The following is a 56585-nucleotide window of genomic DNA, read 5'->3' as shown; positions in this document are numbered from 1 at the left end:
AGGTCGTCGTCTCAGCCATGAGCGCGAGGCTGCGTCCCTGGAGATCGAGCCTGTCGCCCGTGAGCCTGAGGTGGCGACGGCCGGTCAGCGTCAGCGTTTCACCCTCGACGGCCATCGCCCCGTCGCCGGGCAGCGCCAGGACCGCCCCGGTGGAACCGTCTCGCTGGAGCACCTGCAGCACGACGCTTTCCCCACCCTCCCGGAGCACAAGCACGGAGTCGCCGGGCCGGGGGCGGATGAGGCAGCCGAACGCGATCCCCGCGGACCGGAGCTGCCCGTCCTCGTTCAAATCGAGCCTTTCTCCGGTTTCGGAGATCGCGATGACCGTGGCACGGGCGATCGAGCTGACGATGGCGGCCGGTGCCGCGCGGTGCAGTCGGCGGGCGGTCATAGGAACATCGTCATCCCAGCTTGGACGCTCTTTATCGCGTCGACCTTTTCCGAGAGAAGCTTTCCAGCTTTTGTCTCGATCTCTTTCTTTGAGTCTTTGTAATCCGATTTTTCGAGATCTGTATGGTTCTTTGTTATAGACATATTGTTGATAGATATGCTTCTATTCGTAAATTTCAAATCGGTTTGGTCGACAACTTTGATGTCGCTGCCGGTCAAGAATTTTTGATCATTGTTGCCATATTTTTGATCGAGGCCCGACACTCTCTTGAATGTGTCACCGACATTAGATTTGAATTCGGTTCCAATTATTGCGTCTTTTTTCACGCCTACTATAGTATTTTCCTGCCTGCCAAACGTGAAATTCTCATCGATCGAGATTGTGAGAGTGACGCGTCCTCCGAGCCTTATGGATCGCTCAAGGCCAACTGTTATCGTACTTGATGCTGATAGTTTCACTACGCTTTCAGCGCCAACCATCAGCGTTGATTTAAGTCCAAGAAATTCGTCAGATTTTGCTCCCATATATACTTTATGCGTATTTCCTGAGACCTTTCCTTTGAGATCCCCGTAGGCGACCTGGGTCATATGACCTTCCGCAACGATATGGATGTTGCTGGGAGCTGCCTTCGTGCCGGCGTGGATGTTGATTCCATTCTGAGCGAACAGATCGTGCTTGCCGTTCAGGACGGAGTAGGCCGAATCGCAATCGGTGACCTGGGTGACGTGGCCCTGCCCATACTTCTGCAGCACGGCGCCGCCCACGGTCTCGTTGAGGTCGTGGTCGGTGTAGAGCAGGACGCCGTCGTTCGAGGACGCAATGGGAGCGGACGGGATCGCTTCGAGAGTAAGGGCTCCCGGCGATGGCGCGCCGAAGGAGGCGGAGTAGTCCGGGCCCATGAGGTCGACGCCATCTGCCGCGCTTTGCCCCTGCATCGCGGGCTCGCCCGACACCTTGCTTCGCGTCGTGGCCAAGTGCGTGACCAGCGGATCCTCCTCCTTGTTGTACGCCACGTAGCTGCCGAGGCGGAAATAGGAGGAGTCCTTGAACGGGGCGTTCGGTTGCTCCGGTTGCAACAGGCGGAGGAAGGGGCGCCCCGCCCGACCGGTGTCGTTCTGTGTCGTGTTCGTCATTGGCACCTCCTGTCTCGGCATGCACCTCAGCGGGTCGCCATGACCTTGACTTGCGATGGGGCGATGGTGGACCCGACGATGTTGGGAGACAGGCCGTTCTGCTTCGCGGGCATCCCGAACTTCGCGACCGGGGGGCCGCACACGAAGACATTGTTCGATCCCATCATCGCGCCCGCAGGGCCCATGACGAGCCCCGACACGACGCCCAACAGCACACCGGCGCTGTCGCCCATCGTCATCGGCATGACGGTGCTGAGGTTGTGAACCGGGCTGCCCATCGCGAGCACCTTGAACTGGCTCGGGACTGCGGTGGGGAGCATGGCGACGTTGGCATAGGGGATCGGGACCGGGATCGGGCCGATCGGCGTCTTGCACACGTCCATGCAGCCCAGGTTCATGCCGCCGACATTCGCGTTCCAGAATGACATCGCTTCACACCCTGGCGGCGAGCGTCCGGACGACGTTCGGATCGTAGAGTTCGCCGACGGCACGTGCGCTCACTGTGTCGAGCCTTGTGCCGCGGTGGCCGTGGAAGGTTGCGCCGTCGGTCCGTGCGCAATGGAAATCGGTGCGGAGGAAGTGGGCGTTGCTGAAATCCGCCTGGGCGAGGCCGGCATGGTGGAACTGCGCGTAATCCAGCCGGCCCCCACGGAAACTCGCGGCTTCGGCCTCGGCACGGTGAAACACGGCGCAGGAAAGCTGCGCCGCGTCGAAGCGCGTCCCCGCCGCCCGGGCCTCCTGGAACACGGCGTTGTCGAGGTGCGCCTCAGTGAAATCCGCCCCGCTGAGGTCCGCCCCTGCAAAGATGGCCGACGATGCGCGGGCTCGCGTCAACGTCGCGCCTCTGAGGCTCGCTTCCACGAGGACCGAGCCGGTGAGATCGACGCCTGACAGGTTCGCCCGGTCGAGTTTCGCCCTCAGCAGGTTCATCCGCGTCAGGGTGAGCCCACGCAGGTCCCGATCGGTGAGGTCGCACTCGGCGAGGAGAACGAGGTCGCAGCGGAGTTCGGCGAGAACCGCCCGGCGCAGGTCGACCTTGGTGAAGGCCACGTTGACGAGTGTCGCCCCGGATAGGTCGATGCCGTGGAGCGCACAGTCCAAAAAGGCTGATGTCTCTGCGGTGCAGCGGGCGAGCGTCGCCGCGGCGAGGTCGCAGCGGAGCAGTGTCGCGCCGGTCGAGCTCGGCGGCGGCGAAGGACGATCCCGCCAAGGCGCAGGCCGTGAAGGTCGCGCCGTGCAGTTGCGCCTCGCGCCACATGCTCTCCGGCATGGTGCAGCGGACGAAGGTAGTGGTGTCGATGCTGGCCCCATCGAACTGGCAACCGGTCAGGTCGCAGTCGTTAAAGGTCATCCGCGTCAGCTGGGCCTGAGAGAAGTCAACGCCCCGGAGGCTGGTCATCAGCACCGTTCCGTCCGTCAGCCTCGCCCCGGCGAGGACGGCGCCGTCGAGGGTTCCACCCTGGTAGGGATGGTCGTGGGCGAGATGGGCGAGCAGATCCTCAACCATCGCTTGCGACCTCGAAGAGGGTCCGGCCGAGATTGGCATCGGCGAGATCGGCGCCGGTGAGACGCGCGTCGGCAAGGTCGGCGCCATAGAGATTGGCTGAGGCGAAGCAGGTCCCGCGCAGGTCGGCGCGGTTGTCCGCGCCGATGGCCGCGAACTCCTTCGGGAACAGGTAGACGTCGCTGCGCCGGGACAGGGTGCGTTCCGTATGGGCACGCTCGCGCATGAACGGGTCGAGCCACCACCGGCGACGGCACGTCGCTTTCGTTGGTGTTGATCTCGTCATCCGCATCGAGGGTGAAGGCGAGCGAGGTTGTCTTCTCCGAGGCGGGGGTCAAGGCGCAGGCGCTCACCCATGGGGCCGCCATCCCGGCCACCAGCCAGCGACACAGATCGCGCCGTAGGGGAACGGGGGGCCGAAGGCGTGTCCCCGTCACTGAGCACGCGCTCCGGCGGGCATGATTTCGGTTTGAACGAAGTGCCGGATCGTCAGATCGATGGCGCCGGCCGCCTCCGCCGGCAGGCCGACCGCCCCCTCATCCGGCGGATCGCCCTGTATGCGTAAGCCGGTTCCCGGCATGATCGCCGGATCGGGCATCCGGTCGAGTGTGGCGAGCACGGAGGCTGCCTCGCGCACGGCGGCGCCAAGCGCCCGCCACAGGCGCTCCCTGGCCTCGGGCGGCAGGCGCGCGGCGGCAACCCCGAGCTCGTCCCAGAACGCCTTCGCCTCGGGACATGCCTCCCGCGTGGCGAAGGGCGCGACGGGTCTGGTCGTGGAGACGATGGCGAACGGGCGGTCCGTCCTCGGCACTGGGGACGGAGCCAACGCCTTCTGGTCGGTGACGGTGGCCTCGATCACGTAGTCCGCGAGATAAAGCGTATCGCCGTGGATGAGCGGCGCCGTCTGGTGACGCCCCAAGGGCATGTCTCGCCGGTTGAGGAAGACGCCGTTGGTACTCGTATCGGTGATCGTGAAGCCGAGACCGTTATTCTCGATGCGCGCGTGCCGGGCCGACAGATGATGCTTCTCATCCGGCAGCACCCAGTCGCATTCGGCGCTGCGGCCGATCATGCCACCGGCCGGGCCGAAGACATGCCGCGCGCGATCGCCGAGCGTGCTGCAGTGAGGTGAAACGACCATCAGCAGCAACATCATCCTTGTCCTGGAATCATGGGAGTACGGGGCTCGCCCCTTCCGTGCTGTCTGCGAAATTGCCCGCCGCCTGACAACGTCACAGTGACGATTTTCAAAGCTGAACGCAGAATTCCACCAGTGTTTCGGTGGAAATCCCGAGCCATCCCGTCCAACCGAGGCGAGTTTGCCCGAGAACCAGGGGTCTTGCCTCGCCGTCGTGCAGCACAAAAGCCAAATCCCACTCGATCGGATCACGAAGGGTCAGGTTTATTATTTCAACTAGGGATTGATAGTCTTCGCCGTCGGGCAACAGTTGATCGCACCGCGCGGCGTCGAGAGGGCCCAGGCGCACCCGGAATCGACCCGCGATGTCGCCCATCGTTTCGCCCGCGACGCTGTCTCGGCCGAGGGCGGAGGTTGCCGTGCCGAGGGACCAGAGCGCGTCTGCGGGGATGCGGATCTCCCGCGGGACGAACTCGTCCACCGCGCAGGGCACGCCCAGCCGATCACCGACGATGCTGGACATGACGGAGGCGGAGCGGCTCGAGAGAGCGAGGAGGCCGGCATAGGGCAGGAGCAGGGGCCGAGCCGTGCGCCGGTTATCCGTTTCCATGCCGAACAGGGCTGCAACCGCGCGCGAGATCGCATCCGTGGCGCCCGGCTGGTAGCGGTGCCCATGCCGGTAGTGCTTCCAGATCAGGAACAGGAGCGAGAGCAGCCTGTGGTTGAAGAGGTCGAGGAAGTCCCGCAGGGCGCCGGAATCCTCGGCAAGGATCACCCGCTCGGTGAGCGCGGGCGGCAGCGGCGACGATGGGCCGTGCAGCCCGAACATGTTGGCCGTGACCGTCACCGGCCCGCCCGGCTCCGGCGGCAGGCCGATCGCCGCGATCTCCTCGGCCGGGAAGCTCAAGGACGGGTTCGCGCGGAAGCGTACGGTTTCCCGGCTGGGCGAGATGGTCGAACCGAGTCCTCCCGGTTGCGGGAAGACCTTCTCCAGCCAGAGGCACAGTTCCAGGAAGGGGATGTCGCTCGCCTTGGGGAGCGGGATCTCGCTCACAGGGGGCGATCCGTTCCCGTGCGCGGCTTCCATCGGTACTCGACCTTGCTGTCCCGCCCGCGAATCGTGAAGCGGTGCAGCGTGTTCACGCTGGCGTAGACGGTGAAGAACCGTTCGAGCACCGAGCCGAACAGGAAGAGTTCCGCTTCGCCGCCGATCTTGTCTTCGGCCACGGTGCAGAGAAGCGTGCGCACGCGCATCGGATGGCCGAGGATCACCGCATCCTCCGCGTCATGCGTGAAGTCTTCGATCGCTTCCTGCAGCAGTTCCAACCGACGGTGGGCCTGGAGATCGTGCAGCGCCCGGAAATCGTAGCTCGCGATCAGGGTCCGAAGGGCGCCGACATCCGCTAGCGAAGAGAAGTTGCGGGCCAAGTTGGAGATCAGCCGCCAGAGCAGGCTTTCGCCCACCGGCGGCGGTGTATGCGGGGTCACGCCCATCACGTTCGCGAAACGCACGGTGGCGGGCGTCTCCGAGGTCGGCTGATCGATCATGCCGATGCTCAGGCGCTCGGCGAGGCTGCCGTTGGTGCAGGTGAGTGCGACGGAGACGACCTCCCCCGTCCCGCCTGCAGGCAGCGGATGCGGCGTGACGAAGGAGAGGAAATGGTCGATCCCGCGCCCGACCGTCGCGGGCCGCAGGCGCTCCTTGAAGAAGGGCCGCGAAGCCGTCGCCTCCGGCAGGTCGTGGCGGAAGGTCTCGAAGGGCTCGTAGTCGAAGGCATAGAGGATGGCCGACGCATCGTCCTCGCGCGGCGCTACCGTGCACAGGTGCGCTGCGCGACCCGCCAGCCATTCGAGGGCGCCGATCCGTGCGCGCTTTCGCGAGACGGGCGGCTGCATGGTCGCCCAATGACGGCCGATCATCTCCCGCAGGAGACCAAGCCCGACGGCTAAGCCGCGATACCCCTCCACCCGGAACAGCGCGTAAGCCAGCCAGCAGCCGACCCCGAGGTCCTTGCCGTAGCTCCCTATGATGAACAGGCAGAGGCGCGTGACTTCCGGCCAATCGACAACCGCAGGCCCCTCTGCCTCCATTGCGTGCAGCCGGGCTTCAAGATCCTCGTATTCCTGCGTATCGCGCAAGTTATACTCAGCACCGGCCCTATTGAAGTCCGACGCGCCGATGACGATCCGCGGATCCGAGAAGGTTGTGTGAGATTCCTGCACTGGCTGACTGTCGTTGATTGCTGCCCACCTACCTTTCCGAACCCACTGTACATGTTCGATGACATTGCTATGACGATCAGGCTATCGCGAGCAATTTGCTAAGCAAATATTTGACTCAATAGTTGTGTAATTTGTTGATGCCCTCATATATCAAATTTGTTAGACGAAACTTGGCAAATGAATAGTCTATAAGACGAAAGCATGTTACGAAAATCAGCATACATATCTCCCTGAGTTGCCGGATTGGCGAGCAATCTGCAGGTTCCGCATGGAATTTCACATTGTCGGCAACGTAAAGTTTCAGAAGCATAACAGTTAATACTATTGGTTGAGTAATTTCGGCGGGATACGTCACAAAAATTACATGGATGATGCGCAGGCATAAGAGGCTGACATTGCGCGAAGACGGGTCGGCTGTCCCCGGCTCGTCTCTTTGGCGGTATCGTCGGCGCCAGCGACTGGCATAGGATATAGTGGCAGTTGAGCGCGAATATACGATATCGATATTTTCAGATCGGTTTCTATAGCATCATGATTGTGGGTATTGTCTGTCTGCTGGCGCTTATCTTCCCGTCGTTGTTGCCCCCACCGAAGGTCGACGTACCAACGCGGATCACGCTGACGCTTGGCTCGAAGCCAAGTCAGCTGGACCGGATCCGGGCGGCCCTCTCTGAGGAGATTGCCGCCGGATCCGTGGCAGTGGAGCCGTTCGGAAGTTGGATCGCCGTGCGCATCAGCAACGGCGTCGTCTTCGCCTCCGGCGAGCCGCACGTCATCCCGGCCAGTCTTGGAATCCTGCACCGGATTGCCGACGTGGTTCAGGCCGAACCGGGGCCAGTGCGCATCGTGGGTTATACGGACGATCAACCGATCCGGTCGGCGCGGACCTTCCGGGACAATCAGGCGCTGTCCCTTGCGCGCGCGGAAGCGGTTGCCGCCCTGATCCGCCCTGCCCTGTCGGAAACCGGACGGATCACGGTCGGCGGGCGTGGCGCGGATGAGCCGATCACCGACAATGCGACGCCGGAGGGCCGCGCGCGCAACCGTCGTGTCGAGGTGCTGATCACCCGGCAGCCGTGAGCCCGGCCGACGATCCGAGGCTTGGCCGCCGGAATCCACCAAGTCGGCGGCACGCCAATGAGCGATGACACGCCGCCGACTTCGAGAATCCGCCCCCTGTCCTTAATGCCAAGCTTGTCTCTTGCAGAACACTTGCGGAACGCTTAACGTGTTCGCGATTTGTTTCAACGCGCCTGCCGCCATTCTGCGAGACCCTATCATGCTCACGCGTAAGCAGCTGGACCTCCTGCGCTTCATCCAGCAGCGGATGCAGGAATGTGGGGTGCCGCCCTCGTTCGACGAGATGAAGGATGCCCTCGATCTCAAGTCGAAATCCGGAATCCACCGCCTGATCACCGCCCTGGAGGAGCGTGGCTTCCTGCGCCGTCTTCCCAATCGTGCGCGGGCGATCGAGGTGATCCGCCTGCCGGATGCCCTCGGGCGTGGTCCGGAAGCCGCCGAGGCCGCTGCTGCCTCGGCGCCAGAGCCGCGTCGATTCACTCCGAGCGTGGTGGAGGGCGGTCTCTCCAAGCAGCCCCCTGCTTCCCCTTCTCCGGCTCAGCCGCGGGCCTACGAGGAATTCCGGGGAGTCTCGATCCCCGTCATGGGGCGGATCGCGGCGGGCACGCCCATCGCCGCCATCCAGAACCAGAGCCACTCCGTCACCATGTCGCCGGACTTCCTGGCGGGTGGCGAGCATTACGCCCTGGAGGTGCGGGGCGATTCGATGGTTGAAGCCGGCATCCTCGACGGTGACCTCGTGGTCATCCGCAAGCAGGAGACCGCCAATACCGGCGACATCATCGTCGCGCTGATCGACGATGAGGAGGCGACCCTCAAGCGTCTTCGTCGGCGCGGCTCCTCCATCGCCCTCGAAGCTGCGAACCCGGCCTACGAGACCCGCGTACTTGGACCGGACCGGGTGCGGATCCAGGGCCGCCTCGTCAGTCTCGTTCGGCGCTACTGATCGAGAGGGAGTTCCGGCTCCGGTGGCGTCTCCTCGGCGGGCTTCCCCGCGGGGGTGGGGCGCCAAGGTGGATGGCGGCCGGACGCATGGGCGTGGAGCGGCGCGATCGAGCCGCCGCTCAGGCTCAGCGAGGCGGCGCCCTGATCGGATAGGCGTCGCCGGTCGAGGACGAGTGGTGCTGCGCAACCCGACGGGGCCGTCAGCGCTGTGATGACGATGGCCGCGCGGGCGCAGTCCTCGGGGAAGGCGCGGCTGTCCTTCACCAGCGCGATCGCCCGTCCATCCGGCAGATGGGCGGTGCAGCCGAGGCGGTCGCAGTGGCCTGGTGGGGACATAGCGAGGAGGTCGGCGGCGCGGCGATCGTCGCCATCGGCTTTCAGCCATTGCTCCAGCACGAAGCGCGAGGGCTTGCCGAGGAGGGTGAGCTGTCCGTCCACCCCCCGCAGGGCGGCGCCCGTTCCCTGGCGATCGACGTAGAGGTCCTGCCGCTGCGGAAAGGCTGCAAGGGCGAGCCCGGCCAGGGCCGGCAGGAGGGCTAAGCGGCGCAGGCGTGAGGCGGGTAGCGTTGCAAGCAGGAGTGCCGCCGCCAGCAGCAGCAGCGCCCCGGTGCCGAAGGCAGGCACCACCAGCACGGATCGTCCGAAACCGGCAATCCATTCGGAAATGGCGAGCATCCCGGCCACCGCCTGCCCCATCACCCACCAGACCGGGCGATCGAGGGCGAAGGGATAGGCCACTGTCCCGAGCACGGCGCAGGGCATCACCACCAGTGACACGAGGGGGAGTGTCAGGGCGTTGCCGAGCACGCCGAAGGGCTGAACCGTCTGGAAATGATAGGTCGCGAAGGGGGCTGTCGCGATTTGTGCGACGAGGGTGGTGGTTAGTGTCCCGACGATCCCCCGTGCGACGAGGCCTGCCATTCGTCCGATCCGGCCCGCGCCAGGGCTGAGAAACAGCCTTCCGTCGATGAGCCGTGCGCAGGCGACGAGGCCCGCCACGGCACCGAAGGACATCTGGAAACTCGGGCCGAGCAGGGCTTCGGGCTCACGCGCGAGGCAGACCAGGGCTGCGAGCGCGAGGTTGCGCAGAGACAGGGCGGGACGGTCCACGAGGATCGCCCCCAGCATGATGAGCGTCATGATCAGGCTGCGTTCGGCAGCGATGTCCCAGCCGGAAAAGGCACAATAGGCGGTCGCCCCCGCCATGGCCGCCCCGGCCGCGATCTTCTTGATCGGCCAGAACAGGGCCAGATGCGGCACCAAGGCCAACAGGGCTCGGACGAGCCAGAACACCACGCCCGCCGCCAGCACCATGTGCAAGCCCGAGATTGACACGACAATCTTGCGTGTTGACCGGCTGTGAGCTTACGAACGAGGAGAACGGATCACCGGGCGCCGCGATGGAAAATGAGTTTTCGCCGGGTGGACAACCCGCGCCCGCAACGGCCTATTCCTACCTGCGTCTCAGCTCGAAGCGCCAGGCCAACACAGAGGACAGCAAGTCCTACAGGGACGGCTTCCGGAGGCAGATCGCATTGCGCGACGAGTACCTCGCCAGGAACCCGCACCTGACGCTCGACACCCGCCTTGTGCTGCACGACATCGGCGTCTCGGGATACACCGGCGCGAACGTCGCGCGCGGCGGGGGCGGGAAGCTCGCTGCCTTCCTGGCCGAGGTCGAGGCCGGTCGCATCGCCCGCGGGAGCCACCTCCTGGTCGAAAGCCTGGACCGCATGAGCCGGCAACAGGTTGGGCGCGCTCAAGCCGTGCTCCTCTCACTGGTGAACAGCGGCATTGTGGTGGTCTCCCTGACCGACGGCCAGGTCTACCGGGAAAGCCGCGACGCCTCCCAGTTCATCATGTCGATCATGAGCCTGACCCGGGCGCACGAGGAATCCGTCGTCAAGGCGACGCGCCTGCGCCAGACGTGGGAGCGGAAGCGACAGGTCGCCTTGGAGCGTCCGATCTCGGGCCGGTGCCCGGCGTGGCTCAAGGTCGTCGACGGCACGTTCGTCGCTGACGACGACCGCGTCGAGGTCGTCAGGGAGATCCTGGGTCACTTGGCCGACGGGATCGGGCGAGACCGTATCGCCCGCATCCTCAATGCGAGGGGGAGAAGCCCTGGGGTCACGGCACCCAATGGCACGGCGGGACAGTGCAGAAGCTGACCGACAATCGAGCCCTGATCGGCGAGTTCCAGCCGCACAAGCTGGTTTACGAGGAGCGCAAGGGCGTCATGGTCGCCAAGCGCGTGCCGGTGGGCGATCCAATTCCCGGCTACTTTCCCCGCGTCGTCGACGACGAGTTGTGGACGCGGGCCAGGGCGGTGGCGGTGAAGCGCAGGCTCGGGAAGGCCCCCAACGCCGGCGGCCGGCAGGGCACTTACGTCACCAACCTGTTCGGCGAGGTCGCGGCCTGCCGGAGTTGCGGGAAGAGGATGACATACCGCGACCGTGGGCCTCGATCATTCGCCGTGCTTCGCTGCTCCGGGGAGCGCGCAGGGACCTGCACCAACAATTATCGCTTCCCCTACCAAGATAACGAGAACGCCATCCTGTCCTGGCTGATAAAGGTCGATTTTTCCGGCAAGGCGCCCGGAGAGGCCGCCAGGCTGGATGAGGATCTGAGGCGCACGATCGCCAAGCGCGACGAGATGCAGTCTCGGGGCGAAGCCATCGTCCGAGACGTCGGGGTATCCAGTCGGTTCGCCAAGGCTCCCCTTGCCGAGATCGAGGCCGAGTTGAACGTCTTGGAGGTGCGGATCGCGGAGTTGGGGGCGCAGGCGCTCGCCCTAGAGGCCTCCGGCGGCGCCGAGGAACGCCGTATGGCTGTGGCCCACCTGATCGAACTCCATCAGGACAAGGCGTCCGTGGAGCAGATCTTCGCCGCGCGGTGGCGCATCCGACAAATTATCCGGGAGACCGTCGCGGAGATGTGGTGCCATCCGGAAGGGTACATCGATATCCTCACGATTGACGGAGAGATCCACCTCTTCCGCGACGGGTATTGGTGGTGCGCGGAAGAGGAACTGTGGGTGGCATGGGCTGGGGCCGCGTTCGGCGGCGGGTACTGGGCGACCAAAAAGGAACTGGCTCGCCGCCGGGTATGGCTGGAGGAAGCGTACAGGATCCGCGAGGCTAAGTTCAGCCAGCGATAGATCGGCGCCTCGATGTGGCTCGGGCTTGGTGACGGCCGCCGGAGCCCAGCAGCTTTCTAGCTGGCGGACACCCCGTGTTCTCCGGTCACTAATCCAAGCGTCCCGGCTATCCTCTCGATCAGCTAGGTTCAAAGCCTGCCGGTGACACTAGGAATGGCCCCCACTAGAAATGCTAACAAGTCTCAGCATCCCATTCCGCTGGATCAAAGGCATGGATTTCATCAAGTTCTTCCCATCTTGATGTCGTAGCTATAAAATGGTCGATATCAAATTCGCTGGGTTTACCGAGCTTTGAGTGCTCACTCCATCCACCAGGGTCGCACCCAAGTTCGAAGATCATTTTTTCACGCAAATATTCAACTGAAATAACTTCTTCTGTGACATCTTGAACAAAAAATCTCATGCAATTTGACTGTCCATTGATAGTCAGTTCAGCATCATAGATTGCGATACCGGCCATATCAAAGTATATTTGGAGATTTTTCAGCATGAATCGCCAGTCAATATCTCCGCCGTCTGCGGGCGGATCTCTTCGGGAGACTTGGACTTCTCTAAATAATTCAGGAGCCCCGCGCACATAACCTAGAGGTGAATCGTGCGTGACGAGTTCAAGAAGGCCGCGCGGAAAAGGGCTGCGCCGGTCGAGGTCTCGGTACTCGAATGGGCCTATGTCAGGCTGAGTGCCGTCAGTTGCAGCCAAAACTGAATGCTTCCTCCAGCCCCTGGGCTCGCGGCCTAAGGAGGCGATCATTCGTGCCTTGACGTCGGATGCGGAGATGATGGTTTGTGATGCCTGATCGACGAAGACCCGTTGCGCTCTTTCAAGATGAGCCGTGTCCGTCTCGTAGATCTCGATGCCGACCACGCGAAACCACGTCAACAAATTTGGCAGCACAAATCTAGCGCCGGTGCGCTTGAATTCATTGCCCCAAATGCCTTTCGGCGTCCCATCGGTAACCCGGCGGAAAACCTCCCGAGAGCCCTCAAATTGGCCCGCTTGGCGCAGTTTTGCCCCGATTAGTCCCGAGATCTCCCCTCCGAGACCGTCACTCAATTCATCCGTGATATTAATCGGGGGCAACTCGACGGATAGATCCGTCGGGGCTTCCGCCAAGTCCGCGTCCGCGTTCACCCGGCCACCCGCCAGCGCGTCTCGGGACTTGGCGGAGGCATCGCGCAACTCACTGACAAACATCTGCTTTTCGACGATTTGGCTTGACTGTAGAAGGGTCGCGGCAAGCGTGCTTGGCTCGGATGCCAGGACAGGTTGGGGGCGTATGTCCGCCTCCCAGTTGTCGCAGTTGGCGGAAGCCGACTTGGCGGAAGCCTGGCGGAACAGGACGCCGCCCGTCTCCCCATCCAGCCACTTCATGTAGTGTACTACGGCATCGGAAGCTTCCTTCAGGCCTCCAGGATGGGAAAGACCGTAGCCTGCATGGACCTTGGTCGTAACCCGATGGCCCATCCAGATCTCACATTGCCGAGGTGGTACAGCCGGACCCTGCAGATGAGGGCCGGAGAATTCAATGAGGCCCTTGCAAAAATCACGAAAACTAGATGGGATCAACAGCGGCATGCCAAGCTTGTCGCCAGCGGCTCTAATGCTTCCTCTGATTTGCTCGTAAGATGCATTCACCCAAGCACCCTCTCCCCAAGTCGAAATCTCTTCTTGAATGCAACTTGGCAGCGGAAGCTGTGGGCGGCGCTTGATATAAGACAGTTGTGAGCGAAAAAATCCAGAGATTGCCTTATTTTCGTCCGTGGCTGTCGCTCTAAGACATCGGGTGTCGAGAGTATTTGTATCGAATACCGACGTAATCATCCTTTGATTAAGCTCAAGGATGTGCGACGGGCGAAGTCCCGTGTACAGGGCTAAAAATGCCCACCTTCGAGCGCTTTCGTTATGCCTGAGCTCTCTGAGAACTTGGGCCATACCTGCAGGGTCTGGATGCCAGTTCATGACCTCTGGAGGGTCGCGGTCAATAAGGTCGCAGATAGTATTCCTGCTCATGACGACATCGACCCAATGGTCAGAAAAAACGTTATTGTTGTCATCTCTTTCGCAAGCGTAAGTAACAGCAGCGCCGAAACTCACCATGCATTGCCTGACAGAATGAACATCCCACCTGGGTGCCATCTTTGCGATGAGCTTCTTCTGCATCCCTCGGGTAAATTGAGACATCGTTACATCAGGATAGTTCTCAATAAGAAGCTCGGTGAGCCGCTTAAGATTGCTTCGCCGGCTCTTGGCTGTCTTACTGTTGTCTCCCTTGAGTGTTTCGACAAAGTGCCGGACCACAGCTACTACGTGTGGATCGTTCGCCTTATCGGAGTCATTTCTGCCTAGCAACATGACGAAAGCAGCGATGAGAGCTGGCACAGCCTCTCGGTCCTTCGTTCCAAGCGTGACGTGTTCAACGTCCTTGTTGCCTGGGAACTGCCAGTACATCCGATAATTGCCGTCTTGGACATTCTTCTTTGAATAAAATCCTAGATAATAGCCAAAGCGAGAGTCAATATTTCTCGTCCTCCGAGAAAACATATCCACCTTTGACTTGTCGCAAACAGCCCGCAAAATCGTAAGGTCTTCGTAGCCCTTCGATTGAATGCGCTTACGAAGATTGTCTAGGAGAGTAACTTCAAGGCTCTCTGACGAACTGATGGTTCGAGACTGCTCTCTTGCGGCTTCAATCCGACTTGGAACTGTGCGGGCGAATAATCCATTCTTCCGTGCTTGGTTCTTTGCGGGCATGGCTCGACGTAATCCTGTCTTAGAAGGCTACTTACGAAAGTAACGGCCGTCGCGTCTGTAGAAAATGGTTCGCTTGCGGCGCATGAACCCGATGCGTCCGAGGCAGCGCGCGTTGCGCAGTTCCTTGTCTTCCAAGACGTGCCCGTAGGCGGCGTAGGCGTCCGCTTCGGTGATGAAGTCCTCAGGCATCCAGCCTGAAGAAGGGGGGCCTTTGCCCAGCGTCGGTGGCTCGCCTCGCTTCGCATTCGCGTCCCCATGACCATGTGGCTTTCGCCCGCTCGAAGCGGGCGGCTGATCGGAGTTCATCGCAACCTCCATTACTTTTTCTGCTTGCTGGCTGAAGCTGGCGGACCGAACTTGCGGTCGTCGTTACCAGCAGGTGTCGGGGGTCATCCCAAAGGGCGTCAGCCCCGGCTTTTGAGAGCCGGCCGGAGCTGATTTGGTCATGCTTGTCAGTCCTACAGGCGACCGGGCCGTACTACAGTTCGCGTTCGCCAGGACCGGCTACTGACATTTCCGCGGTCACTGTTGGGAATGGGACCACGTTGTCCGTTCGCTGACGTCGACAGGTCCGCTCCAAAGCGACCTCCAGCCCCTGATCGATCTCGACCATGATTGAGCCGATCAAGTCCCTGAAGGTTGCAGGATCCAGGGCGCGACGCACCTGGATGAGGCCGACGACGACCTCGGCGATGGCGGCGTCCATTCGTTCCTCATCCATGGACGCCTCCCGTTTCCGCGAGGCGGGCGTCGGCCGGGGTACCGGAAGGTTCCGGCGCCCCGATAACGGCCCGGACCTCGGCTCCCGACAGGATGCGGGACCGGACGAGGCGGCGGGCCAGGACGTCGACGACCGCCTCGTTCTCCCTGATCAGCGCCTGCGCGGTTTCGTACAGCCGCCGCAGGTCTGCCTCGACGATGGCCATGAGGCCTGGGTTTCTCTCGACGAGCGCCGTGATTTCCGACGGAGGCCCCCTGTACGCCAGGGTGCCCCCGAGGCCGTACGAACCGTGCTTGCAAGCGACGAGGTGGGTGGCCACGGCGAGGTCGCTGCCGGTCCCGCCCGCGGCCCCGGAGGTCGGCGCGCCCCAATGCTCGTCGGCGGCCCGCCCGCAGAGGACCGAAACGACCAGGGCGTCGATCTCGTCTGCGGTCATGGTCTCGACGGCGCGCAGCCGGGCGTTGGTCCGCCCCGCGAAGCGCCCGCGCCCTACGATGGAGACGGCCTCGACGGTTCCGACCGCTAAAATCTCGGTTCCGAGGCAGTGAGCCGATTCATGACGGGCGACCGCTAGTTGTGCGGCTGGCGAGCGGGTCTCCGGCGGGGCGATGCGAGCGACGAGGTCGGGCAGGGACATCGGTCGGCGTTCGGACAGGGCGGCATCCCGCGCTCCCCGGACCCAGGAGGCGATCTCCGCGCCGGTGGAGCCCAGGCCGACGACGGCGAGCGGCGCGAGGTCGGCGCCGGGGAGGTCGTCACCCAGGTGCTGCCGGAGGATGCCGGCGACGGCGGCTTGGTCGGGCATGTGGATCGGGATGACCCTGTTCAGGCGCCCGGGGCGGATGAGCGCCTCGTCGAGGCGCTCGGGGAAATTGGTCGCCCCGACGACGACCAGCCGAGAAGTGTCCCCTGATGTCGCCGAGTCCAGCTTGGTGAGGATGTGCGAGGTCAGGGCGATCCAATACTCGGCATGACGGCTGTCGATCCTCGACCTATTCGGGATCGCGTCGATCTCATCCAGGAAAAGAACCGCAGGGCTGAGGGATGCGGCCTGCGCGAACACCGCGTCGACGGCCTTGATCACTTGGTCGAGGTAGCCGCCGGACGTGAACCAGGCCGCGACGCTGGTGGCGACGAGCGGCATGCCCAGGGTCTTGGCGAGCGAGCGGACGTAGCTTGACTTTCCGACGCCGGCCGGGCCGGAAAACACGGCGCACTTCTCAGGTAAGTCGGAAAAATTTCTTCTATCGTGCCTCCATTCCTCGACCGCGGCGGCGAGACGTAGCCCCCAATCGGCGGCTTCCCCGTAGCCGTGGGTTTCGGACAGGACCGGGACGTCGTTCAGCGCGACGTCCCCACGCAGCTTGGCCTGGGAGGCCGCGACGAGCCTGCGGACGCAGTCGGACGGTCGGCTGCCGCGGCGCAGGCAGGCCGTCACCTCGTCGAAGGTCAGCCCCCGGGCGGCGCCCTGGGGGACTCGGCGTGGGCGCATGCCGGTGACGAGCTCGATGGCGGCGCGCAGGACCCACGGCCCCGGCGGCGGCAGGTCGATCCGGATGTCCTGAGTGGCGACGAGGGAGGCGGGAAGGAGGCGGTCGGGGTCGTGCGAGACGCCCAGGACGTTCCGGCCGGCCCCGAGGACGACGGCGGCCTCGTCCGAGCCGGTCTCGGGCTTCTCGGACGCCTTGCCGCCCTTGCGCCTGAAGGTGACGCCCCAGGACCCGACGCGGGTCAGGGCGGCGGCGACGGGGTCGACCCAGTCGGGGCCGGGCACGCCGACGATCATAGCGGTGCCGGTGTCCCGTGCGATCCGTGCGCGGTCGCGGGCGGTCAGGGCGCCCTGCACGAGCGACATCGCCAGGATCAATCGGGGGGCGGGCTCGGCGGGGTCGTGGCCCGGACGCGGGTCGGTCGCGGTGAACTCGTCGAGCGACGCCATGTCGTCGTAGGCGTCGGGCTGGGACTTGGGGACGTACTTGAGGGACTTCTTCACGGCGGCCTCCTTCACGAGGCGGCCGGGCGCTCTCAGGCGCGGCGGCGGACCTCGGGGATGCGGTGTTCGAGGGGCGTGGGGACGCGCCGGACCCTTCCGGGTCGCGCGACGGCCGCGCCGCGTGAGGGCGGCGAGCCGGGCCGGGGTATCGGCGGCGGGCGATGGCTCATGCTGGTCTCTCCCGGGCGGGATGGCGGACGGAGGATCAGTCGGCGACGTCGAAGGTGTCCGGGTCGCCGGTGCGTCGGGCCTGGGCGGTGACCCGGACGTCGCCGGGGCGCGGAGCGGTCCGTCCGGACAGGGCGCGGGCGCGGCGCTCGCCTTCTTCGAGGGCGACGCGGCCCAGTGCGACGAGAGTGGCGCGCACGGCGGTTTCGAGCCCGGACTGGCCGCACGCTTCGTAGATCCCTGCCAAGCGCTTGAAGACGAGGCCGATCTGGCTGTCGAAATTTTGAGGCAGGAGAGGTTCGGCGGAGGTTTGGATATTCATGGCGACCTCATGCGCGGGCCGCCGGTCGTGTGCCCGGTCAGGCCCCGCGTGACGCGTGGACGGGATGCGCGGCGCCGCCCGGAGGCAGCGGACGGGCGTCCGTTATGAGGGCGTCGAGCGGGGGCACGGATGGCTCCTGGATGCGGGCGACGGCCCGTGATCACCCGTGAACATAAGGTGACCAAATCCGGGGCCGTCAACGCGGCCGGGGGCGGATTTCGCGGTCCATCAGCTCTTTGCCGCAATCGCCATGTGGATCCCCAGGGAACGGCGGCGGCGGTCCGGAAGCGGTCCCCGGGCAATCCCTGGCCGGCCATTTCGGCTGGTTGCCTGCCGCTTGCGGGGCGCCGTCCAGCGCGACTCCGGAGCGCCCGCGTAACGCAAGTCGACACCCGTTACGCGTTACGCCTTCCGGGAGCGACGCCAGCACATCCGCGGCCGAACCCAGCCCAGGCCGTCCATGCCCAATGAGACGTGGGATGGCGGGTCGACCCTCGACCCTGCCGCGGAACCTGAGCCGTTGATAGATAGTTGGAGGATCCCCGCGAAGTACGGTTTGGCGGTTGCCGAAATATGCAGCGGGTTTACCGATACCGAGTGAAGACTGCGGCGAGACGTGCGGATACTCTCATACAACCCCGGACACGACGGTGCCGTCGTACTCCTGCAGGATGGGCATCTCGCCTTTTCAATCGAGGCCGAAAAGGACTCGAAGTACAGATATTCGTCTGTATCGATCATGGATGTGATGGATGCGGCGGGCGAGTTGGATACGCCTCCGGACGTCGTCTGCATGGGTGGCTGGTGGCCCCGCGACCACCACGAGTTCCTGCATGGCTCGCCGAGGAACGCCGGCTACCGAGGCATCTCACCGGCGGGCTCGAAGATCCTGAAGGGGCATCTCCTGCGCGGGCGGGTCGACTACTTTTCGTCGTCCCACGAGAGGTCGCACATTCTCTGCGCGTTCGGCATGTCGCCGCTGCCGAAAGGCGAGCCGTGTTACGTGCTGGTCTGGGAAGGAGGGATCGGCTCCTTTTACAGGATCGACCAACACCTCAACGTCGAGCGAGTTGCCGACGTGATGGAACAACCCGGCAACCGCTACGGGCTTCTGTATGGGTTGGCCGACCCGACCTTCGCGAAGGATAGTTTCCCCCGCCTTTCCGACGCCGGCAAGCTGATGGCCTTGGCGTCCTTTTCGCCGCGGACGGCCCCCTCGGCCGCAGAGCGGTCGCTGATGGACCGTTTGCTTTCCGGAACCTATCGCAAACTAAGCGAGCATGAGGGTATCTCGGAGGCGCCGCACTTCGACGTCGGGGTGGACGATCCGGGCTTCCGGAATTTCGCTGGGCTTTTCAGCGACGCCATCTTCGATGCCTTCCACCGGGTCGCGGAGGCGAGGCTGCGCGAAGGACTGCCGCTCCTCATCATCGGCGGGTGCGGCCTAAATTGCGACTGGAACACCAAATGGCGGGAGACGAGGCTTTTCTCCGATGTCTTCGTCCCGCCGGTCGCCAACGACTCCGGGTCCGCCATCGGTACCGCCATCGACGCGCAATTCCAGTTCACGGGCAATCCGAAGATCGAGTGGAACGTCTACGCCGGCCTGGGCTTCCGCACCGACAGTCCGCCGGACCCCATCAAGTACGACGTCTACGATGAGGACGACGTCCGGGTCGCCGACATGCTCGCGCACGGCCTCGTCCTCGGTTGGGTGCACGGACGGTGGGAGATCGGCCCTCGCGCGTTGGGCAACCGGTCGATCCTTGCCGCCCCGTTCGACGAGGCGACCCGGGTACGCTTGAACGAGATCAAGCGACGCGAGCAGTTCCGCCCCATCGCCCCGGTCTGCCTGCAGGAGGACGCCGGGCGGTGGTTCGGGTGCGACCGGGAGAGCCCGTACATGCTGTTCACGCACCTCGCGACGACGGACGTACTGGCGGCCGTCACGCACGTGAACGGGACGGCCCGCCTCCAGACAGTGACCTCCGCGAGCAACAAGCGCCTCCACGATCTGCTCATCGCGTTCAAGGCCCGCACCGGCTACGGCGTCCTTTGCAACACCTCCCTCAACTTCAACGGCAAAGGCTGCATCAACAACATGGTCGACCTCGCCGTCTACGCCGAGGAGAACGCCCTCGACGGCTTCGTCGTCGAGGGCCGTCCCTATCTCCTGAAGGCGTCCCGGCGATACCGGGCCTACGTCGACCGGACCTCGGGCAGCCGGTCCCCATGATGGCGAGGCTGCCCGACACCCGCGGCGGGACCGGCCGGCGACCTGGGCACGAGGAGCCGCCCGCCGCCCGCGGGAGACCCGAGAACCTAGATCCGTATTCCCCGGGCTTCGAAGAGTGCGACCAACTGCGTTCCGCCTACGTCAGGACCCTGACGCTGAGGCAGATCGAAAGCCCGACGGGGCCGGACGGCCACCATTCGGGATCGGCCCGGATTCCGAAACGCCTCGTCAGGTACTGGCACGACCCGTCCGATCTCCCGGACGACGTCAGGGCTTGCCTCGACAGTTGGGACCGGCTCGGCGACGAGGGCTTCGAGTTCCACATGTTCGACGACGCTTCCGCAGCCGCGTACATCGCGGCCACGTACGATGCGCGCGAAAGCGAGGCGTTCGCGCGCTGCCGGCACCCGGCGATGCGCTGCGATTATCTCCGTCTGTGCTTCATGCTGGTCGAGGGCGGTCTCTACGTCGATGCCGACGACGTGCTCCTCGGCGACGGATGGAAACACTTATTCGAGAACGGCAGGCTCAAGCTGCAGCCGCTCTGCTACGACACCCGCACGGGTCGGATGGTGGCGGCGTCGGAGATATGGCGTGCCGACCTGGCGGTCGATGGATGCATCTTCTACGTCAACAATGATCCGATAGCCGCTCCCGCGGGCCATCCGGTCTTACGGCGCGCCCTCCACCGAGCGACCGACCGGCTGCTCGGCGACGACCTCCTTCCTGAAATCCAGTCCACGACCGGCCCCGGCAACCTGACGGCCGCCCTGTCCGCGCATGCCCGTCAACTGGAGACGGCCGGCCTTCCTTGGGACTTCGAGCTGCTGCGGGATTGGGATGCCATCGCGGAGACGCGTTGGCACCTGTCCTACCGCAACGACGCCCGCAATTGGCGCAACATGGGCGCCTCGGACAGCCTGAAGGGCGGCAAGACGACCTCATGAACTTGCCGGGGGCCTCGGGCCGTTTTCGCAAGATCCTTTTCCGGACACTACGAGCGGCGACGGGCCTTCTGCCCGGCGGTCGGATTTCGTCGTTCGGTGCGGGCGATGGCAGGATCGGTCTCGTCCTCGTCGTGAACCTCGACCGGCAACCGAACCGGATGCGGCGCACGTTGCGCGAGCTCTGCCGCTTCCGGACACACGACGGTTCGTCGCTGGCGACCCTCGCGCGGCGGCTCGCGGCGGTGGACGCGCGCGACGGGCGCGGCGTGGCGGCAACGGCGGACGTCGACCGGACATACCCCCTCGGCCATCAGCTCCACGTCCAACCGAGCGAACTCCTGCGGGAATGCTTCGGCGAGGACGAGCCGGTGAGGATGACCCGGCAGGAAGTGGCCGTCGCCCGGTCGCACATCGAGGCTTGGAAGGCGGTCGCCTCGGGACCGCACGACCACGTGCTGGTGACCGAGGACGACATCTGGTTCAGGCCGGGGGCCGCCGCCGCCATCGACCGCGGATGGCGCGCCGCGCGTGACCGCTGCGGCCGCGAGGGCGGGCCGCACCTGCTCTACCTGTCCTACTCGGACGCCGACGGGACGGCGGCGCGCGCGGACGTTTGCGACGCGCTCTTCCGTCCCTTGCGCGGGCTGTGGTTCCTCTCGGGCTACGTCCTGTCCCGCGAGGGAGCCGGGAGGCTCCTACGGGCCATGCCCGTCGTCGGTCCCGTCGATATGTGGATGAACTTCCGCTTCGAGGAACTCGGCGCGCTCGCCCTCGCCACGCCGGCGATCCTGCAGAGGTCGGATGGGGCCTCGGACAACTCCCATTCGATCCTGCCCTATCTCGCCAGGGCCGGGGTCGTCGATGCGCATTCCCTGCCCGTGCCGGGGCGGGCACGCTCGCACCCGGTGCTGGCGTGGACCGGAGGCGGCGAGACTGAGGGCTTGCCAATGGCCCTGTCGATGCTCGGGCTTCGCGTGCGCGTTTTCGACAACGGCGAACAGGCGATCCAGCCCCATGACCTGACGGTGCTGCTCGAAACGTTCGACGCCCTGGTCGACGCGCCGCTGGCGGACCAGGCCCTGTCCGTCGCGACCCGGAGACCGGACACCGTGTTCGTAGCCGAGGAGCGGGCGCCGGCCCGGCACGGCATCGACCTCTCCCGGTTGCCGTCGTCGAGGACGGCCGTCTTGCCGTCATGCGGTACGGACCCGGGCAGGTGGGGGGCGATCTGCAACCTGCTCGGCATCGGCGTTCCGGCACAGGATTTCCCGATGGGGGCCGCACGGGAAATGAGGGTCTTTCGAGACGACAGGAAGGTGCCGGCGCGTTCGGTCGCTCCGTCCATGCAAGGGCTGAACCCGCCGGACGAGTCGCCCTGGGCCATTCTTCCGGCCGATGGCTGGCCGTCGCCCGCACCATCCAATCGGCCCGCTCATTGCGCAGGGAGGCGCCTCGTCCATGCCGCGATGACGGTCGCCACGCAGTCGTTTCCCGGCCTCGTGGAAACCTTTCCCGGCAACCGGGCCGGGTTCGCGCGGGACGGGCTCGTGCACGGCGAGGACGGCGTCCGTCTCGTCCTCCGCACGGCGGCGGCCGGCAGCAGGCCGTATCGTTCGGGCGCCTTCGCCTCGGACCGTCCCTATGGGTACGGTCGCTTCGAGGCCGAGATCCGTGCCGCCCGCGGACCCGGGCTCGTCACCGGCTTCTTCCTGCACAGGGGCACTCCGCGACAGGAGATCGACGTCGAGTTCACCGGGGACGATCCGGGGCGTCTACTGGCGAACGTCTACTTCAACCCCGGCGACGACGGGGCGGCGATGGATTATGGCTACAGGGGGTCGCCTTGCCGGATCGACCTCGGCTTCGACGCCTCGGCGGATTTCCACCGCTACGCCATCGAATGGAGACCGGGCCGCATCGCTTGGTGGGTTGACGGTCGTGTCGTTCACGAGCGTTCGGGTTGGGATCCGACCCCCATCCCTCACCTGCCCATGCGGCTGCACGCCAACCTGTGGGCTCCGCGATCCGCGCACCTTGCCGGCCACCTCGACGAGTCCCTCCTTCCTGCGGAGGCAGCGTTCCGGAACGTGTCGATCTGGACCTGAACCCCGGTACGGGGTGCGGCATCCGCAGGCGCGGGTGCAGGATGGGTGGCAGCTGGCCCTACAGGCGCTGCTGGCCCGGCAGTAGGACGCTCGACGATGAAGAGGCCGCCTGACCGTGGCGGTGCGCTCAGGCGGTTCGGGTCGTGAACCGACGTTCCTTCCGGTTCCACTCAGGGTCGTGGAGCCAGATCAGCACCTGCTCCACCGCCGACACCCTGCCGCCGTCCTCGATGGTGATCCATCGTGCCGTCACGGTCCGCTTGATGTGCTCGCGCCGGAGGCGGCGATCCGGGAACTCCATCAGATAGGCTCGCTGGATGGCGTGCCCGTCGTCCCCGGAGAGATGCTTGCTCAGGAGCCGGTCGCGCAACCCCCGGAGCCCTTGGCTTCCCCCACGTACTTCACGACGTCTCCGACGCAGAGCATATACACGCCGTTCGCGGCCGGAGGGTTCGCGACGCCGAGCAGCACCGGCGCGACCGAGTGCAAGGCCCTGATGTCCGTCTCGATGGACCTGAGGGCGGCGTCGATAGGTAATCCGGTCACGTGCTTCCCCGGTCACGCCTGATCATCGGCGTCATGGGGCATGGCCTAAGATGCCGGTCCCGCCGATGGAAAGCCCCCGGTCTTGCGGCACCGAAACATATTCGCCGGGGCGGAGCGTCCGCATAGGCTGCGCATGGTTCGCGACGGTCGATTGCGGTCCTACGTCAGTCACGGTCCCGAAAGGGCCTTTCCCGCGTCCCGCCGTCAGCTAAGGCCAGACGCCCGACCCCGGGGAATGGGATAGGTCGGTCACGGTCGCCACCGGGATCGAACACCGGTGCCCGCTACCCGTCGCGCCCTTCAGCGGCGGCGGGTTCGACGACGAGGCCAGGCGCGAAGCCGGTCCGCTCGTCGACGTGGCCTCGGGCGTTGCAGACGATGCAGGTGCGTCCGACCCGGTAATCGGCGCGCCGGTGGACATGGCCGTGCACCCATAGGTCAGGCCCGCGCTCCTCGATCAGCCCCGTCAGTTCGGAGGCGTCGCACCAAGCGAGGTGGGCGTGCCGGTCCGGCAGGCTGCCGGGGTGCGGGGCGTGGTGGGTCACGACCACGGTCGGGCCGTCGTGCGGGCGGGCGAGTTCGGCGTCGAGGAAGGCGCGGGCCGCACGGTGCATGGCGAGGATCTCCTCAGGCTCGATCCGGTCTCGCGAGCGCGGCCCTGTGCGGATTCGGCGGTAGTCGATCATGCCGTCGCGTCCCTGGGCGGTACGGAAGGCGTGCGCCAGCGAGAAGGAGCCGAGCCGGAAGTCGGTCCAGAGCGTGCCCCCCAGGAACCGGGTGCCGCCGACCACCGCCGCTTCGTCGAGCAGGAGGTGGATACCGAGCGCGGCCGCACGGTCGCGTCCGCGCTCCATTTGGTCGTGGATCGTGTAGCGCTCCTCGCCGCGGTCCCACCAGAAGTCGTGGTTTCCCGGGACGTAGACGACCGGGACGCCGGGCAGGCGCCCGCCGAGCCAGTCGAGGGCGCGCGTCAGCGGCATGTGCACGTCGCCGGCGACGACGGCCACGTCGAAGCTGCCGGCCGGCTCGTGGGCGACCGGGTCCCAGGCGTTTCCCGGCCAATCCTGGTGTAAGTCGCTGAACACCCAAAGCCGACTCGCGGTCATGGCTCGCCTCCCGACGAACGGGCGTTCTCGGCCAACCGGGCGCGGATCTCTTCGATTGTGACGGGCCGGAAGTCGAAGCAATCGACGCCCACGTCGGTGCTCGCGGCGTTGCCCGGCAGGGTGCCGTGGCTGTGCCCATAGGCATGCAGGTCGCCGCGGTGCATCCGGGGCCAGACTCGGTGCGCGTAATGGCTGGCCCAAACACCTTGCGAAAATCCGTCAGGTCCCGAGACGACAACCCGGGCGACGTCGAAGATGCCGTCCCACGGTAGGCGCACGGAAATGCGGTCGTGGTTGCCCCGGACCAGAAAGCGCTTGCGTCCTCGCAAACGGTCGAAAATCGAGCGCGCGTGCTCTTCGCTGCAGCGGTAGCAGAAATCACCGAGGTGCCAGACGGTGTCATCCGACCGGACAACCGCGTTCCAGTTCGAGACCAGCGTCTCGTCGTGCGCCTCGATGGAAGCGAACGGCCTAGGGTTCTGCATTCTCGGCGAGAGGATGCCGGCATGCCCAAAATGTGTATCCGAAACAAAGACTTGTCGTGACATGTGAGCCTCGCGGGTTGCGGAGGCCCGGCACGCGGCAACACTCCGGCAATCAGTCGATGGGGTGCATGGCCGCGGTTTTCATGATGGTGTCTCCTAAGGGAGGAGCGAACCTCTCCCGGGGCGAATGCCTGCGCAAGAGCGAGTGGTCGGGATCCACACCTGATGCAGTCGGCGGCAGGCCCATCGCTCCCGCGATGGAGAACCCGCAGGTCGACCGGGCCATCGCCATGGTCGCCGCCACGGTGCCGGGAAGCGCCCCGTCGTAAGATCGGCCCGGCCTCACGATGTCGTACGCCGTGGCGCGCACAGGAGACGTTGGCGCCGTTGCCGGCGACTAGAATTCTTGATGGAAGGCACTCGCGAACTGCGAGCTCCGACATCCTCGACGTATCCCCGGTGAACTTCGTCGGGATGACGGCTCTGTTGGCGCAGCGGTCTTGTTCATGATATGTTCTTATCGCCGATCCGTCGTGGGAACCCTCCCATTGAGTGGCTTACAAGGCCCGGCCGTGAGTGTCGGAATATCCGCTGGTTACCAGTCTTCGTCGCCTCGACCTACTGGCGGGCAGCTTGGCAATCTGTTTGGATTACATTTTCGAGTTGACGGGATAAATCCGGCGGGGTGGCATGAGCTTCTTATCGGATGATGAAAAAGACGCACTATCGATAAAGCGTATGATTTTCCACGTCGTTGGGAAAAAACTCGACGAACCGATACTACTGAATGAGATTAAACCACCGCAGCACCAGGATTTCTTTCTAGAGAGAGTAAAGTCGTCGCTGCGCGGCAACTTGTTCGCTTTCAGGGAGCATTCTCCTACGGAGGCACTCCTTCGCGGGATCGCAGACGGAGGAGACTTCACAGACGAAACCCGAAAGCTAGCCCTGGATTTCCAGTCGCGTCACAAGACGGCGATGAGCATGGGGGTGTTCTTCATCTTCGAGATGACGGCGGGCGAAGGGATTACGATCTACGCCCTCGTCAAATACGACAACGAGGACGTGGTTCGGTACGTCATCGACGAGCTGGACGCCGCCGCGGTGCCCAAGCTTGAGCGGTTTCAGGAGTCGTTCGTAAGGAAGCCGGAGGCGATGCAGAAGATCGCCTTGGTTCGCCTCGACGAGGCCGCCGGCGGCCGCATCATGGTGCGCGACCGCAGCAACGTGGCCCACATCTCAGATTATTTCGAGGGCTTCCTGCGTGCTCGGCGCGTCAACGCCCCCGTCGACATGAGCGAGAAGTTGGTGAACGCCCTGAAGGACACGTTCAAGGAGCACCGGAAGTCTCTCCCCGACGATGTCCAGCGCAGCGGCGTCAACCGGATCTACTCGACCATGCAGCTTGGGCTGCGCTTCGACCCGGACGACTGCGAGCCCCTTTTGACGGCGGTATTCGGTCCGTTGGCCGCGGATGCTCCCCTACGCAAGACGCTGAAGAAAAAGCTGCGGGACCAAGGCGTCTCCGAGGAGACGTTCGACGTCGATCCCGAACGTGTGCAGAAGCCGCGGCGGCACGTCATTGAGACCGCCGAGGGCGTTCAGGTCCTCTACGACGCGGGCAAGCGCCCGTCCGTCGTGCAGAGGGACGACAAGCGCTGGGAGATCGTGATTGTGACGTCGGGCGTGACGAGGGACGATGCCGAGATCGAAACAAGTCCACGCCGCGGTTGAGCTCAGCCGTCCGGCGCTTGGGTTCTCCGTCAGCGAGGACCTCGGACACCTGCAGGTCGCGGGAGTGCTGGATCGTGCCGCATTGGAGGCTTGGCAACGCATCGCCGACGACGGTGACTGGCTGCAGGTCTTGTGCGTGGACGAGTCCGATGACCATGTCCGTCCGGCCGACGTCCTCGACGGTGACCGAGTTCGCCTATCGATCCGGTACGATGGCGGCGCCCATGCGGCCTACGTGTTCACCCCCGAGGGCTGGCGAAGCTTCCTACTGGGCGAGCGGGCTCCGTACGGCGTCTCCGTCGTGCGTCTCGCGTTCGACGACACGTCTTTCGCAACGGACGGCTTCGTCGTCGAACCTTGGGTCGGACCACCTCGACCGGAGATGCCGCCTGAACCGTCGCCGGACACGGGTCCCCGACGTCAGGTTCGATGCCAGGCGTCGAACCTCATGGCGCCACGGTCCATCCGTCCATGGCTGCTGAAGGGCGAGGCCCCCTCCGGTTCGGTGGGGTACGAGACGTGGCGCGGCATCGCGACCGACATGATCGTCCGTTCGCTGCCCACCGAATTGTACCGGGACGATACCGTGGCCCGCGTGGCTTTGTCCGGGCAGCCGCCCCGGCGGATCGACCTGGGGGAAGCGCCGAAGAAGCCGGACACGTTCGCGCTCCTGCAGCGGGCGGCTGCCTGGGTCTACACCCAGGGGTCCGACATCGAGGTCAGGCACACCTTCCTGACATCCGAACTCGCGCGCGAATGGAGCCCGGGCCAGACCTTCGGCGCGGGCCTGCCGGTTCGGTTGCCCACGGCGCTGGACTCGGCGTCGCTCGTCTATAAGGCCCACCTGCGCACCGGCAGCAAGGACATCCTCAAAGCCCTCGCCGATCTGAGGAAGACGCTTTCGGACGAGGTGCAGAAGCTCATGCAGCAGACGCGCGACCTCTCGGCGGGCGTCTGGCGCGACGTGGCCGTGGTCATCGGCCTGAACGCTCTGCGCGCCGCCACCGACATGACCAAGGTACCTGTCGACGCCGGCAAACTCTCATGGGTCTACGTGATGGTCGCCGCCTACGTCGGCTTGTCCTACGCGATGAGCGTCAGGACGAACGCCAGGTTCCTGAATGCCAGCGAGGATTCCAGGTTGGCGTGGCGGTCCAAACTTTATGCATTCCTCGATGAGGACGATTACAAGGCGTTGGCGAAACAGCCATTGGACGATGCCATCGCAGCCTACCGCTCGACCCAGAGATGGACCACCGCCGTCGTAGTGCTCGTCATCATCGGCCTGCTATACGTGGCAGCCTCGGATGCCGGGCTTCTGGCTGAAAGGGTACCTACGGGATCGGCCATGTCGAACCCGGAGCGGATCCCGAAAGCGGATGTGTGCTGGACCGCTCCTATGGCTGCTTAGCGCCCCTTCCAGTCACTAGATGGCCCCCGTGTGCGTCTACGAAGCGGACATGGGTCAAGCCGGCGGCCACGACATTCTTAAGTTGTGACAAATAATTCGTGGTCGCAGATCGACCCCTCAACCCTTCGAACACCCCCGTTTCGCGTAACGGGGCCTCTCGTAGAACCGAACGACGGATACGCTGTCAAAATCCTCCATATCGATGATCAAGTCGCGCCGTGTCGCCGCGGGCAACCGAGTTCCTTCGGACGGATTGTAATCCGTGTCAGGGTCCGAGGGTGGGTTTCGAGTGTCGCGTGCAGGGGAGGACGGGGCTGACGGGATCGACCTCAGGCTGCTGAGGGCCGCGGTCGAGGCGACTGGTGAGGCCATCCTCATCACTACCGCCGACCTCGACGAGCCCGGTCCTGTCATCCTCTACGCCAACCCGGCCTTCACCAAGCTATCCTGCTACGAGGCGGAGGAAGCGGTCGGGCGCAGCCCGCGCTTCCTGCAGGGGCCGGGCACCGACCGGGCGGCCCTGGACAGGACCCGTGCCTCGTTGGAGGCCGGCGAGGCCTTCCAGGGCGAGGCGCTGAACTACCGCAAGGACGGGACGACCTACCGGGTCGAATGGCTGATCACCCCGGTCCATAACGCGGACGGGCGCATCACCAACTGGGTCTCGGCCCAGCGGGACGTCACCGAGCGTCGCGCGTTCGAGGACCGCCAAGCGCTAATGGTGCGCGAACTCCACCATCGGGTGAAGAACACGCTGGCCATGGTCCAGGCCGTCCTGAACGCGACGATGCGCTCGTCGGTTACGATGGCTGAATTCTCCAAGGCCTTCGGCGGCCGCATCGTGTCGCTGGCCCGGACCCACGCGCTGATCACCGAGGACGAGGCGCAGGTCGCGTCATTCGAGGGCCTGCTCCGGGCGGAGCTCGACCCCTACCGCGAGGGAGACCGGATCCGCCTCGAAGGGCCGCCGCTCAAGCTGCCGTCGGATGTCGCGGTGCCGGTCAGCATGGCGCTGCACGAACTGACGACCAACGCCCTGCGCCATGGGGCCCTCGGCCATCCGGGCGGACGGGTCGTGGTGACCTGGGCGACCGAGGACGGCCCTTCAGGCCCGTGGCTCTCCTGGACCTGGAACGAGCATGACGGGCCGCCGCCGACGCTGCCCACGCGCGAGGGGTTCGGGACCCGGCTCCTGAACAAGATCCTGACGGCCCAGGTTGCGGCCGAGGTCGACGTCGCCTTCGAGGGCGACGGCCTACGGATACACGTCCGGCTGCCGTTGGGCCGGCGGTAGGCGCCTAGGCCTGGATTGGCCCAGCAAAGCGTTCGGGCTGCGGCCTGCCGGCCGCTGCCTCCGGAACCGCCGCTGGCGGCCGGGGCTTCCCCTCGGCCCCGGGGCAGGCCCGGACGGAAAGGAACACCATGTCCACGGATACCGAGAAGCATCGCGAGTTGCTGGGCGCGCTGAGGGACGCCCAGGGCAAGGGCGACGGCAGCTTCGAGAGGGCCGTCACCGCCGCCTTCGAGCACGTCTTCGAGCACCTGGCTCGCCTGAATGATCACGTCTCGCCCGGCGGTCCGGACGGCGGCGACCGGCACCTGCAGCCCGGCGAGTCCCCGACGCTCCGGTAAGATGCCACGCGGCCGGGCGATCCTCGCGGGCGGACCCGGCCGCGTGGCATCTCGGTCATGCCCATCCCGGGCCGGGGGCCGAACGCTAGACCCCGGCCAGCGCAGCCTAGCGGACTGGGTCGGCGCGAAAGCCGCCTGCCTGTGGATCCTGGCACCGGCATGCCGGCGGCAGGTCCCTGCCGCCATCGCGAAGGGGCAACTCGCCGGTCAGCAGGCGGACGAGTAGGTGCTCCAGCGGCTCGGCCTGATAGGGCTTCTGCAGCACTGGCACGTTCCGATAGCTTCCCTCCAGACCCTTCTGGCCGTAGCCTGTTGCGAACATGAAAGGGGTGCCGCTCTCATGGAGCAAGTCGGCGACCGGATAGCTCCGCGCATCGCCGAGGTTCACGTCGAGCACGGCGAGGTCGAAGGACTCGGACCGGGCCAGGCCGAGCGCCTTGTCGAGGCGCATGGCGACGGTCACCTCGCAGCCGAGGTCGAGTAGCATGTCCTCCGCGAGCATGGCGACGAGGCTCTCGTCCTCGACCAGCAGCACACGGCGTCCGACCAACGACGTCATGGCACGCGCCGCCCTTCCACGGCTTCCTGGCCGACCCACCCGAGGGTGGTCAGCGGGATCTCCAGCCTGCAGGTGACGCCCCCCGGGGCGTAGGTGATCATGGCGCTGCCGTCGAACTCCATGGGCAGCTGCCGCTCGATCAGGCGGGAGCCGAACCCCTTGCGGGTCGGCGGCGTGACCGGCGGTCCGCCGCGCTCCTCCCAGAGCAGGTCGAGCTGCTGGCGGTCGTCGTCCCCGTCACGCAGGGACCACGTCACCGCGACCTGACCTTCGGGAACCGTGAGGGCGCCGTACTTGGCGGCGTTGGTCATCAGCTCATGCAAAGCCATCGCCAACGTCACCGCCACCTTGGGATGCAGCCGGGCGTCCGGCCCTTGTAGCCGGAAACGGTTAACATCGACCTCCGCCAAAAGGTGGGGGGCCAGCGCCCGCTCGATCACCTGGCTCAGGCTGGCGCTCTCCCAGTTGTCCTCGACCAGAACGTTGTGGGCGTTCGACAGGGCGGCCATGCGGGCGTCGAACACGGCGCGGACCGCTTGGTCCGTCTGCCCGCGGAAGGTCTGCGCGGCGATGGACTGCACCGTCGCCAGGGTGTTCTTCACCCGGTGGTTCAGTTCGTTGATGAGAAGGCGCTGACGCTCGGCCGCCGCCTTCTCCTCGCTGATGTCGCGGACCTCGATGATCGTGCCGATGATGTTGGCGGCATCGTCGCGGATCGGGCTGGCGGTGAAGCCCACGGGATAGAAGTGTCCGTCCCGGTGGACGAAGACTTCCTCGCCGCGCTCCTGGTTGTTCTCCGGGAAGGCGCGGTCGATGGCGCATTCCTCCAGGGGGAACGGGCGCCCGTCTGGGTAGGTGTGATGCACGATGTCGTGCAACGGGCAGTCGCGGGCGAGCACCTCGGGAAGCGTCCAGCCGGTCAGCTGCTCGGCGGCGCGGTTCATGTAGATGCAGTGCTGCCGGTCATCCATCAGGAAGATCGACACGGAGGCGTTGTTCAGGACCGCGTTGAGACGACGCTCGGTCTCGAACAGCTGGTCGCTCCCGCGCCGCAGGCTCACCAGGGGCGCGTTGGCGGCGGCCTTCGACTGCAGCGGTTGCCGGGAGTTCGGCACGGGCACGACCTTTCGCGGGGATCGGGCCGGCACCCTGCGTGCGAGCCTTGGGGACGTTGCAGGACTGGCCACGCCAGCGGTCGTCGATGGCGAATACGCCAGACACGGCGGGTCCAATGCACCTTATCGGCCGGGAGTTCCACCCCCTGGGCGAGCCGAGCCCGGGCGACATTTCGCGCCGCGGGCCCGGCTCGCCGCCTCGCAGCCGGGGTGAACGTGCCCGCACCGGTATCCCCCAGGCACGCCGCGCCGGTGCCGCACGAAGTCTTCCCGTGATCGCGACTTGCCCCGAATGCCAGGCGCTGGAGACGGCTTCCCGGTCCGTCGAAGCCGTGGCCGATTGATCGATGCCTATCCGGCGGCATTCCCCGGGGGGGACGGTTCTGCGACCTAACGGGGCGAGATGCGCGACGGGACAGGCGTCGAGAGGCGCCGCTTGCTGGACGAGGCCGTCGGACGGGAGGCCCATGCGGACGCGCTGGCCTCCCTGGCGGCGCACAGGCCCATGGACGTGCACGTTCCCACCTTGCGGGTACTGGCCCGCAGCCAGCGCATCCGTGCGATGGAGCTGCGTGGCTCGGCGGCCGCCCTGTCCCAGCTTCAGCGACGAATCGGGCGCTCCATCGGGGGCTGACGCCATCACAGTGCGTCCTGCCGGATGCGTCGTCCTTTCGCGTCGTCGCAGTCTCGGCCGACGCCGAAGCGCGACCTCGATCATCCGCGCGGTGGTTTCCCCTCGGCGCCGAGGCGGCGCATGCAGGCGTGGTAGATTTCCGCCCCCAGGTCGAAGGGCGAGAGCCGCTTCGGGTTCGGTGCGGAGAACACTTGGTCCCGGGCCTCGTCCCGGCACTGCGCGTCCTGCGGGCTCGTGATCGGCTGCTCCTGGGCGACCGCGGTGGATGCGCCCGCAAGGACCAGGGTCGCCATCAGCAAGGCCCGCCCCCCATCGCCTGCCGCCTCTCGCATAGATGGCGTCGCCGGGAATTGCCCGGAGCCTCCGTGTGTCGCTCCTCGACGCAACCATCCATCATAGCACCGTTCGGGTTCATTCGAGGGCGTCAGGGCAGCCGGTCGCCGCAGCTACCCGGCCCGCCTCGGGGCGGGCCGGCGATCCACGGCTTCCGAATGCCTGGGCGACCGTCAGTCGATGATCTCGACGATGCGGCGGCTGCCCGGCTCCACGAGGACGGGTTGCCCATTGATGACGGTGTAGCGGTAGCCGCTCACGCCGTACTCGGCCGGTACCTCGTAGTAGGTCACGCCGTCCGAGGGCAGCACGGTGCCGACGCGGACCTGGTCGCCGAAGGTGTACGAGGGCCGCTGCTCGCGGACCACGTAGCTGCGGAAGCGCGGGCGGGTGTCGACGCCGAGGATGCCGTTGACGGTGCCGGTCGCCGCGCCGATGGCGCCGCCGACGATCTCGCCGATGGGTCCGCCGGTGGCACGGCCCGCCGCGGCCCCCTCCTCGGCACCGCGCACCAAGCCCTGGGCCTGGGCGCCCGAGGCGAGGCCCATCGCGAGGGCGGCGGCGGCGATCACGGTCCTGACGGTCATGCTGATGGGCTCCCTGGGATTGCCTGTGTTCGGTCGAGGGGAAGGGTCGGAGTTCAGTTCATGGCCCGGTACGGCGAGGCGAGGACGACGCGGACGTTGCGGGCCGGAGCGACGTCCGTGGCCGCCTTCCGCGCGGGCTGCGGGGCGGCAAGGGCGGAGGCCGGCACGGTGATGCCGCCGGCGCCCGTGTAGACGGTGACCGAGCGGTCCTCGGCCGAGGCGGGAGCGAGGGAGACTGCAAGGCCGAGGGCAGCGAGGGAGAGGGTGGCGAGGGTCTTCACGGCGGCGAGCTCGAAGCGTGGCTGTATGTTGCGGTCACAACGGCCACGCTTGGGAGATGTTCCGGCGATTACTGTCTAGCTCGCCGTGGCGTCTTTCGCCCTGAGGGCGGTCCCGCCACGGAAGCTTAGAAGCGAACGCCTCAAGCGGCGTCCCGGTCGACCTTGCTCGTGTGGCCGGCAGACCGGAGGCACGCCTCGACCGCGTCGCGCAGTGACGAGACGTAGGCATCGGCGCCGACCTCGCGCCCCACTGCGGCGTCGGTGAGCACCTTCTCGCCCACCGGCCACAGTCCGACCAGGATCGGCACGCCCGGCGCCCGCCGCCGCAACCGCTCCAGCAGGTAGCGCAGGTGCGAGGGATTGCCGGTGATGTCGAGGTAGGAGACGCAGACCATTGCCACGTCCTTCATGTCGAGGTCGCGGATGCCCTCGCGCGAGGCGGCTTGGTACGGGGCGACCCGGGCTCCCAGGCCGTGCTTGCGCAGCAATTGCGCCAGCATCGCCGAAGAGGCCTCGTCGAGGGGGCCACGGCCGGCGAGGCACAGGACCGGTGCCTCACCGCGCCAACCATCCGGGAGCTCTTCGCGGGGCGCCGCGTGGCCGGGCACGGCCTCGGTCTTCGGATGCGTCCGTTCGGCCAGCGTCGGCGTGTCCGCCGGGTTCACGGCCATACCCTCATTGCTCGGCTCGGCGTCCTGGTGGTCCTCGAAATCCTCGACGAGGGAACGCGAAGAGGAGCGGATGTTCTCAAGCTGCGCCGGCGTCACGACCCCGCGGGCGTAGTCGTTGGCGGCGAGCTGCAGCCCCTTGAGCGCCACCTCGTCGTAGTACGAGGACAGCGAACGCTCCTTCAGCATACCCTCGGCGATCTCACGGACCTCGTCCGGGTCGCCGGCGAGCATGCGCTGGTAGAAGTTCTCCACCGGCGTCAGGGGCGGCCGGTCGCCGAGCAGCACGTCGAGGAACTCCAGGCTGTCGACGTGGCGGCCAAGCACGACGAGGCAGACCGTGAACGGGGTGGCCAGGATCAGGCCGATGGGTCCCCAGAGGAATCCCCAGAACAGCGTCGAGACGATCACGGCGAAGGGCGAAAGGCCGGTGGAATGGCCGTAGAGGAGCGGCTCGACCACCTGCCCGAAGAAGGGTTCGGCGATCAGGAACAGGGCCGCGGTCGCGATGACCATCGACCAGCCCGGGTCGACGGCGGCCGCCAGTGCCACGGGGAAAACGCCCGAGACGATGGCGCCGATGTAGGGGATGAAGCGCATGATGGCGGAGAGCACGCCCCAGAGTAGCGGGTTGGGCACGCCGATGAACCACAGCCCCACGCCGACGATGACGCCGAAGGCCGCGTTCATGCCGAGCTGGGCGAGGAAGTAGGTCTCGAGCCGGCCCGCGGCGTCGTCCATCGCCACGGTGGTCCGGTGCAGGTCGCTCGACCCGAACAGGCGGATCATGCGATTGCGCAGGTCCTCGCGCTGCAGGAGCAGGAACACCACCACGACGAGCACGATGCCGACCGTGGTCAGCGGCTCGACGACCGGGCCGAGCACCTTCTCGGCCAGCGCGAGCGGCGAGAGCTCGGGCTCCTGGACCCGCACGAGCTGCGCCTTCGGCGTCTCGCCCGCGGGGCCGGTCCCCGCCGTGGTCCCGGCGGCGTCGGCCTTCTGCGTCGCGTCCTGGACCTGATGGCTGAACTTGGCGATGACCCGGTTGGCCTCGCCGAGCCAGCCCTGCTGCAGGCCGGCGAACTTCTTCTGCACGGTCGACTGGTATTGCGGCAGGTTGCCGGCGAGCCCCGCGACCTGGGTGCCGATGACCGCCCCGATGCCGCCGAGTACGGCCAGGGCGAGCAGCACGGCCACGATCACGGAGGGCACCCGTCCGAGCCTGAGGCGTCGCAGCAGGTTGACCACCGGCCCCAGGACGAAGCTGAGGAGCACCGCCAGGACGAGGGGGACGAACACCTCGCGGCCGAAATAAAGGGCGGTGATCAGCACGACGCCGACGGCGAGGGTCAGCAGGCCGCGCAGGCCGGGCACGAGGGGTGGCGGTACCTGGGCCGGCGGTTTCACGGCGTCCGTCATGTCCGTCGGCATACGCTGAACTCCCTGCCGCCGGGCAAGGACCGGCACGCCCCTCCCTAACGCCGCCCAGGTCATTTCGTACCGGTATACTTTTTCGGCACGAGGGCCGAAGGCGGCGGGAGGAAACTCCGATCACTTGTCAGATATCGGACATCTTTGCGCCCGGAAGTCCGCTATCGGACAACCCGCCTGCCGCCGACCGACGATTCCCGTGACCATCACCACCCCACGCGCCATCGACGGCAACCTGCTGCTCGAAGCCCTCGACGACGCCGACCGGCGCCTGCTGGCCCCGCATGCCGAGCGGCGAGAGGTGGAACGCGGCGACGTGCTGTTCCGGGCAGGCGACGACGTCAGCCACGTCACCTTCCCGGCCCACGGCTGCGTGGTCACGCTGGTCGTGCCGCTCATCGACGGCAAGTCCGTCGAGACCGCCACGGTGGGGCGCGAGGGCGCCATCGGCGGCGTTGTCAGCCAGGGCTACCTGCCCGCCTTCGGGCAGGCGGTGGTCCAGGTCGGCGGCCCGGTCATCCGCATCGACGCGGACCGGCTCGCCGAGGCCAAGCACGCCTCGAAGACCGTCCGCGACCTGTTCGTGCGCTACGCCGATTGCCTGCTTGCGCAGGTGCTCCAGTCGGTCGCCTGCAACGCCGCACACACCATCGAACGGCGCTGCCTGCGCTGGCTGCTGACCCTACAGGACCGTCTCGGGACGCCGGACCTGCCGGTGACCCACGAGATCCTCGCCGACATGCTCGGCGTGCGCCGCGCCTACCTGACGGAGGTGCTAGGGCGGATGCAGCGCGAGGGCCTGATCGAGATCGGCCACCGACGCCTGACGCTGCCGGACCGAAAGCGCGCCGAGGCGGCGTCGTGCGAATGCCACGCCGCCGTGCGGCACCATTTCTCCGAGGTGCTCGGCGCGGTCTACGCCCCGGGTGGCCGGATGGTCGCCGTCGATGCGGTAGAACCCGACAAACTCAAGCCGCCTTCCGCCGCGGTCACCCTGCGGGAGACGGTCAAATGAACGTCGCTCTCACTGTCCCGCCTCCAGTCAGGGACGATGCCCGTCTCGCCACGCTCGATGCCTTCGATATCCTCGACACCCCGCCCGAGCGTGGGTTCGACGACATCGTCAACCTCGCGCGCCGCCTCTGCGCCGTGCCTGTCGCCCTCGTCAGCCTCGTCGACCGGGACCGGCAATGGTTCAAGGCCCGCGCCGGTTTCCCGCCATGCGAGACCGACCTCGACCGCTCGGTGTGCAAGTTCGTGCTCGCCGAGCCGGACATCCTCCAGATCCCCGACCTGACGCGCGACCCCCGCACCCGCGACAACCCGCTCGTGACCGGCGAGCCGCACCTGCGCTTCTACGCCGGCGCCCCCTTGCGCACGCCCGAGGGGCAAGTGCTCGGCAGCCTGTGCGTGATCGACCACGTCCCGCGCCCGGAAGGTCTCTCACCGGAACAGGTCGAGGACCTGGAAGCGCTCGCCCGGCAGGTCATGGACCAACTCCTGCTGCGACGCTCCCTCGTTGACCGCGATAGGTCCGGCCGCCAGGGCGAGGCGGTCGGGGTGACGCTGGCCGGGGTCGCGGCGGCGGGTGGCGACCTCGACGCGAGTTTCCGTGCCGTGCTCGCGGGAGCGATGCGCGCCGTCACCTCCGCCGAGGCGGGGGCGGTCGAGATCCGCGAGGGCGAGGACCTCGTCTATCGGGCGGTCACCGACGGCCTTGCGCCGCACCTGGGCCTGCGCCTTCCGATCCTCGCGAGCCTCTCGGGGGCCTGTTACCGGGATGACGTGCCCCTCTCCGTCCCCGACGTCCTGCGGGACCATCGGGTCGAGCGGGATCTCGCGGAGAGCCTGCGCCTGAGGTCCTGCCTCCTGGTCCCGGTTCGACGCGGGGGCGTCGTCGTGGGCGTCCTGAAGCTGCAGTCGAGCCGGCCCGATGCCTTCGTCGAGGAGGACATGCGGATCCTCGGCGTCTTCGCAGGTTCGGTGGCCTCCGGCCTCGCCGAGGCCGGTGAGCGCGTCGCCACGCGGGCGGCCGCCCTTACGGAGTACCGACGCCGCGCCGTGTTCGACAGCGCCCAGGACTACGCCATCATCCTGCTCGACCTCGACGGCCGGGTCACGGACTGGAACGCGGGCGCGACCCGCATCCTCGGCTGGCGTCCGGAGGAGATGTGCGGCCGGGCCGCCGACGCGTTCTTCACGCCCGAGGACCGGCGCGACGGCATCCCGGCCGAGGAGATGCGCTCGGCGCTGGAGACGGGCACCGGCATCGACGAGCGCTGGCACCTGCGTCGCGACGGCGAGCGCTTCTGGGCCAACGGCGAGATGATGGTGCTGCGCGACGAGGCCGGCGCGGCCATCGGCTTCGTGAAGATCCTGCGCGACCGGACGGAGCAGAAGGAAGCCGCCCTCCGCCTGCAGGAGAGCCAGGACCGTTACCGGTTGGCGGCCCGGGCCACGAACGACGCGATCTGGGACTGGGACCTCGCCACCAACCACGTGCTCTGGAACGAGGCCCTGACCGAAGCTTACGGCCATGCCCCCGCGACGGTCGAGCCGACGGGAGACTGGTGGGTCGCGCAGATCCATCCCGAGGACCGCGCCCGCATCGATGCCTCCATCCACGCGGTCATCGACGGCGACGGCACGACCTGGTCGGACGAGTACCGTTTCCGCCGCGCGGACGGAGTCCTATGCCCATGTGTTCGACCGCGGCCACGTCATGCGCGACGCCGAAGGCCGGGCCTGCCGCATGATCGGCGCCATGCTCGACCTGACCGCTCGCAAGCGGGCCGAGGACGCCATGCGGGAAAGCGAGCGTCGGCTCGGGCTTGAGCGCGGCTTGCTGGAGGCGATCTTCCTCCAGGCCCCGGTAGGCATCTCCATCGCCGGGGCGGAGGCCGGCGTGCCGTCGTCGCTGAATGCCAAGGCCGAGGAGATCCTCGGCCACGGGCTCGGGACGGAGGGCGACGCCCGCTACGTCTCCTACGGCGCCATGCACCCGGACGGCCGCCGGTACGAGCCGGCCGAGTACCCGACCCTACGCGCCCTGAGGAGGGGCGAGACGGTGCGCGGCGAGGAGATGCGCTACCGCATTCCCGGGACGGGTGAGATGCGCCTCCTGGAGGTGTCGAGCGGACCCGTGCGCGACGCCGAGGGTGCGATCCAGGCCGCGGTGACCGTATTGGCCGACGTTGGTGACAAGCGCAGGGCCGATGCCGAGACCCGCCGGCTCGCCGCGCTGGTCGAGCAGAGCCAGGACTTCATCGGCCTGGCGGCCCCCGACGGGAGCGTCGACTTCGTCAACGAGGCCGGGCGCCGCCTCATCGGGCTGCCCGACCTCGCCGCGGCCCGGGCCATGCCCATCGTGGACTACTTCGTGCCGGAGGAGCGCGCGCGCGTCCTCGACGAGGTGCTGCCGGCGGTCGAGCGGGACGGCTTCTGGGAAGGCGAGCTGCACTTCCGTCACGTGGTCACCGGGGCAGCGGTCCCGGTCCTGTACAATCTCTTCCCCGTGCGCGGGGCCGACGGGCGCAAGCTGGGCTACGGCACCGTAACCCGCGACCTGACGGAACAGCACCGCGCGCGCCAAGCCCTGCAGGCGAGCGAGGCGTCACTCCGGGCAGTCCTCGACACCGTTCCGGTGGGCATCCTGTTCGCCGAGGCGCCCTCCGGGCGCATCGTCGGGGGCAACCGACGGTTGGAGGATATCTTCCGCCATTCGGTCCTGCCCTCGCCCGACGTCGAGAGCTACGGCGAATGGGTCGCGTTCCACGAGGACGGACGCCGGGTCGCACCGGATGAATACCCGCTCAGCCGCATCATCCGGGAAGGGCACGAGCACGCGGAGATGCGCTGCGAGTACCAGCGGGGCGACGGCAGCCGCCTTTGGATCGAGATCGCGGGCGCGCCGATGCGCGACGAGGCCGGCGCCGTGGTCGGTGCGGTCGTCGCGGTCGCCGACATCGACGCCCGCCGCCGGGCCGAGGAACGGCAGGACTTGCTGAACCAGGAGCTCTCGCACCGCATGAAGAACCTGCTGGCGATGGTGCAGGCCATCGCCGCCTCGACGCTGCGCGGCGCCACCGACATGGATGCTGCACGCGAGGTCCTGGGCAGCCGCTTGGTGGCGCTCGGCAAGGCGCACGACGTGCTTCTCGGGGGCGCCGCCGAGAGCGCGTCCCTGGCGGCGGTTGTCCGCGAAGGCGTCGGGGTGCAGGAATCGGCGGGGCGACGCGTCAGGTTCGAGGGGCCGGACGTGGAGATCGGCGGCAAGGCCGCGCTGTCCCTGGCCCTGACCCTGCACGAGCTCGACCACGAACGCGGTCAAGTACGGCGCTCTGTCGGTGCCCCAAGGCGTCGTGTCGGTGACCTCCTCGCTGGTGGGGCCGGCGGACGCGCCCCGGCTGCGCATCGCATGGATGGAAACCGGCGGTCCGCCGGTCGTGCCGCCATCGCGAAAGGGGTTCGGGTCGCGGCTGATCGAGCGCGGGCTGACCGCGCAGGTCAACGCCGTCCTCGCCCTAGATTACCGCCCGGAGGGGGTGACCTGCGTCGTCGAGGCGTCGCTGGCCGACTTCCAGGCCGTCGCATGACGATGCGGCGCAACGAAGGGCCCGCCGGCCCGTTGCCGCTCGCCATGACGGATGCCCCGAACGCGAAGACCGCCCTGGTGGTCGAGGACGAGATGATCTTCCGCCTGGAGGTCCGCGACCTGCTGGAGGCGGATGGCTACGCCGTGGTCGAAGCCGGCAATGCCGCCCAGGCGTTGGAACGGCTCGACGACTGGGTCGTGCTGGTGGTGACCGACGTGCGCATGCCAGGACCCATGGACGGCTTGGCGCTCGCCCGCGAAGTCGCCTGCCGTCGGCCGGACGTGGCCGTGGTCGTCGTGTCGGCTCAGATGAGGCCGCGACCCGGCGACCTGCCCGGTCACGTACCCTTCGTCGAACGCCCGTTCCTCGAAAGCCGGTTCCGCGACGCTGTCCGCCGGGCCGAGGCGGCCAGGACCCCATACCCGTGACGCCCGCCAGCCTCTCTGCCGTCGGTCCGCACCAGCTCCCGACCAGACCAAAAGACGCAGCCGAATTCCGGGTCGGCTTGTCCGGTGACGTTGGTCTTCGCACGGACGCCCGTTAGAGACCAAGATCATGAGCGACGAGGATCTTCGGGGGAGGTCGATCGGCTGCGCCAACGCGAGAGCGAGTTGGTGGCGGAGATCGCCCGTCTGCGTGCTGGTCGGGAGCCGGATGCGCCTCCGACCGCTGACGCGGCCGGCGTCGGGACGGCGCGTCCCGACCTGCTGTTCACCGCCGCCGACAAGACGCGGACGGCGATGATCGTCACCGACCCCAACCTGCCCGACAACCCCATCGTCTACGCCAACCGCGCCTTCCTTGACCTCTCCGGCTACGCGGCCGAAGAGCTCGTCGGGCGCAACTGCAGATTCCTCCAGGGTCCCGGGACCGATCCCGCACACGTCGACCGCATCCGCGAGGCCGTCGCCCAACGGCGGGACGTGGTCGTCGAATTGCTGAACTACCGACGCGACGGCACCGCCTTCGTCAACGAGCTCTACGTCAGCCCCGTCTTCGGGCCGCTCGGCGAGTTGCTGTACTTCTTCGGCAGCCAACTCGACCTGACCCGGTTCCGTGAGCAGCAGGCGCAGGCCGCCGGACGCGGGACGTCCTTCCGCAGCCTGCTGGAAGACGGCGAGGCCGGCTTCTGCATCGTCGAGATGCGCTTCGATGCGGACGGCCGGGCCGAGGACTACCGCTTCGTCGAGGTCAACGGCGCTTTCGAGCGCCAGTCCGGCCTCACGGGCGCCCAGGGCCGTTGGATGCGTGACATGGAGCCCGGTCACGAGCAGCGATGGTTCGACCTGTACGGCGAGGTCGCCCGGACCGGGCGTGGCGCACGTTTCAGGGGCGTGGCGTCACGGCTTGGCCGGACGTTCGACGTCCATGCAGTGCGGATCGGGACGGAGGCGCAGAACCGGGTCGCGATACTGTTCGAGGATGCCGCCGCCAGGCTGGAGACCGAGGAGCGGCGCGAGGCGCTGGACCGCGACCGCCAGGTCGAGCGCGACCTGGTCTGGAGGACGAGCCGGGACCTGCTCGTCGTCTGCGGCCTCGATGGGACCTGCCGCGCGGTCAATCCGGCTTGGAGCGAGACGCTCGGCTGGCCGCCGGGCAGCCTGCTCGGCACCCGGATCACCGACCTCCTGCATGCCGACGACCGCGAGGCGGGCTCGCGGGCCTTCGCGACGCTGCGCTCCGGGCGTCCCCTGGTCGATCTCGACGTCCGTTTCAGGACCGCGGACGGCGGACACCGCTGGATCTCGTGGAACGCCATTCCGCAGGGGGACCGCTTCCACGCCACGGGCCGGGACGTGACCGAGCGCCGGGCGCTGGAAGACCAGCTTCGGCAGTCCCAAAAGATGGAGGCGGTCGGGCAACTGACCGGCGGGGTCGCCCATGACTTCAACAACCTGCTCACCGTCATCAAGTCGTCGACCGACCTGCTGAAGCGACCGAGCCTGAGCGAGGAGCGCCGGGGACGCTACGTCGACGCCATCTCGGACACGGTCGACCGGGCCGCCAGGTTGACCAGCCAGTTGCTGGCGTTCGCGCGCCGGCAGACGTTGCAACCCGCGGTGTTCGACGCGGCCCGGTCGGTCTCGGCCATCGCCGACATGGTCCGCACGCTGACCGGCGCGCGCATCCGCGTCGAGACCGACACGGACGCCGGCGCGGACGAGGCCGGGCGGCGGCTGCCTTGTCACGTCGATGCCGACCCGAGCCAGTTCGACACGGCGCTCGTCAACCTCGTGGTGAACGCCCGCGACGCGATGCAGGGCGAGGGCCGGCTGCGCATCGCGGTCAAGCGGGCCGACAGCATCCCCGCCCTGCGCGCGCACCCGGCCGTGCCGGGCGACTTCGTGGCGGTCTCGGTCTCGGACACCGGCGCCGGCATCGACGCCGACCTGCTCGAACGCATCTTCGAGCCGTTCTTCACGACAAAGGGCGTCGGTCACGGCACCGGGCTCGGCCTCAGCCAGGTGTTCGGCTTCGCCAAGCAGTCGGGCGGCGACGTGGCGGTGGACAGCGTCGTCGGCGTCGGCACGACCTTTACCCTGTTCCTCCCCCGCTCCGCCGACGGCGAGGCGCGGGAACCCGTGCCAGACGATCCGGGACCGCTCGCCGAAGGACACGGGACGCCCGTCCTGGTGGTCGAGGACAACGTCGAGGTCGGCGCCTTCGCGACGCAGGCACTCGGGGAACTCGGATACCACGCCGTCTGGGTGAAGGATGCGCAGGCGGCCTTGGCCGAGATCGAGGCGTCGGGCCAACGGTTAGAGGTGGTGTTCTCCGACGTCGTGATGCCCGGCATGAACGGGGTCGACCTCGCGCGGGAGATCCGGCGGCGTTGGCCCTACCTGCCCGTCGTGCTGACGTCCGGGTACAGCCATGTCCTGGCCTCGGAGGGGACGGACGGCTTCCCGCTGCTGGGCAAGCCCTACTCCGTCGCCGACCTCAGCCGCGCCCTGCGCAAGGCGCTGAGGGAGCGTTCCGCGCTGGCCTCCGGCTGAAAGCGGCGTGCGTCGCCTCGCTCGCCTTGACCGGCATGCTTCGTCGCATCGCCGACGAGTATGCACGCATAGTAGGGGACGGCCCCTTTTCCTTGAGACACGCCACCGGAACGATGCCCGAGCCGACATCCACCTCGCGGACCTACGACGGGTCGATCCCTGACGCAGAAATCCGCGAGCGGGCGTATGACATCTGGGAGCGGCACCATCGCTCCGAGGGCTTCGAGATGCAGTTCTGGCTCATGGCTAGGCGTGAGTTGACCGCGGAGCGGGAAGCGAAGGCCGCCAGCGATGTCCCGGCGGCGAGCTGGCGCCGGCGACGCAGCCTCTCGATAGGCCTGAGGCGCCCGGTCCGCGGCCCGCACCCCGTTGACACCCGTCCTCGTCGTCCGGGCGACCGTCCACCCTCCACCAACGCGGCCCCGACGGCCAGCCGGCCATATTGATGTCGGATAGGAAACTTCCCCAAGGCGTTGAACCGAAAGCCGCAGTGACGATGCCGAGGGGCTTCGCTATCAGCTTGTTCCGTGGACGACGTCGGTCGCCGGGGGCGGGCTCACCTTCCGATGGATAGCGATTTGCACGGCCTCTCGCGCGAGGAGCTTGAGGCGGAGGTCCTGCGCTTGCGGGCAAGGCTGGCAGGGCATCCCGACCAGGGGCGGGACCGCCAGCCGGCATCCGATGCCGACGTGCTATTCTCCGCCGTCGACAAGACCGGCCTGCCGATGATCCTCACGGATCCCAACCAGGACGACGACCCCATCGTCTTCACGAACCGCGCCTTCCTCGATCTTACAGGTTACGGGATAGACGAGGTCGTCGGTCGCAACTGCCGGTTCCTCCAGGGGCCGGACACCGAGCCCGACCACGTCGATGAGATCCGCGCCGCATTGCGCGACAACCATGACCTCACCATCGAGATCACAAACCATCGCCGGGACGGCACGCCCTTCGTCAACGCCCTGTTCATCGGACCCGTCTTCGACGGCGAGGGCCGCCTGCGCTACCGCTTCGGCAGCCAGATCGACGTCACCGAGGCACACCGCAACCGGCGCCGTCTCGCCGAGAGCGAGGCGCGCCAGCGCGCGATCTTCGACAGCGCCAGCGAGATGGCGATTATCGTCACCGACACCGCCGGCACGGTGACCGACTGGAACGCGGGTGCCACGCGCATCCTCGGATGGTCAGCCGAGGAGATGCGCGGGCAGACCATCGAGCGGATCTTCACGCCCGAGGATCGGACGAGCGGTCAGAAGCGTAAGGAGATGGATGGCGTCCTGCGGCACGGCCATGCCGAGGACATGCGCTGGCATCTGCGCAAGGACGGTGGCCGGTTCTATGCGGTCGGCGACATGACCTCGCTGCGGGGGCTCGACGGGACGCACCAGGGCTTCGTCAAGGCGTTCAGCGACCGCACGCAGGAGCGCAACCTCGCCACCAAGGAACAGGCCGACGCCGAGTTCATGCGCAGCGTCCTGGCGTCGTCCGCCGACTGCATCAAGGTGCTCGACCTCGACGGCGGCCTGACCTTCATGAGCGAGGGCGGCCAGAAGGTGATGGAAGTCAGCGACTTCAATCACATCAAGGGCTGCCCATGGCCGAGCTTCTGGCAGGGCCAGGGGAACGCCGATGCGCTCGCGGCGCTGGCAGCGGCCCGGGACGGGCGGATCGGTCACTTCCAGGGGGCGCGGCCACCTTCCTCGGCAACGCCAAATGGTGGGACGTCCAGGTGACGCCGATCCTTGGGCCTGACGGGCGGCCGGAGCGGATCCTGTCCGTGTCGCGCGACATCACCGAGCGGAAATCGTTCGAGGAGCGCCTCGCGGCGAGCGAGGCCCATTGGCGCGACCTGTTCGAACGCCTGAGCGAGGGGTTCATCGTCGGCGAGGTCGTGCGCGATTCCGCCGGTCGCGTCGCGGATTGGCGCTACGTCGACGTCAACTCCGCCTGGGGCCGGCTCGTCGGCATCGCGTCGGACAGTGTGGTGGGGCGTACGATCCGCGAGGTGTTCCCGGGCATCGAGGACGCCTGGGTCGACGAGTTCGCCGACGTGGTCGAGACCGGGGAGCCTGTGACGTTCGTCCGGCAGGTCGGCACCCTGGCGCGGTGGTACGAGGGCCGGGCCTTCCCGCTCGGCAGCGAACGCTTCGGCGTGATCTTTCTGGAAGTGACGGAGCGGGTGCAGGCCGATGCCCGGCGCAGCGGCCTCCTGGAACTCGGGGAACGGCTGCGGGGCGACATCGGCACCGATGCGATAGCGTTGGCAGCCTCCGCCATCCTCGGTCGCGTGCTCGGCGTCGGTCGGGTGGGCTACGGCACCGTCGGTCCCGACGGCGAGGGCTTCGTCGTGGAGGAGGACTGGACCGCGGCGGGTTTCCCGACGCTGGCCGGCCGCTACCGCATGGACGATTACGGCCTCTACGCCGAGGACCTCCGGCAGGGGCGGACGGTCGTCATCGCCGATGTGCGCGAGGACCCGCGTACCGCCGCTTCCGCCGCGACCTTGGAGGCGGTCTCCGCGCGAACGCTGGTCAACGTGCCCATCGTGGAGAAGGGTCGGACGGTGGCGGTGCTGTACGTGAACGACGACCGCCCGCGTTTCTGGGGCGAACCGGAGGTCGCGTTCATCCGCCAGATCGCCGAGTTGACCCGCCAGGCCGTCGAGCGGCGGCGCGCGGAGGAGCGGCAGGACCTGCTGAACCACGAACTCTCCCACCGCCTCAAGAACACGATGGCGATGGTCGTGAGCATCGCGCACCAGACGCTTCGGTCGGTCTCGGAGCGCGGACCGGTCGAGGCTTTCGAGAAGCGCATCCAGGCGCTGGCCTCGGCCCATGACCTGTTGCTGCGCAAGGACTGGACGGCCGCGGACCTGCGGAGCGTCTGCCGGGAGGTTCTGGGCACCGCGGCCGAGGCCCACCGCTTCACGCTCGATGGCCCCGACGTGGCGCTCGGCCCCAGTGCCGCGCTGTCGGCGTCGTTGCTACTCCATGAACTAGCGACCAACGCGGCCAAGTACGGCAGCTTGTCCGGCGAGGAGGGCGAGGTCGAGGTGCGGTGGTGGATCGACGGCGATGCGGGAGAGCCGGGGTTGGTGCTGCGGTGGCGCGAGCACGGCGGCCCTCCCGTGGTAGCCCCGACGCGGCGCGGCTTCGGATCGCGCCTGATCCGGACCGGCCTGGTGGGAACGGGCGAGGTCGACGTGACCTATCATACCGAGGGGCTCGTGGCGGCGATGCGTGCGCCGCTGGTCGAGGTGCAGCGTCTATGACAGCGAGACAGCCGAACGGAGCGAACCCGAAGCCGGTCGTGCTGGTGCTCCAGGACGAGCCGATCCTGGCGGGGATCATGCGGGATTTCGTCGAGGAGGCGGGATGCGAGGCCGTCGTGGTCCGCACCGCCGAGGCGGCGGTCCACATCCTGGAGGGGCGCACGGACATCCGGGTCGTGTTCGCGGACCTCGACGTGCGTGGCTCGACCACGGGATTGAAGCTGATCGCGATGATCCGGGAGCGCTGGCCTCCCATCGAGCCTGGTCCTGACGGGCGCCCTGGCACCCGACCTCGACGCCATCCCGGCGCGGGGCGTGTTCTGCGACAAGCCGTTCCGGGAGAACAAGGTCATTTCCACCATCCGCAGCTTCGCCGCCTGAGGACGGGACAGGGGTGGCCGGCGGGGACCGCCCTAACACCGGAGGTTGGAGACCGGGCGGCCGCGGACCATCCCGGCACCGTCGTGAGGGCCTCTGCGACCTGGGCCGCGGGTCAGGGGTTGCGCACGAGGTCGAGGCCGTGCGTGCCCTCCCGGGTCGGCACGTCGCCGTAGCCGGACGTGAGGACGATGGGCAGGTCGAGCGGCATAACCCGGACGCGGTCGGCCATCGCGGTCCCGCCCATCCCGGTCATCGCCACCTCCGAGAACACCGCGTCGAACCGGCCCTGGTCCCTATCGACCTAGGACCGGTACGTCGACGGCACCCAATCGCGGCCCCCCGCGCTTCCGGGAACGACGGCCTGGCGGACATCTTGCCTGGGTGGGAGTTTCCGGTTTGGGGATCCGTTCATGCGCATCCGTTGCGGCTACACCGTCGCCCTCGACACGTTCGCCCCGACCTCGATGGTGCTGCTGCTCGACGTCCGGCCGGAACGGCAACCCGACCTGCGCAGCCGCGAGGTCATCGCGTTCGATCCACCGGTCGAGGCCAGGCGGTTCCGGGACCCGTTCGGCAACGTCGCCACGCGCATCCTCGTCCCGGGTGGCCGCATCACCATGTCGGCGGCCTTTTGGATCGAGGACCACGGCCGGCCCGACGACCACGCGCCGGACGCCTGCGAGATCCCGGTCCACGACCTACCGGACGAGGCGCTGCCGTTCCTGCTGGGCTCGCGCTACTGCGACACCGACAAGCTTTCCCAGACGGCCTGGAACCTGTTCGGCGGGGTGGCCCCCGGCTGGAACCGCGTCCAGTCCATCGTCGACTACGCGCACGGTCGGCTGCGCTTCGACTACATGCAAGCGGACGCCACCCGCAGCGCCTTCGACGGCCATGGCCAGCAGGTCGGCGTTTGCCGGGATTTCGCGCACCTGGCGATCACGCTCTGCCGCTGCCTGAACATCCCGGCGCGCTACGCCACCGGCTACCTCGGCGACATCGGCGTGCCGAAGGACCCCGCGCCCATGGACTTCTCCGCATGGCTCGAGGTGTTCCTCGACGGGCCGGCTGGACCGCGCTGGTACACGTTCGACGCCCGGCACAATCGCCCCCGCATCGGTCGCATCGTCATGGCCTACGGTCGCGACGCCACCGACTGCGCTATCACGACGAGCTTCGGACCCTCGCCCCTCGCGGGCTTCACGGTCGTCACGGATGATGTGGTCGAGGGGACTTGACGCCGAGGAAGATATTCCGCGGGAGACATCGAAGCGCGGGTGCCTTCCCGTATCGGGTCGCGGACCATGGCCGCCTGGCCCGCGCGGCGGCGAAAGGTTGGAATGTGCCGGCTTGGCGGCCAGGTTGGTCGGAATGCCGGGAACGCGGCACCGCCCAATGGGCGATTGCGTTCGCGCGGGCGCTTTTCGGTATCGCGGCGACGGCCTCGGCCTGCGTCATTGTCCGCAGCGACCGGGGAGGCGTCCAGGCGTTGTCGGATACGACCGACCGACTGGAGCCGTCATGCTGAACCCGTTCTACGCCGCGTTCCTTCTCGCCGTGGAGGCGCAGAAGGTCATCGAGTTGCGGCTCGTGCGGATCGCCTGGGGAGGAGCCGAGGCCCAGGCCGAGATGATGTCGATGGTCGGCGAGAAAGTGGTCGCTGCGATGGAGGCCGCCAACACTTTGATGGCGGGAGGCAGCCACGGCGACGTCATCGCGCGCTACCGGGAACTCGTCGCGGACAACACCCACCGCCTGATGGCCTGAAACGGCCGTTCCGACGTCGCTGGACCGGATGGGGCGCGCCACTCCCGCAGCGCGGTCCAAATCTCAAGGCCAACCGTCCGTATGCGGCCCCGCAGGCAGTGCGTCGTCCTCGGGAGGGGGCGGCAAGTGGGGAGGCGGAACGCGTCCCGGGCTCGGGGGCGTCGGCAGGCCGAGGTCCGCGGTCGGTTCGGGTGCCTCGTCGGTGCGGTCCTTCTCCCCGGGCATATCTGGTCTCCAGCCCTAGTTGACCTCGTGAACGAGGAGGCGTGCGAGATTATGACTGTCTCACGCAAACAGATCTACGACGCGTCGAACGGCGACCGCTGGTTCCTCTGCATCGGCGACGACCCGACGGACGTGTTCGTCCTCCACGAGCCGAACGGTCCCTCGGGCGGGAGGCCATCCCGCATTGAATTATCGACTTTCCTCTCCTCCGGCGCGGACTGCCCGGAGCGGCTTGCGCTGCTTGGCGTGATCGGCTCGCTTGTCGCGACCTCCGGCGCCACCGTGCCGGCGTCCGCGACCGGGCCGGAGCCGGGCGCCGCCGGGGCCGAACCGACGCCGGGGGAAATGATCTCGTCGACCTGAAGGCGACCCGTAGCCGATGCGCCCGCTGCAGGCATCGATCCCTCGGTCGACACTCTCGGGCTGCTCCCATACGCAAAGTGGCGCCCGACACTCCGTCGGGCGCCACTTTCGTCAGACGCTACGGCGCGGCCAGTGGCGTGCCGTTCGAGGCGATGCCTCAGTATCCGTAGCCGTAAGGCAGGTCGCCGCGATGCATCCGGGGCCAGACGCGGTGGGCGTGGTGGCTCAGCCAGACGCCCTAGGGGACTCCGTAAGGTCCGGGAACGACTACCCGGGCGATGTCGGAGATGCCGTCCCAGGGCAGGCGGATGGAGACGCGGTCCTGGTTGCCGCGGATGAGGAAACGACGGTGGCCATTGAGCCGTCCGAAGACGGTGCGGGCGTGATCCTGGCTGTGCAACAGTAGTAGAAGTCGTCCAGGTGCCAGACCGTGTCCCGGGGACCTACGGCGGCGTTCCGGCAGGCGATCAGCGTCTCGTCGTGCTCCTCGATGGAGGCGAACGGCCGTCGGCGCCCCATTCCGGGCGACAGGATCCGGGCGTGGCCGAAATGGGCATGGGAGACGAAGTGGGTTTCTGGCATCGAAGCCTCGCGCGGGGCGGAGACTCGGCACGCGGCGACACTCCGGGGTCAGTGGGACGGGTGCAGGCCGGCGCGTATCATGGTGGTGCTCTAGGTCGGGGGGGAGAACCTCGCCTGGGCGGCTACGTGAGGCAAGGGCTGATACGGAGGGATCCACGCTTCCGCCGCCGGGTGCGTCGGACTTGCCGTTCGCCGGTCCGCCCTTCATGGGCACGGGTTCTTCATGCCCGGCTCGCATCGTGGGCCCACGGCATCGGGGCATTCCATGGTCAGGCAGGAGCAGGTCGATCAGGTCGCGGATGCGTTGGTCGAGCGGGGCGTGCGCGTCACGGTCGATGCGCTCGGGGACGCGCTCGGCCGGACGCAGGATCTCACCGTGCCCCTGGCGGACTGGAAGCGTCGGCGGCGCTACCTGGGGCACCTCGTCGTCCTGGACATTCCCGAGGATCTGGAGAGGGTCCTTGCGACCGTCGCGAAGGCGCTGGCCGCGACAGACCCGTTCGGTGGTCTGAAAGCGCCATCGGCTAAGGCCGGTGAGGACGGTGGGCTGCACCCGGTCAAGCTGCCCGACCAGTTGTGGGAGCGGTTAGCCGCCATGGCCGGAGACATCGTGGGCTTGCGCGAACAGGTCGCCGGGCTTGCCCTGGCGCAGGGCCCGTCCAAGCCGGTGCCGAAGGCGAGGCGTGAGGGGCGCAAGCGCGGCCTCGCCGCCGCCATGGGGCGCATGTTCTGGGACCGCATGATGGGGCATTTTGCGGAGGCGATGCGAAGGGAGGGTCCGATGACGGCGGTCGAGCTGCTTGCAACGCTCGACGCCGACGCGCTGGACATGGCCGAGGCTGCGTTCGAGCGGATCGACGCGTCGCTGATCACCGAGAAGGTGGAGGAGCGTGTTCGGAGGGGAAACTACTTCCGGAAGACCTTGGACGGCCGCTACGAGGCTCTCTGAACAAAAGCTTGGGCTCCCCGCCCGTCGGCCCGCCGATGTCGTTCGCGCCTTCCGCCGCACCATCGGCAGCGACCTTACCCATCCTTTGCGACGTCCGGGCGGGTATATCCTGAGGGACTCGACGCCAAGACCGCATGGACGGCGAAGATCATGCCGAATTGCGCCCGCCGCGATGCGCTCTGAGGTCGGCACGGTTCCTTAAGGCCGTTCGAGTGTCCTGGCGCCCTGCGAAAGGGGTGGGTCGATGGCGGGAAGGAAGCTGGGCCGTGAAGAGGCCATCGAGCGTCTCGAAGAACCGTGGAAATTCGAGGTCTTCCGGGCGGCGGACCAGATACGCGCCGAGGGCAAGGAGCTTGTCGCGCTTCGGAACGTGAAGGCGCGGGTCCGGCGCGACGCCGGTTTGACGGGCGGCAACGAGCCGTGGGCGAGTATCTGTCGGACTGGGCGGAGATGCGCGGCTATAGCCCGGTCGTCGAGCTCGCGAAGCTGACGGAGGCGGATGAGACGAGGCTCGCGAAGGCAGGCGCGGTCCTTTGGGAGACGACGCAGGCCGAGGCCGCGGCGGTGCTGGAGCGCGACCGCATCCGCATGGCGGAGACCATCGCTCAGGAACGTGCGCTCAGGAACGAGGCGTGCGGGATGGTGGATGCGCGCGACGCGGTCATCGAGGCGCTGCGGTCTGAGATCGCCCGTCATGAGTCCGAGGTCGAGGAGTTGCGCAGGCACGTCGGGGTCGTGCGGGCGCGGGAATTCTGGCAGCGGGTGGCACAGGAGATCTGGGATGTGCTTCCGGAACGCGAGCCGATGCATGTGAACGACATCTCCCGGCGGGTCGGGCTCGATATCGTCAAGGAGGCCGAGGAGCATCCCGGCGAATGGGGGCCGGAACTGCTGCGTGGCGTGATCGACCAGCGCGTCAAGTTCAGGAAGCTGTTCGCGAACGAGGGCGGCGGGCGCTACCGCAGGCGCCGTCCGGAGGATGACGCGGCCTGACGTCCGCTAGCGGCGGAAAGCGGTCGCCAGCGCGTCGAAGTCCGACTGGTAGGTGGGGACCGTGAAGACGCAGCCCGGCTCGTCGCGGCCCGCGAGGTTCTGGTCGGCGTCGCGTTTGAAGGTCGGGATCGTGAGGGTTTCGGGGACGCGGTCCGAGATCACCAGGAAGGGTCCCTGCATGATGTCGGGCGCGAGCAGCGCGAGGGTGCCGCGGCGGAGCGCGGCCTCGATCTCGACGAGGTGGTCGCGGTAGCGCGTTCGGTGGGCGACGATGACGAGGCCGTCGTCGACCCACGCCGTGACCAGGCCGGTCGGCGCGTCGATGTCCTCGTCGGCCCGGAACAGGGACGTCCGGCCCTCCCGCGCGAGCAGGCGATGGATGTCGATGGGCTTCGCGAACTCGGCGGGGTTCCGGGTCAGGGCGAACACCGTTCCGAAGAGTGGTCCCTTGTCGCGGTGGTCGTAGAGGGTCCGCCCGGATAGGGTCGAGGGGTCGATGCAGGCTTCCTGCACCGTCTCGGCGACCGGAAGCACCCCGAGGCGCCGGGTGAGGAGCCGCATGCTGTCGTTGTGCTGCGCCCCTCCGCCGTTGCCCATGCCGATGGCGACGAGTTCCATGTCCATGCCGACCATGACCTGTCGGTCGTCTGTTCCCGCTCGCATGGCACTCTCCGATGTCGATGGAGGCATGCTAGGACCGGCTCATGAAAGGCACAGCGGGGTGGTCCGTGAAGCCGGGCGCGCGACTCCGAGGGTAGCGGGTGACGCGTAGCGCTATGCGTGATCTGCTACGGAACCCGAACCTTGCATAACCTCGTGTGCCGAGGCCGATTCGGACCGGCAATCGCCGTGCGACCTCGTTGGGCTACGTCACAGGCGGTGATCGGTCACCGACCCCGTGCTCCCGAACCACCCGTTGGAAGTGGCGCGAACCACCAGCCACGACGAAGCGCACAGCCCGCAGTGGGCAAGGGCGGCGATCAGAGCCGTCGGGGAGGCGTCCTGGAAGCCGATGAACACGGCCTGGCCTGGAGGGGTCCCATCAGCAAGATATGGGGTAGATTCGACTCAAGTTATGGGGGCTGTTGGCAAGTTATGGGTATCTGCACAGCCCCCGCAACTGCTCTGCAACGGCGGACGATAGTTGCCTGCCTGGACGCTGGACCGCGACCATTCCGGGGGCCGTCGGCAGGTTCGTAAGGACCGTCGCGTGCCGAAGGTATGCGATCTTTGTCGCCACCCCGCCGAACTTCGGTTCGCGGACGAACATCGGGCGAAATTCACTTCCTCTACTAATCTGGTTGGTGGCGACGATCTTCCGGTCTGCCCAGAAATCGGACCAGGGCGAGCGGAGCTTTGCCGATGACAGCTTTGGCCGGCCGAAGCATCCTCGTCGTCGAGGACGACTACTATCGTGCACATCTCGTCAAACGGACGCTTGAGGCCGCCGGTGCCACGGTGCTCGGTCCGGTGCCGTCGGCCAGTGCGGCGTTGCATCTTCTCCATGACGGCCGGCCTGACGCCGCGGTCCTGGATGTGGATCTTCGCGACGGTCTCGTTTTCCCGGTCGCCGATGCTCTCGCCTCGGTCGGCGTGCCGTTCCTGTTCACGACCGGCAGCGATCCGAGAATGCGGCCGGTCCGGCACGCGACGGCGCCTTGGCTGGTGAAGCCGGTCGAGGAGGCCGCGACCACCCGGGCGCTGGAAGAGCTTCTGCGCGTGGCGCCGCCGTAGCAGGGCGTCGGACCCGAGACGGGGTACGGCGTCAAGCCGGGTCGAGTTCGTGGACAAGCGTCGAGAGGTAGAGGGCGATCCGCCGGCTCGCCGCCTGGTCTGGGGTCGCGACCGAGAAACCCACGTCGAGGACATCGTCGCCGTAGCGCCTGATGACCGACTCGGCCATCAGCGCGACTTCGCGTTCCGCGCGCGCCGTGAGGACCCGACGTCCGTCGCGGGTCGCCAGCCGCACCTCGTAGCGCAGAGTGGCCGTCACCGGTTCGATCCCCCCTCAAGAAGCCGCAGCCGCCCGGCAGCACTCGCCGGGACAAGGCCAAGCAACGAACGGACCCCCGAAAGCGCTCCGAAGGCATCGCCGACCCGTGCCCCGGACCGTCCCCGGTGGCAAGCGATGCGGGGATCACCGGTTCGTAAATTCGGGTTCACACCGGAACGGGAAGAACGCCCTGGTTGTCCTTGCTGAGGTCTGCCGACCGCCTGCGGGCGTGCCGGTCGTCCTCGAAGCAGTCTTCCCAAGGTTTTAGATGACCCGTTCGATTTACGCCGTGGCGGCCGCGCTCCTGCTGGCCTCGACCGCGCTCTCTCCGGTCCTGGCCCGCGAGGCCGCCACGGCCGCCGGTTCCACAAAGGCCGCAGCCCCCTCCGCCACCCAGATCCTGGCGCGCATGCAGGTCGCCCAGGAAACCACCGCCATGCCGCCGTCGGCCTCGCAGTCGTCCGACCAGAAGACCGACGGGGCGCGCCAGTCCTCGCAGACCCAGGTGACGAGCCGCCAGCCGCTCGGGGCCTTCCCGACCAACGAGGTCAGCCGCCAGCCGGTGATCGACCTCGGCGCCGGCGAGGACGGGATGAGGAAGGACGTCGCCGCCCTCCAGCAGACCTTGACCGAGTTGCAGCAGCTTCAGTTGCAGACGAAGCAGGCCCACTGGAACGCGTCCGGCACCCTGTACTACCCGCTGCACCTCCTGCTGCAGGAGCACTACGAGGGATTGTCGAAGTACGCCGACACCATCGCCGAGCGGCTGCTGGCCATCGGCGTCTCGGCGGACGGGCGCGCCAACACCATCGTGAAGACCTCGGGCGTGCCCGAGATCCCCGGCGGCTTTCTCGACGACGCGCAGATCCTCGTATGGTTCACCAACGCCTACAAGCGTGTCGGCGAAGAGGTGCACGCGGCCATCAAGACGACGGAGGACGTCGATCCGACCACCTCGAACCTCCTGCAGGAGGTCGAGCACGGCATCGCCAAGTACCAGTGGCAGATGCGGGCCCAACTCCAGCGGACGCAGACCGACCCAAACACCGGCTGGGATCTCAACGACAACAAGCCGGTCGACCTACAGGGCCAGAAGGCTCCGGGCCAGGCGCCCGCCAAGCCTTGAGGCGATGCGCCCCCGCAGCCAGGCGCGGGGGCGCCCTTGACCCGCAAATAGTTTATAGTAGTTCTAAAAAGGCTATGCAGCCTCGGGATCGAACCGCTCCCCCGCCTCTCCTCACGCCCGGTCAGCGGGCCATGCTCCTCCGGCTCGACCGGGAGGGGCCGCTCGTCTCGCCCAAGCCGTGGGAGATGCGCACCGTCCGGTCCCTGCGCGAGCGCGGGCTGATCCGGCCGCGACTGTCGAGCCGGGACCCCGAGGGCCTTTGGTTTCTCAGCGCCAAGGGCAGGCGAGCCATCGCCCCGGCGGGCTCGGCGGTCCGCGACCGTCATCACACCGCAGCATCACCGGCTTAGGCAGGACCTCGACCATGACGGCACGTGGGGACATGACGCGCCAGGCGGCGCGATACGACGGCGGCACCATCGCGCTGCATTGGCTGACCGCCGTGCTCGTGCTCGGCTTGTGGCTGGTCGGGACTTTCCTCGAAGATCTTGTCCCCAAGGGCGCCCTGCGCTCCGGCATCTGGTCTGCCCATTTCGACCTGGGCTTCCTTCTCACCGGCCTCGTCGTCGCCTTCCTCGTCTGGCGTCGGACGAGGGGTCGCGACCTGCCGGTCGAGGATCCCGGCCCCCTCCATCGCTTGGCCAAGGCGACCCACGCCGCGCTGTACGTCCTGCTGATCGTCATCGTCGGCCTGGGCATCGCCAACGCCTTCGTGCGCGGCGTCTCCCTCGGTCCGGTGAGCTTGCCGCAACTCGGCGACCCGGAATGGCGGCGGTCCCTGACGCACTGGCACGGGCTCGCCGCCAACATCCTGATGGCCCTGGCCCTGTTCCACGCGGTCGCCGCCCTCGTGCACCACTACCTCTGGCATGACGCCGTCCTGCGTCGCATGCTGCCCCGGAGATCCTGACGACCATGCGACCCGTCCACCGTGAGCGTCACCTCATCGACCGCATCGGCTGGCTGCGCGCCGCCGTCCTCGGCGCGAACGACGGCCTCGTCTCCACCGCCAGCCTGATCGTCGGCGTGGCGGCCTCCGCCGCCAATACCGGCGAGATCCTCGTCGCCGGGAGCGCCGGCCTCGTGGCGGGCGCGATGTCGATGGCGGCGGGCGAGTACGTCTCGGTCAGTTCCCAGGCCGACACCGAACAGGCCGACCTCGCCCGCGAACGCCAGGAACTTGCCGACGACCCGGGCGCCGAGCGGGAGGAACTGGCGCGGATCTACGTCGACCGCGGCCTCGACCATTCCCTCGCCCTTCAGGTCGCCGAGCAACTGATGGCCAAGGACGCGCTCGGCGCCCACGCCCGTGACGAACTCGGCATCTCCGAGGTGACGGCGGCCCGGCCGGTCCAGGCGGCGCTGACCTCGGCGGCGACCTTCTCGGCCGGCGCGGCGTTGCCCCTGGCGACGGCGGCGCTCTCGCCCGGCAACCTCGCGGTCTACACCGTGTCCGGGGCCTCGCTGGTGTTCCTGGCCGTGTTGGGCGCGCTCGGCGCGAAGGCGGGCGGCGCACCCATCGCCCGGGCCACGGCGCGGGTGACGTTCTGGGGCGTGCTGGCCATGGCCGTCACGGCGGGCATCGGCAGTCTGGTCGGCAAGGCCGTCTGACTACCGCTTCGGAACGTGGCAGTACATCTTCGGCGGTGCGGTCGCGCAATCGAGCGAGCAGTCTGGTCGGGCCGGAGAACCACCGCAGGGCGCCGGTTCTCCGGCAGGAGCCCGAGCAATGCCGGTGGGCCGCGTCGGTCAGCTCGACGAAGGATGCCTGCGCGTCCGGTGACACCACGAATCGCTGGGCCCAGCCTGCGCGGATGTCCGCAAGTTGGATCAGCAAGGCCCCCGCCACCGTCCCGCCATCGCCGTCTCGTCGAAGAACGGCAGGCCCAGGCCGTATGGCTTTGGGAACGATGCAATGTCGTAATTGCGCCGGACGCGGCAACTGAGGCTGCGAAGGAAACCGACTGAACTTCGTCTCACGACGTATCGGCGCCGGTCAAACGAACG

At 67.2% G+C, this 56585-nt stretch carries 56 protein-coding genes and 1 pseudogene (1 of these 57 running past the window's edge); 31 read left to right on the top strand and 26 right to left on the bottom strand.

Annotated elements, in window-relative coordinates; all coding sequences use genetic code 11:
• The 8 genes from ACFQE0_RS17730 to ACFQE0_RS17690 form a co-directional block, all read right to left on the bottom strand.
• Nucleotides 1-391: the 5' portion of a DUF3540 domain-containing protein gene (locus ACFQE0_RS17730; RefSeq protein ID WP_378971997.1), read on the bottom strand. The gene continues 248 nt to the left of window position 1, outside the view; the window shows 391 of its 639 coding nt (coding positions 1-391); its start codon is at nt 389-391; the stop codon falls past the left edge of the window.
• Nucleotides 388-1524 carry a hypothetical protein gene (locus ACFQE0_RS17725; protein WP_378971994.1) on the bottom strand — a complete coding sequence of 379 codons (1137 nt, stop codon included), beginning with the start codon at nt 1522-1524 and terminating at the stop codon, nt 388-390. The genes ACFQE0_RS17730 and ACFQE0_RS17725 overlap by 4 nt, the downstream gene beginning before the upstream one ends.
• A gap of 26 nt (nt 1525-1550) precedes the next feature.
• The gene (locus ACFQE0_RS17720) at nt 1551-1952 is read right to left on the bottom strand and encodes a DUF4150 domain-containing protein (RefSeq protein ID WP_378971992.1); all 402 of its coding nucleotides are present in this window, start codon (nt 1950-1952) and stop codon (nt 1551-1553) included.
• 4 nt (nt 1953-1956) lie between these two features.
• A complete protein-coding gene (locus tag ACFQE0_RS17715) occupies nt 1957-2625 on the bottom strand; it encodes a pentapeptide repeat-containing protein (protein ID WP_378971989.1) in 669 nt (222 codons plus the stop codon).
• Between the two features lie 398 nt (nt 2626-3023).
• A complete protein-coding gene (locus ACFQE0_RS17705; RefSeq protein ID WP_378971987.1) occupies nt 3024-3254 on the bottom strand; it encodes a pentapeptide repeat-containing protein in 231 nt (76 codons plus the stop codon).
• Nucleotides 3255-3461: 207 nt separating this feature from the next.
• The gene (locus tag ACFQE0_RS17700; protein ID WP_378971984.1) at nt 3462-4169 is read right to left on the bottom strand and encodes a type VI secretion system-associated FHA domain protein; all 708 of its coding nucleotides are present in this window, start codon (nt 4167-4169) and stop codon (nt 3462-3464) included.
• A 106-nt stretch (nt 4170-4275) separates the two neighbouring features.
• On the bottom strand, nt 4276-5220 hold the full coding sequence (gene tssG / locus ACFQE0_RS17695) for a type VI secretion system baseplate subunit TssG (RefSeq protein ID WP_378971982.1): 945 nt from the start codon (nt 5218-5220) through the stop codon (nt 4276-4278).
• Nucleotides 5217-6305: a type VI secretion system baseplate subunit TssF gene (locus ACFQE0_RS17690; RefSeq protein ID WP_378971980.1), complete on the bottom strand. Its 1089-nt coding sequence runs from the start codon at nt 6303-6305 to the stop codon at nt 5217-5219. Before ACFQE0_RS17690 ends, tssG begins: the two co-directional genes overlap by 4 nt.
• 564 nt (nt 6306-6869) lie before the next feature.
• Between ACFQE0_RS17690 and ACFQE0_RS17685 the strand changes: the two genes are divergently transcribed.
• Together ACFQE0_RS17685 and lexA are read left to right on the top strand one after the other, a co-directional pair.
• Complete coding sequence (locus tag ACFQE0_RS17685) at nt 6870-7469, top strand: OmpA family protein (protein ID WP_378971978.1); 600 nt, start codon at nt 6870-6872, stop codon at nt 7467-7469.
• A 199-nt stretch (nt 7470-7668) separates the two neighbouring features.
• On the top strand, nt 7669-8415 hold the full coding sequence (lexA, locus tag ACFQE0_RS17680) for a transcriptional repressor LexA (RefSeq protein WP_378971975.1): 747 nt from the start codon (nt 7669-7671) through the stop codon (nt 8413-8415).
• Here the strand turns inward: lexA and ACFQE0_RS17675 are convergent.
• A pseudogene (locus ACFQE0_RS17675) lies at nt 8409-9752 on the bottom strand (ComEC/Rec2 family competence protein); the annotation flags it as partial. The gene lexA and the pseudogene ACFQE0_RS17675 overlap by 7 nt on opposite strands.
• Nucleotides 9753-9814: 62 nt before the next feature.
• Between ACFQE0_RS17675 and ACFQE0_RS17670 the strand changes: the two are divergent.
• Complete coding sequence (locus ACFQE0_RS17670; protein ID WP_378971973.1) at nt 9815-10582, top strand: recombinase family protein; 768 nt, start codon at nt 9815-9817, stop codon at nt 10580-10582.
• Nucleotides 10570-11571 (top strand): recombinase zinc beta ribbon domain-containing protein, encoded by a 1002-nt coding sequence (locus ACFQE0_RS17665; protein ID WP_378971971.1) that lies wholly within the window; start codon nt 10570-10572, stop codon nt 11569-11571. Before ACFQE0_RS17670 ends, ACFQE0_RS17665 begins: the two co-directional genes overlap by 13 nt.
• Nucleotides 11572-11743: 172 nt before the next feature.
• Here the strand turns inward: ACFQE0_RS17665 and ACFQE0_RS17660 are convergent, their stop codons facing one another.
• The 5 genes from ACFQE0_RS17660 to ACFQE0_RS17640 all read right to left on the bottom strand — a co-directional run bounded on the left by ACFQE0_RS17660 (nt 11744) and on the right by ACFQE0_RS17640 (nt 17527).
• On the bottom strand, nt 11744-14323 hold the full coding sequence (locus tag ACFQE0_RS17660) for a hypothetical protein (protein ID WP_378971968.1): 2580 nt from the start codon (nt 14321-14323) through the stop codon (nt 11744-11746).
• Nucleotides 14324-14350: 27 nt separating this feature from the next.
• The gene (locus ACFQE0_RS17655) at nt 14351-14629 is read right to left on the bottom strand and encodes a hypothetical protein (protein ID WP_378971966.1); all 279 of its coding nucleotides are present in this window, start codon (nt 14627-14629) and stop codon (nt 14351-14353) included.
• Nucleotides 14630-14801: 172 nt separating this feature from the next.
• Nucleotides 14802-15029: a hypothetical protein gene (locus tag ACFQE0_RS17650; protein WP_378971964.1), complete on the bottom strand. Its 228-nt coding sequence runs from the start codon at nt 15027-15029 to the stop codon at nt 14802-14804.
• Nucleotides 15030-15036: 7 nt separating this feature from the next.
• A complete protein-coding gene (locus tag ACFQE0_RS17645; RefSeq protein WP_378971962.1) occupies nt 15037-17037 on the bottom strand; it encodes an AAA family ATPase in 2001 nt (666 codons plus the stop codon).
• Between the two features lie 205 nt (nt 17038-17242).
• On the bottom strand, nt 17243-17527 hold the full coding sequence (locus ACFQE0_RS17640; protein ID WP_378971960.1) for a hypothetical protein: 285 nt from the start codon (nt 17525-17527) through the stop codon (nt 17243-17245).
• 739 nt (nt 17528-18266) lie between these two features.
• Between ACFQE0_RS17640 and ACFQE0_RS17635 the strand changes: the two genes are divergently transcribed.
• The 3 genes from ACFQE0_RS17635 to ACFQE0_RS17625 all read left to right on the top strand — a co-directional run bounded on the left by ACFQE0_RS17635 (nt 18267) and on the right by ACFQE0_RS17625 (nt 22815).
• Entirely contained in the window at nt 18267-19763 is a 1497-nt protein-coding gene (locus ACFQE0_RS17635) for a carbamoyltransferase C-terminal domain-containing protein (RefSeq protein ID WP_378971958.1), read from the top strand.
• 323 nt (nt 19764-20086) lie between these two features.
• A complete protein-coding gene (locus ACFQE0_RS17630) occupies nt 20087-20710 on the top strand; it encodes a glycosyltransferase family 32 protein (protein WP_378971956.1) in 624 nt (207 codons plus the stop codon).
• A complete protein-coding gene (locus ACFQE0_RS17625) occupies nt 20707-22815 on the top strand; it encodes a family 16 glycosylhydrolase (protein WP_378971954.1) in 2109 nt (702 codons plus the stop codon). The genes ACFQE0_RS17630 and ACFQE0_RS17625 overlap by 4 nt, the downstream gene beginning before the upstream one ends.
• A 127-nt stretch (nt 22816-22942) precedes the next feature.
• Here the strand turns inward: ACFQE0_RS17625 and ACFQE0_RS17620 are convergent, their stop codons facing one another.
• From ACFQE0_RS17620 to ACFQE0_RS17605, 4 genes are all read right to left on the bottom strand, one after another.
• Nucleotides 22943-23185, bottom strand: a complete 243-nt coding sequence (locus ACFQE0_RS17620; RefSeq protein WP_378971952.1) for a hypothetical protein — start codon at nt 23183-23185, stop codon at nt 22943-22945.
• Nucleotides 23167-23361 (bottom strand): hypothetical protein, encoded by a 195-nt coding sequence (locus tag ACFQE0_RS17615; RefSeq protein WP_378971950.1) that lies wholly within the window; start codon nt 23359-23361, stop codon nt 23167-23169. The genes ACFQE0_RS17620 and ACFQE0_RS17615 overlap by 19 nt, the downstream gene beginning before the upstream one ends.
• Before the next feature lie 284 nt (nt 23362-23645).
• Complete coding sequence (locus ACFQE0_RS17610; protein ID WP_378971948.1) at nt 23646-24467, bottom strand: metallophosphoesterase; 822 nt, start codon at nt 24465-24467, stop codon at nt 23646-23648.
• On the bottom strand, nt 24464-25015 hold the full coding sequence (locus tag ACFQE0_RS17605) for a metallophosphoesterase (RefSeq protein ID WP_378971946.1): 552 nt from the start codon (nt 25013-25015) through the stop codon (nt 24464-24466). The genes ACFQE0_RS17610 and ACFQE0_RS17605 overlap by 4 nt, the downstream gene beginning before the upstream one ends.
• A 65-nt stretch (nt 25016-25080) precedes the next feature.
• Between ACFQE0_RS17605 and ACFQE0_RS17600 the strand changes: the two genes are divergently transcribed.
• The 5 genes from ACFQE0_RS17600 (at nt 25081) to ACFQE0_RS17580 (ending at nt 29729) form a co-directional block, all read left to right on the top strand.
• Nucleotides 25081-25281: a hypothetical protein gene (locus ACFQE0_RS17600; protein WP_378971944.1), complete on the top strand. Its 201-nt coding sequence runs from the start codon at nt 25081-25083 to the stop codon at nt 25279-25281.
• A gap of 361 nt (nt 25282-25642) precedes the next feature.
• The gene (locus tag ACFQE0_RS17595; protein WP_378971942.1) at nt 25643-26686 is read left to right on the top strand and encodes a nucleoid-associated protein; all 1044 of its coding nucleotides are present in this window, start codon (nt 25643-25645) and stop codon (nt 26684-26686) included.
• A 64-nt stretch (nt 26687-26750) separates the two neighbouring features.
• Nucleotides 26751-28097, top strand: a complete 1347-nt coding sequence (locus tag ACFQE0_RS17590; RefSeq protein ID WP_378971940.1) for a hypothetical protein — start codon at nt 26751-26753, stop codon at nt 28095-28097.
• A 289-nt stretch (nt 28098-28386) separates the two neighbouring features.
• Nucleotides 28387-29391 carry an HWE histidine kinase domain-containing protein gene (locus ACFQE0_RS17585; RefSeq protein ID WP_378971938.1) on the top strand — a complete coding sequence of 335 codons (1005 nt, stop codon included), beginning with the start codon at nt 28387-28389 and terminating at the stop codon, nt 29389-29391.
• Between the two features lie 128 nt (nt 29392-29519).
• Entirely contained in the window at nt 29520-29729 is a 210-nt protein-coding gene (locus ACFQE0_RS17580) for a hypothetical protein (protein WP_378971936.1), read from the top strand.
• Between the two features lie 106 nt (nt 29730-29835).
• On the opposite strand, the gene ACFQE0_RS17575 is transcribed toward ACFQE0_RS17580, so the two are convergent.
• Complete coding sequence (locus ACFQE0_RS17575) at nt 29836-30288, bottom strand: response regulator (protein WP_378971935.1); 453 nt, start codon at nt 30286-30288, stop codon at nt 29836-29838.
• Nucleotides 30285-31403, bottom strand: coding sequence for a sensor histidine kinase (locus ACFQE0_RS17570; protein WP_378971934.1), 1119 nt, complete (start codon nt 31401-31403; stop codon nt 30285-30287). The genes ACFQE0_RS17575 and ACFQE0_RS17570 overlap by 4 nt, the downstream gene beginning before the upstream one ends.
• Before the next feature lie 403 nt (nt 31404-31806).
• On the opposite strand from ACFQE0_RS17570, the gene ACFQE0_RS17565 reads away from it, so the two are divergent.
• Entirely contained in the window at nt 31807-32037 is a 231-nt protein-coding gene (locus ACFQE0_RS17565) for a hypothetical protein (RefSeq protein ID WP_378971932.1), read from the top strand.
• An 80-nt stretch (nt 32038-32117) separates the two neighbouring features.
• On the opposite strand, the gene ACFQE0_RS17560 is transcribed toward ACFQE0_RS17565, so the two are convergent.
• The 4 genes from ACFQE0_RS17560 to ACFQE0_RS17545 form a co-directional block, all read right to left on the bottom strand.
• Complete coding sequence (locus ACFQE0_RS17560; protein WP_378971930.1) at nt 32118-32330, bottom strand: hypothetical protein; 213 nt, start codon at nt 32328-32330, stop codon at nt 32118-32120.
• 213 nt (nt 32331-32543) lie between these two features.
• On the bottom strand, nt 32544-32957 hold the full coding sequence (locus ACFQE0_RS17555) for a DUF1236 domain-containing protein (protein WP_378971928.1): 414 nt from the start codon (nt 32955-32957) through the stop codon (nt 32544-32546).
• Between the two features lie 53 nt (nt 32958-33010).
• Nucleotides 33011-33238, bottom strand: coding sequence for a hypothetical protein (locus ACFQE0_RS17550; RefSeq protein WP_378971926.1), 228 nt, complete (start codon nt 33236-33238; stop codon nt 33011-33013).
• Between the two features lie 140 nt (nt 33239-33378).
• A complete protein-coding gene (locus tag ACFQE0_RS17545) occupies nt 33379-35337 on the bottom strand; it encodes an AI-2E family transporter (protein ID WP_378971924.1) in 1959 nt (652 codons plus the stop codon).
• Nucleotides 35338-35536: 199 nt separating this feature from the next.
• Between ACFQE0_RS17545 and ACFQE0_RS17540 the strand changes: the two genes are divergently transcribed.
• The 13 genes from ACFQE0_RS17540 (at nt 35537) to ACFQE0_RS17480 (ending at nt 51459) form a co-directional block, all read left to right on the top strand.
• Nucleotides 35537-36352 carry a Crp/Fnr family transcriptional regulator gene (locus ACFQE0_RS17540; RefSeq protein ID WP_378971922.1) on the top strand — a complete coding sequence of 272 codons (816 nt, stop codon included), beginning with the start codon at nt 35537-35539 and terminating at the stop codon, nt 36350-36352.
• Complete coding sequence (locus ACFQE0_RS17535; RefSeq protein WP_378971920.1) at nt 36349-38172, top strand: GAF domain-containing protein; 1824 nt, start codon at nt 36349-36351, stop codon at nt 38170-38172. Before ACFQE0_RS17540 ends, ACFQE0_RS17535 begins: the two co-directional genes overlap by 4 nt.
• The gene (locus ACFQE0_RS17530) at nt 38060-40360 is read left to right on the top strand and encodes a PAS domain S-box protein (RefSeq protein ID WP_378971918.1); all 2301 of its coding nucleotides are present in this window, start codon (nt 38060-38062) and stop codon (nt 40358-40360) included. The genes ACFQE0_RS17535 and ACFQE0_RS17530 overlap by 113 nt, the downstream gene beginning before the upstream one ends.
• Before the next feature lie 186 nt (nt 40361-40546).
• The gene (locus tag ACFQE0_RS17525) at nt 40547-42928 is read left to right on the top strand and encodes a PAS domain S-box protein (protein WP_378971916.1); all 2382 of its coding nucleotides are present in this window, start codon (nt 40547-40549) and stop codon (nt 42926-42928) included.
• 35 nt (nt 42929-42963) lie between these two features.
• Entirely contained in the window at nt 42964-43374 is a 411-nt protein-coding gene (locus ACFQE0_RS17520) for a DUF2934 domain-containing protein (RefSeq protein WP_378971914.1), read from the top strand.
• A gap of 120 nt (nt 43375-43494) precedes the next feature.
• Nucleotides 43495-44661, top strand: coding sequence for a PAS domain S-box protein (locus ACFQE0_RS17515; RefSeq protein WP_378971912.1), 1167 nt, complete (start codon nt 43495-43497; stop codon nt 44659-44661).
• A complete protein-coding gene (locus ACFQE0_RS17510) occupies nt 44658-46199 on the top strand; it encodes a sensor histidine kinase (protein ID WP_378971910.1) in 1542 nt (513 codons plus the stop codon). Before ACFQE0_RS17515 ends, ACFQE0_RS17510 begins: the two co-directional genes overlap by 4 nt.
• Nucleotides 46196-46753, top strand: coding sequence for a response regulator (locus tag ACFQE0_RS17505; RefSeq protein WP_378971908.1), 558 nt, complete (start codon nt 46196-46198; stop codon nt 46751-46753). Before ACFQE0_RS17510 ends, ACFQE0_RS17505 begins: the two co-directional genes overlap by 4 nt.
• A 237-nt stretch (nt 46754-46990) precedes the next feature.
• Nucleotides 46991-47818: a transglutaminase-like domain-containing protein gene (locus tag ACFQE0_RS17500; RefSeq protein WP_378971906.1), complete on the top strand. Its 828-nt coding sequence runs from the start codon at nt 46991-46993 to the stop codon at nt 47816-47818.
• Nucleotides 47819-48101: 283 nt separating this feature from the next.
• Nucleotides 48102-48347 carry a hypothetical protein gene (locus ACFQE0_RS17495; protein WP_378971904.1) on the top strand — a complete coding sequence of 82 codons (246 nt, stop codon included), beginning with the start codon at nt 48102-48104 and terminating at the stop codon, nt 48345-48347.
• A 252-nt stretch (nt 48348-48599) separates the two neighbouring features.
• A complete protein-coding gene (locus ACFQE0_RS17490) occupies nt 48600-48935 on the top strand; it encodes a hypothetical protein (protein WP_378971902.1) in 336 nt (111 codons plus the stop codon).
• Between the two features lie 847 nt (nt 48936-49782).
• Nucleotides 49783-50466 (top strand): DNA-binding protein, encoded by a 684-nt coding sequence (locus tag ACFQE0_RS17485; protein WP_378971900.1) that lies wholly within the window; start codon nt 49783-49785, stop codon nt 50464-50466.
• Nucleotides 50467-50886: 420 nt separating this feature from the next.
• Nucleotides 50887-51459 (top strand): hypothetical protein, encoded by a 573-nt coding sequence (locus ACFQE0_RS17480; RefSeq protein ID WP_378971898.1) that lies wholly within the window; start codon nt 50887-50889, stop codon nt 51457-51459.
• 6 nt (nt 51460-51465) lie between these two features.
• Here the strand turns inward: ACFQE0_RS17480 and ACFQE0_RS17475 are convergent, their stop codons facing one another.
• Nucleotides 51466-52122 carry a hypothetical protein gene (locus ACFQE0_RS17475; RefSeq protein ID WP_378971896.1) on the bottom strand — a complete coding sequence of 219 codons (657 nt, stop codon included), beginning with the start codon at nt 52120-52122 and terminating at the stop codon, nt 51466-51468.
• Nucleotides 52123-52821: 699 nt separating this feature from the next.
• Here ACFQE0_RS17475 and ACFQE0_RS17470 point away from each other — a divergent pair.
• Complete coding sequence (locus ACFQE0_RS17470; RefSeq protein ID WP_059408753.1) at nt 52822-53193, top strand: response regulator; 372 nt, start codon at nt 52822-52824, stop codon at nt 53191-53193.
• Nucleotides 53194-53224: 31 nt separating this feature from the next.
• On the opposite strand, the gene ACFQE0_RS17465 is transcribed toward ACFQE0_RS17470, so the two are convergent.
• Nucleotides 53225-53452 (bottom strand): hypothetical protein, encoded by a 228-nt coding sequence (locus tag ACFQE0_RS17465; protein ID WP_059408754.1) that lies wholly within the window; start codon nt 53450-53452, stop codon nt 53225-53227.
• Between the two features lie 268 nt (nt 53453-53720).
• Between ACFQE0_RS17465 and ACFQE0_RS17460 the strand changes: the two genes are divergently transcribed.
• The 4 genes from ACFQE0_RS17460 (at nt 53721) to ACFQE0_RS17445 (ending at nt 56189) form a co-directional block, all read left to right on the top strand.
• Nucleotides 53721-54578 (top strand): Dps family protein, encoded by an 858-nt coding sequence (locus tag ACFQE0_RS17460; RefSeq protein ID WP_378971893.1) that lies wholly within the window; start codon nt 53721-53723, stop codon nt 54576-54578.
• A gap of 131 nt (nt 54579-54709) precedes the next feature.
• On the top strand, nt 54710-54928 hold the full coding sequence (locus tag ACFQE0_RS17455; protein ID WP_089231302.1) for a hypothetical protein: 219 nt from the start codon (nt 54710-54712) through the stop codon (nt 54926-54928).
• 14 nt (nt 54929-54942) lie between these two features.
• The gene (locus tag ACFQE0_RS17450; protein ID WP_059408756.1) at nt 54943-55488 is read left to right on the top strand and encodes a cytochrome b; all 546 of its coding nucleotides are present in this window, start codon (nt 54943-54945) and stop codon (nt 55486-55488) included.
• A 5-nt stretch (nt 55489-55493) separates the two neighbouring features.
• Nucleotides 55494-56189, top strand: a complete 696-nt coding sequence (locus tag ACFQE0_RS17445) for a VIT1/CCC1 transporter family protein (RefSeq protein WP_059408757.1) — start codon at nt 55494-55496, stop codon at nt 56187-56189.
• Nucleotides 56190-56585 lie beyond the last annotated feature (396 nt).

Source organism: Methylobacterium komagatae (genome assembly GCF_042661665.1).
Classification (GTDB): Bacteria; Pseudomonadota; Alphaproteobacteria; order Rhizobiales; family Beijerinckiaceae; genus Methylobacterium; species Methylobacterium komagatae.
Note: the sequence above shows the minus strand (reverse complement) of the source record. Positions and strands in the feature narration are given on the sequence as shown.

Coding starts and splice junctions, on each gene's coding strand:
- ACFQE0_RS17725 (WP_378971994.1), bottom strand. CDS start 1,524: ATGACGAACACGACACAGAACGACACCGGTCGGGCGGGGCGCCCCTTC.
- ACFQE0_RS17720 (WP_378971992.1), bottom strand. CDS start 1,952: ATGTCATTCTGGAACGCGAATGTCGGCGGCATGAACCTGGGCTGCATG.
- ACFQE0_RS17705 (WP_378971987.1), bottom strand. CDS start 3,254: ATGCGCGAGCGTGCCCATACGGAACGCACCCTGTCCCGGCGCAGCGAC.
- ACFQE0_RS17700 (WP_378971984.1), bottom strand. CDS start 4,169: ATGGTCGTTTCACCTCACTGCAGCACGCTCGGCGATCGCGCGCGGCAT.
- lexA (WP_378971975.1), top strand. CDS start 7,669: ATGCTCACGCGTAAGCAGCTGGACCTCCTGCGCTTCATCCAGCAGCGG.
- ACFQE0_RS17670 (WP_378971973.1), top strand. CDS start 9,815: ATGGAAAATGAGTTTTCGCCGGGTGGACAACCCGCGCCCGCAACGGCC.
- ACFQE0_RS17660 (WP_378971968.1), bottom strand. CDS start 14,323: ATGCCCGCAAAGAACCAAGCACGGAAGAATGGATTATTCGCCCGCACA.
- ACFQE0_RS17655 (WP_378971966.1), bottom strand. CDS start 14,629: ATGAACTCCGATCAGCCGCCCGCTTCGAGCGGGCGAAAGCCACATGGT.
- ACFQE0_RS17650 (WP_378971964.1), bottom strand. CDS start 15,029: ATGGACGCCGCCATCGCCGAGGTCGTCGTCGGCCTCATCCAGGTGCGT.
- ACFQE0_RS17640 (WP_378971960.1), bottom strand. CDS start 17,527: ATGAATATCCAAACCTCCGCCGAACCTCTCCTGCCTCAAAATTTCGAC.
- ACFQE0_RS17635 (WP_378971958.1), top strand. CDS start 18,267: ATGGATGTGATGGATGCGGCGGGCGAGTTGGATACGCCTCCGGACGTC.
- ACFQE0_RS17630 (WP_378971956.1), top strand. CDS start 20,087: ATGTTCGACGACGCTTCCGCAGCCGCGTACATCGCGGCCACGTACGAT.
- ACFQE0_RS17625 (WP_378971954.1), top strand. CDS start 20,707: ATGAACTTGCCGGGGGCCTCGGGCCGTTTTCGCAAGATCCTTTTCCGG.
- ACFQE0_RS17610 (WP_378971948.1), bottom strand. CDS start 24,467: ATGACCGCGAGTCGGCTTTGGGTGTTCAGCGACTTACACCAGGATTGG.
- ACFQE0_RS17605 (WP_378971946.1), bottom strand. CDS start 25,015: ATGTCACGACAAGTCTTTGTTTCGGATACACATTTTGGGCATGCCGGC.
- ACFQE0_RS17600 (WP_378971944.1), top strand. CDS start 25,081: ATGGCCGCGGTTTTCATGATGGTGTCTCCTAAGGGAGGAGCGAACCTC.
- ACFQE0_RS17595 (WP_378971942.1), top strand. CDS start 25,643: ATGAGCTTCTTATCGGATGATGAAAAAGACGCACTATCGATAAAGCGT.
- ACFQE0_RS17580 (WP_378971936.1), top strand. CDS start 29,520: ATGTCCACGGATACCGAGAAGCATCGCGAGTTGCTGGGCGCGCTGAGG.
- ACFQE0_RS17575 (WP_378971935.1), bottom strand. CDS start 30,288: ATGACGTCGTTGGTCGGACGCCGTGTGCTGCTGGTCGAGGACGAGAGC.
- ACFQE0_RS17565 (WP_378971932.1), top strand. CDS start 31,807: ATGCGCGACGGGACAGGCGTCGAGAGGCGCCGCTTGCTGGACGAGGCC.
- ACFQE0_RS17560 (WP_378971930.1), bottom strand. CDS start 32,330: ATGGCGACCCTGGTCCTTGCGGGCGCATCCACCGCGGTCGCCCAGGAG.
- ACFQE0_RS17555 (WP_378971928.1), bottom strand. CDS start 32,957: ATGACCGTCAGGACCGTGATCGCCGCCGCCGCCCTCGCGATGGGCCTC.
- ACFQE0_RS17545 (WP_378971924.1), bottom strand. CDS start 35,337: ATGCCGACGGACATGACGGACGCCGTGAAACCGCCGGCCCAGGTACCG.
- ACFQE0_RS17535 (WP_378971920.1), top strand. CDS start 36,349: ATGAACGTCGCTCTCACTGTCCCGCCTCCAGTCAGGGACGATGCCCGT.
- ACFQE0_RS17530 (WP_378971918.1), top strand. CDS start 38,060: ATGCGCGACGCCGAAGGCCGGGCCTGCCGCATGATCGGCGCCATGCTC.
- ACFQE0_RS17520 (WP_378971914.1), top strand. CDS start 42,964: ATGCTTCGTCGCATCGCCGACGAGTATGCACGCATAGTAGGGGACGGC.
- ACFQE0_RS17515 (WP_378971912.1), top strand. CDS start 43,495: ATGGATAGCGATTTGCACGGCCTCTCGCGCGAGGAGCTTGAGGCGGAG.
- ACFQE0_RS17505 (WP_378971908.1), top strand. CDS start 46,196: ATGACAGCGAGACAGCCGAACGGAGCGAACCCGAAGCCGGTCGTGCTG.
- ACFQE0_RS17500 (WP_378971906.1), top strand. CDS start 46,991: ATGCGCATCCGTTGCGGCTACACCGTCGCCCTCGACACGTTCGCCCCG.
- ACFQE0_RS17495 (WP_378971904.1), top strand. CDS start 48,102: ATGCTGAACCCGTTCTACGCCGCGTTCCTTCTCGCCGTGGAGGCGCAG.
- ACFQE0_RS17485 (WP_378971900.1), top strand. CDS start 49,783: ATGGTCAGGCAGGAGCAGGTCGATCAGGTCGCGGATGCGTTGGTCGAG.
- ACFQE0_RS17475 (WP_378971896.1), bottom strand. CDS start 52,122: ATGCGAGCGGGAACAGACGACCGACAGGTCATGGTCGGCATGGACATG.
- ACFQE0_RS17470 (WP_059408753.1), top strand. CDS start 52,822: ATGACAGCTTTGGCCGGCCGAAGCATCCTCGTCGTCGAGGACGACTAC.
- ACFQE0_RS17460 (WP_378971893.1), top strand. CDS start 53,721: ATGACCCGTTCGATTTACGCCGTGGCGGCCGCGCTCCTGCTGGCCTCG.
- ACFQE0_RS17455 (WP_089231302.1), top strand. CDS start 54,710: ATGCTCCTCCGGCTCGACCGGGAGGGGCCGCTCGTCTCGCCCAAGCCG.
- ACFQE0_RS17450 (WP_059408756.1), top strand. CDS start 54,943: ATGACGGCACGTGGGGACATGACGCGCCAGGCGGCGCGATACGACGGC.
- ACFQE0_RS17445 (WP_059408757.1), top strand. CDS start 55,494: ATGCGACCCGTCCACCGTGAGCGTCACCTCATCGACCGCATCGGCTGG.